General features: G+C 57.7%; 53 protein-coding genes, 3 tRNA genes and 1 pseudogene (1 of these 57 running past the window's edge). 39 read left to right on the forward strand and 18 right to left on the reverse strand.

What is annotated here, in order from left to right; all coding sequences use genetic code 11:
- Positions 1-305: 305 nt before the first annotated feature.
- Positions 306-476, reverse strand: a complete 171-nt coding sequence (locus tag HY795_09845; GenBank protein MBI4805525.1) for a hypothetical protein — start codon at positions 474-476, stop codon at positions 306-308.
- Between the two features lie 71 nt (positions 477-547).
- Here HY795_09845 and HY795_09850 point away from each other — a divergent pair, with 71 nt between their 5' ends.
- The 5 genes from HY795_09850 (at position 548) to HY795_09870 (ending at position 5423) form a co-directional block, all read left to right on the forward strand.
- The gene (locus tag HY795_09850) at positions 548-931 is read left to right on the forward strand and encodes a hypothetical protein (GenBank protein MBI4805526.1); all 384 of its coding nucleotides are present in this window, start codon (positions 548-550) and stop codon (positions 929-931) included.
- Positions 932-1368: 437 nt separating this feature from the next.
- Positions 1369-2364: a hypothetical protein gene (locus HY795_09855; protein ID MBI4805527.1), complete on the forward strand. Its 996-nt coding sequence runs from the start codon at positions 1369-1371 to the stop codon at positions 2362-2364.
- Positions 2365-2609: 245 nt separating this feature from the next.
- Positions 2610-3845: a hypothetical protein gene (locus HY795_09860; protein ID MBI4805528.1), complete on the forward strand. Its 1236-nt coding sequence runs from the start codon at positions 2610-2612 to the stop codon at positions 3843-3845.
- Between the two features lie 63 nt (positions 3846-3908).
- On the forward strand, positions 3909-4829 hold the full coding sequence (locus HY795_09865; GenBank protein ID MBI4805529.1) for a hypothetical protein: 921 nt from the start codon (positions 3909-3911) through the stop codon (positions 4827-4829).
- Positions 4830-5003: 174 nt separating this feature from the next.
- On the forward strand, positions 5004-5423 hold the full coding sequence (locus tag HY795_09870; GenBank protein MBI4805530.1) for a hypothetical protein: 420 nt from the start codon (positions 5004-5006) through the stop codon (positions 5421-5423).
- A 128-nt stretch (positions 5424-5551) separates the two neighbouring features.
- On the opposite strand, the gene HY795_09875 is transcribed toward HY795_09870, so the two are convergent.
- Complete coding sequence (locus tag HY795_09875; GenBank protein ID MBI4805531.1) at positions 5552-6595, reverse strand: hypothetical protein; 1044 nt, start codon at positions 6593-6595, stop codon at positions 5552-5554.
- A 668-nt stretch (positions 6596-7263) separates the two neighbouring features.
- Between HY795_09875 and HY795_09880 the strand changes: the two genes are divergently transcribed.
- Both HY795_09880 and HY795_09885 read left to right on the forward strand, forming a co-directional pair.
- Positions 7264-7824 carry a tyrosine-type recombinase/integrase gene (locus tag HY795_09880; protein MBI4805532.1) on the forward strand — a complete coding sequence of 187 codons (561 nt, stop codon included), beginning with the start codon at positions 7264-7266 and terminating at the stop codon, positions 7822-7824.
- Between the two features lie 355 nt (positions 7825-8179).
- Entirely contained in the window at positions 8180-9289 is a 1110-nt protein-coding gene (locus HY795_09885; protein ID MBI4805533.1) for a site-specific integrase, read from the forward strand.
- Positions 9290-9383: 94 nt separating this feature from the next.
- On the opposite strand, the gene HY795_09890 is transcribed toward HY795_09885, so the two are convergent.
- The 7 genes from HY795_09890 to HY795_09920 all read right to left on the reverse strand — a co-directional run bounded on the left by HY795_09890 (position 9384) and on the right by HY795_09920 (position 14778).
- Positions 9384-9459 (reverse strand) — tRNA-Glu (locus HY795_09890).
- A 10-nt stretch (positions 9460-9469) separates the two neighbouring features.
- Positions 9470-9545 (reverse strand) — tRNA-Lys (locus HY795_09895).
- Positions 9546-9650: 105 nt separating this feature from the next.
- Entirely contained in the window at positions 9651-11234 is a 1584-nt protein-coding gene (locus HY795_09900) for an SIS domain-containing protein (protein MBI4805534.1), read from the reverse strand.
- Entirely contained in the window at positions 11231-11920 is a 690-nt protein-coding gene (locus tag HY795_09905) for a GNAT family N-acetyltransferase (protein ID MBI4805535.1), read from the reverse strand. Before HY795_09905 ends, HY795_09900 begins: the two co-directional genes overlap by 4 nt.
- 10 nt (positions 11921-11930) lie before the next feature.
- A complete protein-coding gene (locus tag HY795_09910; GenBank protein MBI4805536.1) occupies positions 11931-12635 on the reverse strand; it encodes a nucleotidyltransferase family protein in 705 nt (234 codons plus the stop codon).
- 160 nt (positions 12636-12795) lie between these two features.
- Complete coding sequence (locus tag HY795_09915; GenBank protein MBI4805537.1) at positions 12796-13902, reverse strand: radical SAM protein; 1107 nt, start codon at positions 13900-13902, stop codon at positions 12796-12798.
- A 138-nt stretch (positions 13903-14040) separates the two neighbouring features.
- Positions 14041-14778, reverse strand: coding sequence for an NYN domain-containing protein (locus HY795_09920; protein MBI4805538.1), 738 nt, complete (start codon positions 14776-14778; stop codon positions 14041-14043).
- Positions 14779-14983: 205 nt separating this feature from the next.
- Between HY795_09920 and HY795_09925 the strand changes: the two genes are divergently transcribed.
- The 4 genes from HY795_09925 (at position 14984) to HY795_09940 (ending at position 18055) form a co-directional block, all read left to right on the forward strand.
- Positions 14984-16303 carry a SpoIIE family protein phosphatase gene (locus HY795_09925; GenBank protein ID MBI4805539.1) on the forward strand — a complete coding sequence of 440 codons (1320 nt, stop codon included), beginning with the start codon at positions 14984-14986 and terminating at the stop codon, positions 16301-16303.
- A gap of 182 nt (positions 16304-16485) precedes the next feature.
- The gene (locus HY795_09930; protein MBI4805540.1) at positions 16486-16644 is read left to right on the forward strand and encodes a hypothetical protein; all 159 of its coding nucleotides are present in this window, start codon (positions 16486-16488) and stop codon (positions 16642-16644) included.
- Entirely contained in the window at positions 16641-17309 is a 669-nt protein-coding gene (gene modB, locus HY795_09935) for a molybdate ABC transporter permease subunit (protein ID MBI4805541.1), read from the forward strand. The genes HY795_09930 and modB overlap by 4 nt, the downstream gene beginning before the upstream one ends.
- The gene (locus tag HY795_09940) at positions 17306-18055 is read left to right on the forward strand and encodes an ATP-binding cassette domain-containing protein (protein MBI4805542.1); all 750 of its coding nucleotides are present in this window, start codon (positions 17306-17308) and stop codon (positions 18053-18055) included. The genes modB and HY795_09940 overlap by 4 nt, the downstream gene beginning before the upstream one ends.
- Positions 18056-18157: 102 nt before the next feature.
- Here HY795_09940 and HY795_09945 read toward each other — a convergent pair whose 3' ends face one another.
- Positions 18158-18823, reverse strand: a complete 666-nt coding sequence (locus tag HY795_09945) for a TIGR04211 family SH3 domain-containing protein (protein ID MBI4805543.1) — start codon at positions 18821-18823, stop codon at positions 18158-18160.
- 159 nt (positions 18824-18982) lie between these two features.
- Here HY795_09945 and HY795_09950 point away from each other — a divergent pair, with 159 nt between their 5' ends.
- Entirely contained in the window at positions 18983-19198 is a 216-nt protein-coding gene (locus tag HY795_09950) for a hypothetical protein (GenBank protein MBI4805544.1), read from the forward strand.
- Between the two features lie 20 nt (positions 19199-19218).
- On the opposite strand, the gene HY795_09955 is transcribed toward HY795_09950, so the two are convergent.
- The gene (locus tag HY795_09955) at positions 19219-19707 is read right to left on the reverse strand and encodes a peroxiredoxin (GenBank protein MBI4805545.1); all 489 of its coding nucleotides are present in this window, start codon (positions 19705-19707) and stop codon (positions 19219-19221) included.
- A gap of 72 nt (positions 19708-19779) precedes the next feature.
- On the opposite strand from HY795_09955, the gene HY795_09960 reads away from it, so the two are divergent.
- Both HY795_09960 and HY795_09965 read left to right on the forward strand, forming a co-directional pair.
- Positions 19780-20577 carry a DUF4239 domain-containing protein gene (locus HY795_09960; protein MBI4805546.1) on the forward strand — a complete coding sequence of 266 codons (798 nt, stop codon included), beginning with the start codon at positions 19780-19782 and terminating at the stop codon, positions 20575-20577.
- A 22-nt stretch (positions 20578-20599) separates the two neighbouring features.
- Complete coding sequence (locus tag HY795_09965) at positions 20600-20968, forward strand: hypothetical protein (protein ID MBI4805547.1); 369 nt, start codon at positions 20600-20602, stop codon at positions 20966-20968.
- A 56-nt stretch (positions 20969-21024) separates the two neighbouring features.
- Here the strand turns inward: HY795_09965 and HY795_09970 are convergent, their stop codons facing one another.
- Positions 21025-21858 (reverse strand): 1,4-dihydroxy-6-naphthoate synthase, encoded by an 834-nt coding sequence (locus HY795_09970; GenBank protein MBI4805548.1) that lies wholly within the window; start codon positions 21856-21858, stop codon positions 21025-21027.
- Positions 21859-21907: 49 nt separating this feature from the next.
- Here HY795_09970 and HY795_09975 point away from each other — a divergent pair, with 49 nt between their 5' ends.
- From HY795_09975 to HY795_10065, 19 genes are all read left to right on the forward strand, one after another.
- The gene (locus HY795_09975; protein MBI4805549.1) at positions 21908-22552 is read left to right on the forward strand and encodes a TetR/AcrR family transcriptional regulator; all 645 of its coding nucleotides are present in this window, start codon (positions 21908-21910) and stop codon (positions 22550-22552) included.
- The gene (gene mqnE / locus HY795_09980) at positions 22479-23639 is read left to right on the forward strand and encodes an aminofutalosine synthase MqnE (protein ID MBI4805550.1); all 1161 of its coding nucleotides are present in this window, start codon (positions 22479-22481) and stop codon (positions 23637-23639) included. The genes HY795_09975 and mqnE overlap by 74 nt, the downstream gene beginning before the upstream one ends.
- Positions 23632-24708, forward strand: a complete 1077-nt coding sequence (gene mqnC / locus HY795_09985; GenBank protein MBI4805551.1) for a dehypoxanthine futalosine cyclase — start codon at positions 23632-23634, stop codon at positions 24706-24708. The genes mqnE and mqnC overlap by 8 nt, the downstream gene beginning before the upstream one ends.
- A gap of 2 nt (positions 24709-24710) precedes the next feature.
- On the forward strand, positions 24711-25556 hold the full coding sequence (locus HY795_09990) for a menaquinone biosynthesis protein (protein MBI4805552.1): 846 nt from the start codon (positions 24711-24713) through the stop codon (positions 25554-25556).
- 72 nt (positions 25557-25628) lie between these two features.
- Positions 25629-27059 carry an outer membrane homotrimeric porin gene (locus tag HY795_09995; GenBank protein MBI4805553.1) on the forward strand — a complete coding sequence of 477 codons (1431 nt, stop codon included), beginning with the start codon at positions 25629-25631 and terminating at the stop codon, positions 27057-27059.
- A 314-nt stretch (positions 27060-27373) separates the two neighbouring features.
- The gene (locus HY795_10000; GenBank protein ID MBI4805554.1) at positions 27374-28345 is read left to right on the forward strand and encodes a chromate resistance protein; all 972 of its coding nucleotides are present in this window, start codon (positions 27374-27376) and stop codon (positions 28343-28345) included.
- Positions 28342-28893 (forward strand): hypothetical protein, encoded by a 552-nt coding sequence (locus HY795_10005; GenBank protein ID MBI4805555.1) that lies wholly within the window; start codon positions 28342-28344, stop codon positions 28891-28893. Before HY795_10000 ends, HY795_10005 begins: the two co-directional genes overlap by 4 nt.
- A 149-nt stretch (positions 28894-29042) precedes the next feature.
- Positions 29043-30263 carry an MFS transporter gene (locus HY795_10010; GenBank protein ID MBI4805556.1) on the forward strand — a complete coding sequence of 407 codons (1221 nt, stop codon included), beginning with the start codon at positions 29043-29045 and terminating at the stop codon, positions 30261-30263.
- Positions 30232-30783 (forward strand): HDIG domain-containing protein, encoded by a 552-nt coding sequence (locus HY795_10015; protein ID MBI4805557.1) that lies wholly within the window; start codon positions 30232-30234, stop codon positions 30781-30783. The genes HY795_10010 and HY795_10015 overlap by 32 nt, the downstream gene beginning before the upstream one ends.
- Complete coding sequence (locus HY795_10020; GenBank protein ID MBI4805558.1) at positions 30780-31949, forward strand: MFS transporter; 1170 nt, start codon at positions 30780-30782, stop codon at positions 31947-31949. The genes HY795_10015 and HY795_10020 overlap by 4 nt, the downstream gene beginning before the upstream one ends.
- Complete coding sequence (locus tag HY795_10025; GenBank protein ID MBI4805559.1) at positions 31946-35086, forward strand: pyruvate, phosphate dikinase; 3141 nt, start codon at positions 31946-31948, stop codon at positions 35084-35086. The genes HY795_10020 and HY795_10025 overlap by 4 nt, the downstream gene beginning before the upstream one ends.
- Positions 35079-36371, forward strand: coding sequence for a chromate efflux transporter (gene chrA, locus HY795_10030; protein MBI4805560.1), 1293 nt, complete (start codon positions 35079-35081; stop codon positions 36369-36371). The genes HY795_10025 and chrA overlap by 8 nt, the downstream gene beginning before the upstream one ends.
- A gap of 33 nt (positions 36372-36404) precedes the next feature.
- Entirely contained in the window at positions 36405-36812 is a 408-nt protein-coding gene (locus HY795_10035; GenBank protein ID MBI4805561.1) for an ammonia-forming cytochrome c nitrite reductase subunit c552, read from the forward strand.
- A gap of 368 nt (positions 36813-37180) precedes the next feature.
- The gene (locus HY795_10040; protein MBI4805562.1) at positions 37181-38236 is read left to right on the forward strand and encodes an acyltransferase family protein; all 1056 of its coding nucleotides are present in this window, start codon (positions 37181-37183) and stop codon (positions 38234-38236) included.
- Positions 38237-38265: 29 nt separating this feature from the next.
- Positions 38266-40275: a sensor histidine kinase gene (locus HY795_10045; GenBank protein ID MBI4805563.1), complete on the forward strand. Its 2010-nt coding sequence runs from the start codon at positions 38266-38268 to the stop codon at positions 40273-40275.
- Between the two features lie 90 nt (positions 40276-40365).
- On the forward strand, positions 40366-41031 hold the full coding sequence (locus tag HY795_10050) for a response regulator transcription factor (protein MBI4805564.1): 666 nt from the start codon (positions 40366-40368) through the stop codon (positions 41029-41031).
- A gap of 323 nt (positions 41032-41354) precedes the next feature.
- Entirely contained in the window at positions 41355-41717 is a 363-nt protein-coding gene (locus HY795_10055; GenBank protein MBI4805565.1) for a hypothetical protein, read from the forward strand.
- Between the two features lie 197 nt (positions 41718-41914).
- Entirely contained in the window at positions 41915-42325 is a 411-nt protein-coding gene (locus HY795_10060; GenBank protein ID MBI4805566.1) for a hypothetical protein, read from the forward strand.
- Positions 42326-42449: 124 nt separating this feature from the next.
- Positions 42450-42893, forward strand: a complete 444-nt coding sequence (locus tag HY795_10065) for a response regulator transcription factor (protein ID MBI4805567.1) — start codon at positions 42450-42452, stop codon at positions 42891-42893.
- Between the two features lie 125 nt (positions 42894-43018).
- On the opposite strand, the gene HY795_10070 is transcribed toward HY795_10065, so the two are convergent.
- Positions 43019-43222, reverse strand: coding sequence for a hypothetical protein (locus HY795_10070; GenBank protein ID MBI4805568.1), 204 nt, complete (start codon positions 43220-43222; stop codon positions 43019-43021).
- Positions 43223-43647: 425 nt separating this feature from the next.
- A complete protein-coding gene (locus HY795_10075) occupies positions 43648-44469 on the reverse strand; it encodes a hypothetical protein (protein ID MBI4805569.1) in 822 nt (273 codons plus the stop codon).
- Positions 44470-44599: 130 nt separating this feature from the next.
- On the opposite strand from HY795_10075, the gene HY795_10080 reads away from it, so the two are divergent.
- Positions 44600-44932: a hypothetical protein gene (locus tag HY795_10080; GenBank protein MBI4805570.1), complete on the forward strand. Its 333-nt coding sequence runs from the start codon at positions 44600-44602 to the stop codon at positions 44930-44932.
- Between the two features lie 1298 nt (positions 44933-46230).
- Positions 46231-46800 (forward strand): hypothetical protein, encoded by a 570-nt coding sequence (locus tag HY795_10085; GenBank protein ID MBI4805571.1) that lies wholly within the window; start codon positions 46231-46233, stop codon positions 46798-46800.
- Here HY795_10085 and HY795_10090 read toward each other — a convergent pair.
- From HY795_10090 to HY795_10100, 3 genes and pseudogenes are all read right to left on the reverse strand, one after another.
- Positions 46787-48207: pseudogene (locus HY795_10090) on the reverse strand (ferric reductase-like transmembrane domain-containing protein). The gene HY795_10085 and the pseudogene HY795_10090 overlap by 14 nt on opposite strands.
- Positions 48208-48262: 55 nt before the next feature.
- The gene (locus HY795_10095) at positions 48263-50950 is read right to left on the reverse strand and encodes a cation-transporting P-type ATPase (GenBank protein MBI4805572.1); all 2688 of its coding nucleotides are present in this window, start codon (positions 50948-50950) and stop codon (positions 48263-48265) included.
- A gap of 446 nt (positions 50951-51396) precedes the next feature.
- Positions 51397-51473, reverse strand: a tRNA-Arg gene (locus HY795_10100).
- Between the two features lie 111 nt (positions 51474-51584).
- On the opposite strand from HY795_10100, the gene HY795_10105 reads away from it, so the two are divergent.
- Entirely contained in the window at positions 51585-52367 is a 783-nt protein-coding gene (locus tag HY795_10105; GenBank protein ID MBI4805573.1) for a 3',5'-cyclic-nucleotide phosphodiesterase, read from the forward strand.
- A gap of 63 nt (positions 52368-52430) precedes the next feature.
- Here the strand turns inward: HY795_10105 and HY795_10110 are convergent, their stop codons facing one another.
- The gene (locus HY795_10110) at positions 52431-54053 is read right to left on the reverse strand and encodes an NAD(P)/FAD-dependent oxidoreductase (protein ID MBI4805574.1); all 1623 of its coding nucleotides are present in this window, start codon (positions 54051-54053) and stop codon (positions 52431-52433) included.
- A gap of 192 nt (positions 54054-54245) precedes the next feature.
- Between HY795_10110 and HY795_10115 the strand changes: the two genes are divergently transcribed.
- From HY795_10115 to HY795_10125, 3 genes are all read left to right on the forward strand, one after another.
- Positions 54246-55439 carry a bifunctional folylpolyglutamate synthase/dihydrofolate synthase gene (locus tag HY795_10115; GenBank protein MBI4805575.1) on the forward strand — a complete coding sequence of 398 codons (1194 nt, stop codon included), beginning with the start codon at positions 54246-54248 and terminating at the stop codon, positions 55437-55439.
- Positions 55440-55715: 276 nt separating this feature from the next.
- Positions 55716-57128, forward strand: coding sequence for an L-seryl-tRNA(Sec) selenium transferase (locus tag HY795_10120; protein ID MBI4805576.1), 1413 nt, complete (start codon positions 55716-55718; stop codon positions 57126-57128).
- Positions 57129-57134: 6 nt separating this feature from the next.
- Positions 57135-57671, forward strand: the start of a protein-coding gene (locus HY795_10125) for an aminopeptidase (GenBank protein MBI4805577.1). 858 nt of this gene lie beyond the right edge of the window; the window shows 537 of its 1395 coding nt (coding positions 1-537); its start codon is at positions 57135-57137; its stop codon lies beyond the right edge, outside the window.

Below are 57671 nucleotides of genomic sequence, written 5' to 3' on the forward strand. Positions count from 1 at the left end.
AGGCCTTTTCGGTTCCGAACCGGCGCTGGAATGTAATCAGGTCCATATCGTGGTAAGGTTTGGCCATGGCGAGCCTCCTCAACAGTCTAGATTCTTTCTATAAAGTATGGAAATTGCGGAGCGAAGGCAATAGCCACGTTAAATTATCGCACCAAGTTTATTAGCAAATACGTTCTCCCTCGTCCAGTTTTCGTACTCCTCCCGTGACCGCCCCGCCTGCCCCAGGCTACCCTTCCTGCCTCCACCCAGCATCTTCACCAAGAGGAGGAAAGGATGCCTATGAACTCTGTAAGTCCTGACAATGTTCATATTTCCGACGTCAGAGCTATTCTCTCTGACGACTTTTCAGCAACGACAATCAACAGAATCGTCATGGCGATAAAGACAAATCGCCCGTGCGTCAGCTCCATTGCCTTGCCTGACTTGCGATATCTTCTTGCCGAGGACTTCTCTGCGAAGAAAATCAACAGGATCATGATGTCCCTCAAGTGCTTTTGCTTGAAGGCGTATCAGTAGACCCGGCAAGCTGAAAATCGAAGGAGCTACCATGCCTGACGAATCCTGGCCTATCGTCTTCAGCTATACCCGCGCCCAGGCAATTGACGACGGGGTTCTGATCGATGTCACCACCGAGGCGAAAGAATACGGGTTCAACCTACCCTTTGTCATGGGTGACAACCTGTTCAATCGCTACGTCACCCCTCCACCTGGACTGGAAGGGGAGGGGCAGTCTCTTGAAGGACGCCTGCACGACTTGATGACCCTTGCGGCTCTTTCAGCACGAAAGGGGCTCCAGCAGGATCAAGTCGAATTCGAAGTGCTGTTTCTGATGAATCCAGGGAAGCACGAAAAAGTCCAAGTCGTCCTCCATGTTGGCCCTGGTGATCATGGCGAACCAGTCCTGACCCTTTGCTTACCGGAGGACCTGTGAACACTTTGGTCGGATGATTGACCGATTCGCCGCCTATACTCCGTGGGCATCTTGCCTGACGTCAACTCAAGGGAAGACCTAGCCCCTGCCTGAAAGAGAACTAATGGGGCGGGAATCAACACTGCCCCCTTCGTCACCTTGGGCTTCCTGCTCCGCCTCCCCATCCCCGCCTTCCCCCTGGCCCCCGGATTCGCGCGGGACACCCCCATCCTGGGATTTGGGGCTGGTCCTGGGGTTTGGGTATCCCCCCTTGGGCAAAATCCCAGGAAATCGCAGATATGGCCCAATGTCCGTTTTCAGTGTCCCCCGTTTGATCAACGACACGAGAGAGGGCATGACCGCATGCGCAGTATCCTGCGCTTCTGGATTCAGTTGGCAGCAACCCCGCCGAGCCCGCCTGGATTGTCGCTCAAAGGGAGATTTGCTACTTCTGGACCATGGCAAAGAAGTCCGACGGAAAGAAAGTCCTTCGCTTTGACTCCCACAGGATCAGGAGCGTTGCCTTTTGGTTTTGGGAGTACCAGAGGAGGAACCCTGCTTATCGCCATTTCTCTCATGTCATTGAAAATTATAGGGCTTATTTCGATGAGCTTGGCGAACTTGAAGTCATCGAGTCAGAAGAGGTGTGCAAAGGCTTCGATGCCGACGCCTTCGACATGGAGGACCCGAACCCCAAGAGCCATCCCTATACCCTGCACCTGGAGGAGAGATATGGGAAGAAAGCTCGTCTTAGTTTTTGCAGACTGTCATTCTTAACTGAAGCAGTGCGAAGGCGCTTTCATAGACTTTATCGCAACGCCTACATTGGCCTGAACACCGGAGAAGCTCTAGCTGCCGTCCTCAAAGGAAAGTCCGTCGCGTTCGAAAGCAAAGACCACATCGACATAAATGCCTTGCTTCGATCTTACTACAAATGGGCAATGAGTATCGACGACGATGCCCCCAACCATTACATGGCTGACCTGGACAAGACAGCAGGCATCCTCCTGGATCATAAGCAAGCCCTGAAAGACCCTGAGCAGGTGATGCTCGAGCTTCATGCCGTTAAAATATTCAATGCGACCATCGACAGCATTTTTTCGAATAAGCGCATCAGCGACGAAACATTGGAAGCGGTTTACAAGCTCTGTCTTTCTGGCGATCACATCGTAAGCGCTGACATGACTCGATTGATCATATTATGGATGTGGGACAAGGCCCATGAAAGCGACGACAACAATCCTTTAAGCTTTGACGAAGTTCATGAAATTCTCAAGGAAGCAATCCCTTTAAAGCATAGGCACAATGACAAGATAGCCACGCTGCTTCAAAAGAGACAGAGACTTTTCGAATACTATGAAAACCTCTGCACCAAGATCAACACCATGAACCCGCTTTGCACCAAGCAAAATGGGAAGCAACTCCCCTCAATAAAAGACGTCCTCAGCATTTGAGGCTTCTCCTCCCGCTCCAAGCCCCTCTTTCGACCCGCCTGAGAACTGCTTTCGGGTTTTCTTAGGTATCTGCCTGATCTTTTTAGTTTTCTGAGAGACAAAAGGTGTTTGGACCTCTTGTCCCCATCCATGATTGCACCTGAATTAGACCGCTCTCCATGAACAACGGCGCAATGGGGTCGGTCACAGGGACCGCCTCCCCAAAGAGCCACTCCCCCCGACAGGGGGCAGTCATGGAGGATGCAATGAACAAGGACAACAAGTTGAACATCTCTGTCATCGGCGGTCCAGGCAAACCTCACACCTCGGGCGACAACAGCTCCACCATCAGCTCCACCGGCGGCACTGGTGGCATGGGGTTCACCGGAGCCACGGGCGCTTCCGGTTTCGGTGGCGGACTCGGCAGGGAAATCAACTCGATCATGGACGAAGAAGAAAGCGTCGATGACTTTTCCAGGAAGGTTGCTGGCATAGGACTCTACGGCAGCACCGGTGGGGAAGGACAACACGGTCCGCTTGACAAAGTCCCGATGAACAGCAGTTCGCTGGCGGCGATGGGTAAACTGTTCTCGGACAAGATCAACAAGATGGATAGCATCGACGCGATCCTCCAAGATTTTAACACGTGCCAGACTAAACTCGAACTTCTCCTGCAGAAGACCAACGCGGTCAATGCCTACTACGCATTCATGCAGGGTACGCGTCTTCTCAAGCTTCAGCGCATCCGGGGAAATAAGAAGGACTGGATCCAATGGATCAAGAAAGAGTTGCCCACTCTCGGGAAGCGCACTCGCGAGAAGTACATGAGCTTAGCTTCTATCCCCATGGTGGAAACGCACCTCGAATATGGCGTTGAGCGCTTGGCGGAGTTTGGCTCATTCTATGCCTCAAAGAGCGACACGGAACAGAATGAGATGGCTCCCGACCCCTTCAGCTGGTACATGAAGAAGTTCAACTTCCGCATAGACTCCAGCTATGACGAGCGCAAAGAGCATGTCAACGGTGCCCTTGAAGTGAGCAAGCTGGAGCGTCTGGGCATGGAGTTTCCCCTGGATGTGATGCTCAGCTTCCTTAGGAAGCATGACGCGCTGACAGGTGACGAGCGTAAGCATCTGATTAAGCTGTACAAGCAAGACCCGCAGAAGCCGGTCGATCTGCTCAACAGGATTATCGCCAAGGAGCTGGAACGCAAGAACCTCATCGCTGGCACGAACCCTCCTCCTGCTGAGGAGAACTCTGACGCTAGCAATGACCAGAACACTCCTGACTCCGGTGCTGGTGAAGCTACGGCTGTGACGGGACCGAACATCGAAAAACAGGTCTTCACCCTTTGCAAGTCGCTGGAATCCGCGACCACTCCAGAGGGAATCAAGCTCGACAGCTCAATCGACCGGCATGTCTTGATGAGGCTCAAGAGCTTCATCGATCAGCTTCTGGAGATGAACCAGGACACCCAGAGCGCCCAAGACGCCGCTGCCTAACCAGCAATAACCAACAAGGCCCCTCTGGGATCACCCGGAGGGGCCACCCAAGGAGAACATCCCATGAAAATATACCAGTCTTCTTTGAACATCTCCGTGATCAAGGAATTGAACAGGATCAACCCTGCCTTGAAGCCCAACGTTTTGATCACCTTCTACGGACTTGATCGTCCCATGGACTACACCAAGACCTACAGGAGCATGATCAACGGTTTGATTCTGGACTGCGGGGCGTTTAGCCTGAACAGGAAAAAGCTCAGCCCCGAAGCTCATGCCATCGAATGCGACAACCTCTTCCGGCAGTACAGGGACTACACGAAGCTGACTCAAAACGATTACGACTTCCTGTTCAGCTTTGACGACGACTTCACTCCCAATGGGTTCGACCACAATCTAGATCGACTGATGGACCTGGAGGCGGCGGGGATCAGCGCTGTGCCAGTAATCCATAACCTGCACAACCACGAGATCAAATACTTCATCGACGCCAAGCCCAAGTACCCGCTTGTTGCCATCGGTCAGTGCAAGGATGATGACCGGGACAATCTCGAAGTCCTTTTCGAGGCTGTTGACCCGCTCTACAGCAATGGCATCAGGGTCCATCTGTTCGGAATGACGACCCCCAAGTTGATAAGCCACGTCCCAGCTTACTCTTGCGACTCAATAGCTTGGTTGGATTACGCGAGCAGGGGACGGGCGTTGTACTATAACCCCGAAAGCGGTTCCCTCGACAAGGAAGAGCTGATTTACTTCCCCGACAAGCAGGACTTCGGCGATCCTGGGAAAGCAGTCTATTACAAGGAATACAGGTATATGGATGACTTTCTGGCCCACATCAAGTCCAAGCTTAACCTGGAATTGGAAGACCTCATCGCGGAGCAGACCCAAGCCATGTCCCTGAACTTGGTCAACGCCCTCTACTTCATGGAACTGGAGGAGCGGATCACGAAGGAGAATCAGGACAGGGGCATTACGTTCCCGTAAGGATGAAGGGGAAATGCTGATTTTGAAGGACCGGTGACGAGCCGGTCCTTTTCTTTGGCCCAACGAAAACCGCGTGCGCAGGATCCTGCGCTTCGAGTTCAGGCGAGTTCAGCTTCCGAGCTTTTTGACCCCGTCATAGAGATATTACCTCATAAACCACAGGAGGTTATCTCAATGTCAAAGAAAACTGCCGATACCCACAAGGACACTCCCAAGAGGAAGCACTTCGAGTCGAAGTTCGACGAAAAGACCCTCCGGGAAATGATCAACGCCGGGAAGACCGCTGACGAAATTCAGCAAGCCCTCGGCGTGGTCAGCAAGCAGAGCCTCAGGCAGCACGTCCTGAAGCTCATCACACGGGACCGCAAGGTCTACGAAGTGCCGGGACTCTATGTCCGGAACCTGAAAAGGCCCATGGTCAATTTCAAGGGCGAAGTCCGCCTCACCAAGAACATGCTGGACTTCCCCGGATCGACCTATGAGCCCAATGACCAGTTTGAGATCGAGATCGACAACGAGAAGATCGTTCTCACCAGGATCATTGAACAGGCGGACCAGCCCCTGGACTCACCAGAGCCCTTCGAAAAGATGTGAGGAGCCCGGTCACACCTGTCTACCCAGGTAGGTGTGACCACTCTTCTTGCAGCATTGGCGTCCTTCAGCTCATCTCTTGATTTCAGTGGGATGCGAGGATTCCCTTCGATCCCCTTCATTTGATGGAATCAAAGGAATGTCTGGCCAACAATCTTGGACTTGAGATAAACACCTAATGGATACTCATCAAAATACATGTGACAGTTCCTCATCATTTGTTTCAGCATCATAGACACCGAAAGAATGCCACCACCTTGCCGTTCATTAAAGTTCTCGAAGAAATACTCCTCGAAAGACTTCGCTTTGTCGACGTCATCACCACTGGCGACGGACATCATGCGAAGAAACTTTTTCATAAAGCGCTTAATGTTGAACAATTTGAAGTCAATCTTATCAAAAACCACCCCAGGGGAAATGGAGCATGCGTCAATCATTCGTTTAATTTTCAGCTTCTTAAAGAAGGTACTTTTATATCGACATTCTATGCGTATAAAATCATTTAACTTCGACTTCTTGTGATAAACATATGAACCCAGCGTCGTCGATGTCCTTGGATTGCTGCAATAAAACGTCGTATTGTACATCTTGTTGACGCTACTCCTGGAATGCTTCTGATGCATGGTGCAGGAGATTATCTTCAGAAGGCGCAGATTGTCTGCACTGGAGATGTCAAGAGAGTACTCAACTGATGTCAGAGAATAACTCATTCCAAAGACTGATTGAATATAATTGATTAAATGAATATCAGGATGAATAAGCCTAATGGAGAGTCCCTTGTAGAAGTTGTTTGCGTTGACATAGACGATGAAGATCCAATATCGAGTCCCATTGACGTCAACGTAAGCCCTGAACATGTTGCTGGACTTACCAACCGAATGAATACCTGAAAAATGACCCTGAACAAATCTCCTGGCAGCAGACCTAGTGAATACGTTGACCGGATAAAATATTTTAATGAAATCGATTGAAAGGTTGGTGGTGATGTTGAAGCTGTCGAAGTCGAGATGCTGTTGTAAATAAGCCAGCTTCAGTTTGTCCTTGATTCTTAAATAATCAATGGTGTTGATTTTCGATTTTTTTGGAAAATTAAAAACATAATTATAGTAACTTTTAAATGTTTTCTTATCATTCAAAATAGCGGCAACATTTGCATCGTCATTTACAGTGCTCATTACGCACCCTTCAGCATATCAGATTCAGCGTCAGACTCCCGTCCCTGTCCCGTGCCTGGGACCTCTCGTCAGGCTCCTGCCCTCTCCATCTGTACCATCCACTCTTTGAGCTGTCAGCACCCATCCGCCAGGGCCTGACCTTTTAATATCTCTAAATAGTTAGAAAATGAGCAGAGGCGGTGTTCTTACCGAAGCATTCATACAGATATTAATATGCAATGAGAATCAACCTTTACCAAGGAGACTCGTATGCTAACAGTGTTGCCTGCTTCGGCAGGAATAATAATTGTTCAAATCATACGGAACGAGATTTTCAGAGAGGTGCTAAAAGCGGCTATTATCGTAGTGATACGAAAGAAGCTGTGAAGAGCATTTCGTGTGAAGAAGGTGCTCTTTATGGGACCCTTCTTCTTGTTTATTACTGCTATTGATAACGGCAGAATTCCCCGCCTCCTTTCGAGTTTTTCAGTGTCTTCACAGAGATATTAAAACGCATCCTGCCCAATGTCCGTTTCTCCATAGAAACGGACATTCAGGCCCATACCCCGAAAACGTCAAAGTATTCTGTCTGGTTACATGGGATTGCCCCTTGGGCATCCCCCCCCGTGCCATTTCAAAAGGACGAATCTACCATCCTGGAACTGAAAACGGACTTTCAAGGAGGGACCATGCGCGTTGAACCCATTCGAGAGGAACAGCATGTGAAGGCAATCAAGAAGTTGCTCAAGGACAACCCGAGGGACCGCTTACTCTTTATCCTGGGCATTAACTCAGGTTTGAGAGTGCAAACGATCCTCACCGAGCTTCGTGTCAAGCATTTGCTCTACGCAAAGCTGGGCGACAGCATCACCGTCAAGGAAAGAAAGACCGGGAAGACCAACGTCTTCGTGATCAACAAGGAAATCAAAAAGGCATTCGATGAATACTACATCGACGCCAAACCCGACGAGAACCACTTCCTCTTCCGCAGCAGGAAGGGGGTGAACTATCCCCTGACGACTTTCCGAGTCACCCGGCTCGTCAAGGAATGGGGAGCCATGATCGGACTGAAGCAGAACCTCGGAGCCCACTCGCTTCGAAAGACCTTCTGCTGGTTCCAGCGAATGAAATACGGAACCAGTTGGGAAGTCCTCAGCCGAAGGCTCAATCACAGCTCTCCCAGCATCACCCGGTGCTACCTCGGCATCACGGATGAGTGCGTGGAAGAAATTCTACACCATACTATATAAACCGAATGGGCCTCGAAAGAGGCCCATTCAAAACTATTTGGTTTTAGTAGATAGAACATGCAAAACAGCAGTAAGCATGATTTAAAATAATAGTTGAAAACATTTTATGGCGTGATATAAGAGTTGCTGCCCTGAATATTGTACCTGGAGTTGCCAAACAACAATGGAGGAATCGTGCCTGATGTCATTGCTGCGTTGGACAGTGAGCTCGGCAGGGCAATCACCCCCCAAGAGCTTGCCAAAATGTTCGGGCTAAGTGTCAACACCGTGCGCAAGTACCGCGAGAGGTGGGGCGGTGTCGAAGTAGCCCCTGGAAAAATAAGATTTTTTGAGAACAAGGTGAGGGAGGCAATCCATGCCAGCACTGATCACGAAGTTCAATCCGCCTCGATGGCGGGGTGTCGTCACAGTCAACGGGAAGCGAAAAGAAAAGTTGTTCCCAGACGGGTCCGAGAAAAGCAAGCGGGCAGCGGAAAAGTGGGAGGAAAAGCAGCGCCGCATCTTGAAGAAACCGACCCCGATCGCCATGGGCTCGCCGAAGCTGATTGACCTGGCCAATTCCTATCTGGACTTCGTAACCACTCGCCAGAGCAGGAAAACTTATGTTGAAAAACAGGGGGTTTTGAAGAGGGCTCTCAGCCGCTTTGGAAATTCCACTGAGTTGGACGACATCACCGTCCCGGATGCCCTGAAGTTCCTCACCGATCAATATAAGAAGCGCTCGGGATACGCGGCGAACAAGGAGCGCAAGGTTTTGATCAGTGCCTGGAATTGGGGGAGGAGGTACCTGCCGAACTTCCCTGAGGGTCAGTGTCCTTTCCAAACCATCGACCGTTTTCCTGAGAAGCGTCAACCCAGGTATGTACCCTCGGAGGAGGACTTCTGGAAAGTGTACGAAGTGGCCACAGGGCAGGACCGGGTCATGCTGCTGGTCTTCCTCTTCCTGGCGGCGCGGCGAAGCGAAGTGTTTCGCCTCAAATGGTCGGACATCGACTTCGCAGCGAACACCGTTACCCTTTGGACCAGGAAACGCGCTGGAGGCGACCTGGAGGCCGACCCAGTGCCCATGGTGCAGCGACTGAAGAAGGTCCTCATGGCGTGGTGGGAGCACAGGCCCATCGCCTCAGACTTCGTCTTCGTGAACGTGGAGGAGCATGCGTTCTGCAAGGAATACCTGGGCCAGCCCTTCACCAACAGGCAGCACCTGATGGAACGCCTGTGCAAGAAAGCAGGTGTGAGGGAGTTCGGATTTCACTCCATCCGCCACCTCACCGCAAGCATACTTTATCAAGAAGGACAGCCAGTTGCAGTGGTCCAGGCTGTTCTTCGGCATAAGTCGCCGCAGACTACCACGAGGTACCTGCAGACCCTTGGGTTCAAGCAGACTCACGAAGCAATGGAAGCGGTGATGGGGCAGCGAGGTCCGGGGAAGGTGATCAGCATTCAGAAAGCTGCTCAAGAGTGAGTAGCAATATCCGACCACAGAAGTCGTAAATGTGGACTTCGTGTGGACCAACGAAAAAGCGGGTTAGGAGATTGTCCTAACCCGCTGATTTTCTTGGCGTCCCCAAGGGGATTTGAACCCCTGTTAGCGGCGTGAGAGGCCGCCGTCCTAGGCCACTAGACGATGGGGACGCGCTGTGTATGGTGGGCCGTGCAGGATTCGAACCTGCGACTCTCTGCTTAAAAGGCAGGTACTCTACCGACTGAGTTAACGGCCCGTCCGCGTGAGCGGAGGAACCGTGTACCCGCATGGCCTCACGCTGTCAAGGCAAATGGCTCTACTTGCTGGCAAGCCCTGCGTCAACAGGAAACTAAACCCTCACCTACTCGCCGGCCAAACGCTCACGAACCACGCTGGTGAGAAGATGCACCAGCATCATGTGGACGTCCTCGATGAACTGATAATTTTCCGAGGGAACAATAAAGCACTCATCCACCAAACCCTTGAGCTTTCCCCCCGTGAAACCGGTAAGCCCCACCGTGCGGGCTCCCCGGTCGCGGGCGAGCTCCATGGCCTTGATGACGTTTCCGCTCATACCGCCGCCCGAAATGCCGATGACCACATCCCCTGGATTGACCAGATTGCGCATCTGCCCGGAGAAGATGTCCTCGAAACCAACGTCGTTGCCCCAGGCGGTCATGAGGGGGATGTTGTCCGTGAGCGGTATGGCCCGGAAGCCCCTATTGCCGTTGACGGCCACGGCTTTGGCCAGGTCCGAGCTAAAATGCGAAGCCGTGGCCGCGGACCCGCCGTTGCCCATGACGAACACCTGCTTGTCCGCCACATAGGCGGCGTGCAGCATGTCGGCAATGCGCCCGATCTGGTTTTTGTCCAGGCGGCTGACAACGGCGCGCATCCCAAGCAAGTAGCCTTCCGGGGTGATGGTGGCCTTGAAGCGCCCCGTTTGGTCCAAAGTGATCTGGGAGCCGCCGTCCTCAAAATCGAACGTCAACTCCTGAAGACCCTTGGCTGTGAGTTCTCGGCTTATTCGCTCCTGCTTGTCCGGTTCGGCGAAGACGAGCAGGAAACCTCCACCGCCCGCGCCCGTGATCTTGCCGCCGAGCGCCCCGCAGCGCATTGCCGTAGCGTAGTATTCGTCAATCTCCGGGTTGGAGACCGAGGTGGAGAAGCGTTTCTTCTGTTGCCAGGACTCATGGAGCAACGTCCCTATTTCCAGGATGTCGCCGCCCTCAAGGATGTCGCGCATGCGGAAGGCTGTCAGCTTGACTGCGTGCAACGCTTGCAAAACGTCCTGGTCGTTCCCCTTTGTGGCCTGGCGCTGACCTTCCAGGATCCGGGCGGAGTCGCGCGAGGAGCCCGTATGGAAAAGCATCAGGTGACGGCGCAGCTCCCCCAGACGAGAACGGCTGACAGCCAAGGGCTCGACCTTGGTCCCCGAGGCGTCGAAGGTCATGAAATTGAGTCCGCCAAAGGCGGAGGCGTATTGATCCTGCATGCCTATGGGCCGCCCCAGAACGGTCAATTCGATGTGCGTGGCCAGTTCGGCCACCTGGGCTTGATCCATGGGCGTGCCTACATATGCGCCGATGCAGCGGGCCAGGCTGGTGGCCACCGCCCCGGACAGGCCCAAGCCCGAACCCGGAGGAATATCCGATTTGAGCTGGAGCATGACCCCGTTTTTGACGCCAAAATACTTGAGCATGGCCTTGGGGATGCGAAGGGCGTCCTTCAGGTTTGCTTGCTCCAGATCCGCTATGCGCTGATGGAGCTGATAGTCGGAGGAGGTTATCTCGATCTCACGGCCTGGGATTTCCTGGAGAACCGAATAGAAGTATTTGTCGATGGTGATGGAAAGCACTGCCCCGCCATGGGCTTCGTAGTAGGCCGGGAGGTCGGTCCCACCGCCACCGAAGCTCAAGCGGACTGGAGATTTGGCAATGATCATGACGTCATTCCTCTTCGCATGTGGAAGGCGACCGCGGCTCCGGCCAGCCGGAAGCCGTTTTTTTCATAAAAAAGGCAGGCAGGAACATTCTCGCTTTCGGTGGTCACCTCTATGCGAGTGTACCCATTGAAAGCGGCCCAGGACTTGAGGCGTCCTAGCAGCAAGGACCCCCTGCCTCGGGCGGAGGGCAATGCGGAAACGAGATCGATGACCACCACGGATTCCCTCAGCTTGAAGCTCACGAACGCGCCCTGGTCCAAAAATTTCATTATTTCGGTCGAGGCCATGGAATTGAATATCCATCGTCTCTGGTGCTCGATGCGTTCACCGTCGGTTATCAGCGGATCAAGGCCGAATCTGTTGTATTGAAAATTGGCGGCATGGGCGTCCAACTCAGATTGGGGGAACTCCACGGCTCCCTGCGGCTCCCCGGCAGCCGCTCCGGACATCCCTGAAAGGTCGGCTACGAACGTTGGTTGCACACAGATCTTGCGGAGTCCCATTTTCTGCAGCTCTTTTGAACCAGCAACATCCTGGGCAGGGAGCTTGGCGTCGGCCATGAAGGGAGATGGAAGCGATGCGAGTTCACCGGCAAGGGCGTCATAGTCGAACCGGGTCACGCGGTAATAATCAAGGCCAAAGGCTTCGCTGTCGAAACCCTGGCGGGCCAGGCAGGTCAGGTTCATGGTCGCCTCTTTAATGCGCGAACAACAGGGCGTCGGCTTTGGCCAGCTTCTCGGGCGAGCCGATGTCGATCAGGCATTCCTCGATGGGATAGCCGTACATGGCCGCCCCAGCCGCAAGCATGGCAGGGAACACGTCCTTGCCGAAATCAGAGAACCCTGATGCAAAAATGTAGTCCAATACTCCCGGCTCGCAGGCATACACCCCGGCATTGGCAAGGTCCGTGAAGGCTACGGGCGGCTTCTCCACGAACCGGGTGATGCGCCCCTGGTTTTCCATATCCACCAGCCCGCACTGGGTCGGGTTATCCACCCGGTAAAGCCCCACCGTTGCCAGGCCAGCCTTTCTAACATGATAACGGCAAAAGGCGGTGACGTCGAACTCCGAGAGAACATCCCCATACCAGACCAGAAACGGCTCGTGCAGGTGCTCGCGGAAAGCATTGAGCGCCCCGGCAGTTCCCAGAAGCTCCTTCTCCACAGAAAAATGAAGCCTGACGCCGAAAGCCGAGCCGTCCCCGAAGTGATCCAGCACCACCTGGGGCAAGTGGTGCAGGTTGATGCATATGTCCACAACGCCGTGGCGGGCCAGATGCCGCACCGTGCGCTCCAAAAGCGGCACCCCGGCCACTGGAACCATGGGTTTGGGACAGGTGTCGGTCAACGGGCGCAGTCTGGTGCCTAGTCCGGCGCTCAAAACAACCGCGGTCTTCACCAAAGCCTCCCGCAAGGACCAGGCGCCGACGTGTGAGACACGTCATACTGGCCACCAGTCTTATGCCCGGGTAGAGGGGCGGCTAACGCCTTATTCCGGCTCCTTCCATAATGCCCGATGCGCGGATTCAGCTGAGCCGCAAGGATGGGGCAACCGCCAATATTCACTCAGCGGCCTCGGCCAGAGCCGCGTCGGGCTGGGGCGGTTTGGTGCCGGGCAAGGTGGTCTCCACCTGAATGAAGGCCGCCCTGTCATTGACGTTCATTTCTTTGTACTGAGGGCATTTGGCACAGGTGGACATGGCGTTGGGCGTGTTGATGGTCGCCCGCACCTTCTGGAACTTTTCATTGTTCCAGATATCCTCGACTCCCTCAACGTTCAGATCGCCCATGATGTCCTTGGAAAGCATGCACAGGCGCACCTTGCCGTCGGACTGCACGAATATCTCCTCCCAAGGCCTGGGGCATTTCTTGTGCAGAGCCTGAACGGGCTCCAGCACGGGCTTGCCGGAGAGGTCGAAGCGGTCTGGGATGGTGAGCTTGAGCCCATGGGCCTTGGCTCGGCGCGCGGCCTCATCCAGAACGGAGTTGGTGAGTTCCTTGTGGTCGAAGAGGATCTCGTCCACCATTTCCTGCCCATAGGCGATCATGTGGACCATCTTGGCTTCGTCCATGCCCAGGCTCGCAGCCAGGTCCACAAAATCGGGGAATTCCTCAACATTGGAGCGCATGCCCACAAAGACCATGCGCAGATGCGGATGAGAAACGCCCAGTTCCCGCTTCTTGGCAACAACCTTCTTGATGTTGGAGATGACCGTATCGAAATCAGCACCCCTGCGGATGCGGTTGTAGGTCTCGGCCTTTGCCCCGTCCACGGAGAAGTTGAGATAGGCCAGGCCGCCCTTGAGAAAGCGGTCAATCATCTCTTCCTTGAGGAGCATGGCGTTGGTAAGGACGAAGATCTTCGGGCCGCGCGGTGCAAGCAGATCGAAGTAGCGGCCCAGGTGCTTGTTCATGAGCGGCTCGCCCCAACCAAAGAGCGAAGCGTCGTGAATGGTGTTCCAGTACGGCTCTGTCTTTTCGAAAACCTCGGGCTGAAGGTCCCTGCCCACGAAGTCCCGGTGCGACTGTCCGCACATGGCGCAACGGAGGTTGCAGCGGTTGGTGGTCTCAAAGACCAGTCGCTGGGGCTTGGACGTTAGTATCACGCGCTCTTCGGCCAGTTCGCGGTCGTTGAGCGCTTTATTGTCGAGTGCGGCTTGGCTGGGCATGGAAAGGTTCCTCCTGGCGGGAGGCGGATAAAATCATCTTTTGTCCGGCAAGGCAATACCGGGCCCGGCATACCTGGGCCCGGTCAGAAGGAGCCATCGTCTAGCACCTTTCGCCAGCGTACGGGTGTCAGCGGGCGATTAGAACAACGTTGCAAGGGGTTCGTCGGGCAGGTCGTCCTCTTCCGATTCAGGACTCGGCAATGAGACCACCCGCGCGGAGGGGGCATGAGCGCGTTCAGGAGCCGGCAGGCTGAATTCGATCACCCCGTCAGCATGCTCGCGCAGTTTGTCCGAAAGGTAGTAGCCGAATTTGGCCACGAACACCAAAAGCCCGTGTTCCCGGGCAAAATTCATGGCCGGAATCATGTCCGCGTCTCCGGTTAAGAGCACGATCTTATCCACCATGGCCCGAGCGGCCATCCAGGCGATATCGAGCCCCATGAGCATGTCCACCTCCTTCTGCACCAGGTTGATGGCCACGTCCTGGGGCTGAAGGGGGCGGTTGTTCCCAAGTGTTTCCATGATGACGCGCATGTTCTTCTTGTTGAGCTTCCAGCCCTGCATGGCCAGGGACCCAAGGCGAAGCTGCATGCGGGGCATGCGCATGAGGTGGTCGAGGTATTCGTTCTTGATGCGGTATTGATCCGTCGAGCTGAACTCGATCTCCCGCTGGGAGATGGGGTGCACGGCTTTGCCTCCGTAGGGAGGCGAGTCGTAATAGTAGGCGCGGAAGAGCCTGTCACTGGCGAATTCCGCATCATCCATGATGAGATCGCACGCCTGCTTGACCGATTCCGCCGTGGGGGGCTGGCCGAGGCGGGCCTCCAGGTGCTTCATCCAGAAGAAACTACCATCGATGAGGATAGAGACATTCATATCGAGGACTCCGATAAAGTGTATTCAGGGCTTGCCTGTAGGCTTTGCGGTGGACCGCGTCAAAGGGGGAGTATCGAAGCCCTGTGTTTTCCCATACTCCTGCACTGCCCGATGTGGCGTGCGGCATAAAAAAGAATACGCCGCAAGACATGGCCTCATTCCAAGCACGCTGGACATGCTCTCTATTTCCGGGCAAGAAAATTTCATGGCTTATGCTCAGAACGAGTTCGACCCGGCCCACTTGCGCCACCGCGTGGAGAGCCTGCGACGTTGTTTCGATCTGTGCGCCCTCATCAGCTCTTCCATAGACATCGACGACGTTCTCGAACGCATCATGACCGCCTCACGCCAAGCCCTGAACGCGGAGACATGCAGCCTCCTGCTCACCGACCAGGACACCGGCGACCTTGTCTTCACCGTGGCCCAGGGGCCGGTGGCCGACCAGCTCCCGAAGGGGCACGTGCTCAAACGCGGCGAGGGCATCGCCGGATGGGTGCAGGTGAACTCCAAGCCAGTACTGGCCCCGGACGCCTACGCCGACCCTCGTTTCAACCCAGAGGTGGACCGTAAGACCGGCTACCGCACCCGCACCATCATGTGCGTTCCCTTGGCCGCGAAAAACCACCCCATCGGCGTGGCCGCGCTCATGAACAAGAACGACGGCGCCGCCTTCACCGAAGAAGACCTGGAGCTTTTCACCATCATTGCGGCCCAGGCCTCCATCGCCATCGACAATGCCCGGCTCCATCTGGCCATGCTTACCAAACAGCGTCTCGAATTCGAACTCGAGATCGCGGCCAGCATCCAGCGTGACTTTTTGCCCCATTCCTCCCCCTGCGTTCCCGGCTTCGAACTGGCCGGCACCAGCATTTCCTGCGATTCCACGGGTGGCGACTATTTCGATTATCTGGCCCATCCAGAGCCTGGGGCCCGCGGTTTTTCAGTTGCAGTGGGCGACGTGAGCGGGCACGGCATCCCGGCCGCCCTGCTCATGGCCAGCGCCAGGGCGCTCATCCGGGCCAGAGCGTCTCTTACAGGCATGCTGGCCGAAATGCTCACGGACGTGAACCGGCTCATGAGCCACGATACCGGCCAATCCGGACGCTTCATGACCCTTTTCTGGCTGGCCCTCGATCCCGAAAGAGGGATGATGAGCTACGTGAAAGCCGGCCACGACCCAGCCATCATCTTCACCCCGAGCACCCAGTCCTTCCACGACCTCACAGCCAAGGGCATCCCCCTGGGCGTGGAGCCCTGTTACGGTTACGAGCAGGGGTTCAAGCACGGCTTCGAGGCGGGAGAAATCATCGTGCTCGGCACCGACGGAATATGGGAGTGCCGCAACTCTGAAGGGGAAATGTACGGCAAGGATCGCCTGCGCCAGACCGTTGCCTCCCATTCCAGCCTCCACGCCAGGGACATCCTGGAAGCATGCATGTGCGACGTTGAAACGTTCCGTGGAAAAGCCCCACGCCAGGACGACCTTACCCTGGTTGTCATCAAGGCCCTCAAAGACAGTCGCTAGTGCACACAAAAATGTAACAAACAGCCTTGAGTTACATTTTTGTACCCATCGCTCGACTACCATTGATAATGAAAACTCAATTATAACAGCACGATTTTCGATGAATGGCCCTGGCATGGTTGTTGCCCATTGGGAGATGAAGTGAGAAATGCGCTTCATTTCCCAAACGGGAGGTACACGCCATGATCGACTGGATCCTTATCGGAACTCTTCTGGCCATTGTTGGCTTGCACTGGTTGTTTGAACTCATTCCCGGCCGGGCTCGCTGCATGTGGTGCTCGGAGCTCTCCCTGGAGCCCGTGCCCGTAGAACGTCCCAAAAGGCGCCATTGCCGCAGATGACCCCGGAGGCCGTTCTCTCTCCTCTGCTTCTGACTCTCAAGGTGGCCACGCTGGCCACCTTGGGGTCATTGGCCCTGGGAATACCGGCAGCCTACGTGATCGGACGAAAAGCCTTCCCGGGCCGGGCCCTGCTTGACGCCCTGGCTACGATGCCGCTGGTGCTGCCACCAACGGTGCTCGGGTACTACATGCTGGTATTGTTCGGCCGCCAGGGACTGTTCGGAAAATGGCTGAACGACGCCTTCGGGGTGACCCTGCTGTTCAGCTGGCAGGGCGCCGCCCTGGCCTCGGCCGTGGTGGCGTTCCCACTGGTTTTCACAACCGCCAGGGCCGCATTCGACAGCGTGGACGTGAGCCTGGCTGACGCGGCCCGCACGCTCGGGGCCTCCAGCTTCTCGGTGTTCGCCCGGATCAACCTGCCTCTGGCCTGGCGGGGGATCCTGGCAGGGGGCATGCTGGCCTTCGCTCGGGGCATGGGCGAATTCGGTGCCACCCTCATGATCGCGGGCAACATTCCGGGCAAGACCCAGACCCTCTCCCTGGCGGTATACGACGCGGTCATGGCCGGACGAGACGACCAGGCTCTGTTCCTGGTCGTTGTGGTCTCCCTGGTGAGTCTAACCATCCTGGTGAGTTCCGGCAAACTGTTGAGGCCAAGACCATGAACATTCAGGTGGACATCGAGGCCACTTTGGGCGGCGCGGAGCGAAATTTCCACCTGCGAACGGCCTTTGAGGCTTCAGGAAACGCCGTCGTTTTGTTCGGCCCTTCAGGTTCCGGCAAAACCATCACACTGCAGGCCATGGCTGGGCTCATGCGCCCGGCGGGAGGGCGCATCGAACTGGGCGGACGAGTTCTCTTCGACTCCCGTTCCAAGGTGGACCTGCCTCCGCGCAGGCGCGGACTCGGCTATCTTTTCCAGCACTATGCCCTGTTTCCGCATATGAACGTGGCCGCGAATGTCGGCTTCGGCTTAAATCCCGGATGCCCGGGCAGGCTTTCGCACCCGCAGCGTGACCAGGTTTCACAGATGCTTGCGAACTTCGGACTCTCCCATCTGTCTGACGAGCGTCCGGCGCGGCTTTCAGGCGGCCAGCGCCAACGCGTGGCCCTGGCCAGAGCCATTATGGCCAGGCCGTCCGCACTCTTGTTGGACGAACCCTTTTCCGCCCTGGACCCGATACTGAGGGTCCGCATGCGCCGCGAATTGGCTTCCACCCTGGAACGCTTCGGCATGCCCATGGTGCTCATCACCCACGACCCAGACGACGTGGCCGTATTCGCGAGCACCCTGGTGGTCTACCACCAGGGCAAGGTGATCGAACAGCTCGAGATGTCCTGTGAGGATGAACGCAAAAAACGGCTGCCGGAGATCATCACCCTTCTTGAAGAGCGGGACGCTGCGGCATGATGAGTAGACGACTGCAATTAAAGGAGCCGCAACACATTCACCGTGATGCCCACCCGGACCATGAGGGATGGTGCCGGCGGGCTTGGTGCGGCCCGGAGGAGGCTAGAGATACATGCGGTTGGCTTTCTTGCGCGCCGAGCGGCCCAGCAGGTAGCCGAAAAGCCAGCCGCCGAAGAACACTCCCGCCCCGGCCAGGAACCACTTCACATCGGAAATGTCCCGCAGGGTTTCGTTCTCGCGCTTGAACTTTTCCACATCCTGCTTGGCCGATTCGCTCGCTGCCTTCATCTCCTGAAAGGACTTGGTCATCTCGGCCACGTTGGAATTGGCTTTGGAGAGAATTTCGTACTCCGACTTCAGCTTGGCGTGCTCGCTCTGGATGGAGGAAAGGTTCCTCTGGAGGTTCTTGTTCTCCTCCTCGAACTTGCCCACTATGGCTTCGACCTTCCCCGCCTTTTCCAGCATCTCGGAGTTGCGCGACTTGAATTCCTCAAACTGGACCTTCACGGGCGTTTCCGAGGACAGGTACCGCTTGAGCACCCACCCTTCCTTACCAGATTCCGTCCGGACAAGGGCCCATTCGCCCTCTTCCTTTATCTTCTCAAGCTTCGCCCCGCTTTTGGCCATCTGGACGATCTTGTGCTCCAAAGAAGGCCCGGTGCGCACAGTAATCTCCTGCACATCGGACACAAACAACTGCGGATCCGCAGCCATCGCGGGGAAACACAGAATCGCCAGTATTGCGGCGCTTTCTCGTAAAACACGCATGATCATCCGCCGGTATAGTCTATGATGAAATGCCCAAGGGAACTCCGGCCACAGCCGCCTTGAACGCCAAAGAATGAGATTACCCAAGAATGAGTCGCAGTTCAAGAGCTTCCATTCTCCACCATTGCCTACAACGATAGCTTTTAGTAGAAGGCTCCCATGGACGACCAACAAAACGCCGCATACTACAAAAGGCTGATCAACCAGGCTGGCAGCTACCACGAATTGGTGATCCTGCGTTCCCGCTTTTTCGGCCTCATGGAACGCGCGCTCTCCAAGGAAGACTGCCTGGCGGTAAAGGACCTCTGGGCCGCCAAGGCAGGGGACGAGAACCTGCCCGTCGCTCCCCAAAAGAGCGGCCCAACTTCAGAGTAGCCCGAAGTATCGCGGGCGGGTCAGCCTTTTTTCAGCGTCTCGAGAACGGCCAGCACTTCCGCGGCGTGGCCTTTGCTGGCAGCTTTCGCCCAACGTTTTGCCACCACTTTGTCCGGGCCGATCAGCACGGTCGATCGGACCACCCCCTCAGACTCCTTCCCGTAGAGCTTCTTGACCCCCCAGGCGCCCAAGCCTTTGAGTGCTTCGGTGGCGGGATCGCTCAGAAGCGGTACCTTAAGCCCTTGCTTGGCGATAAAACCGTGGTGTGACTTGAGCGAATCCTTGGACAAGCCATAGACCTCTGCACCGAGTCTCGAGAACTCTCCCATACGCTCTGAAAACTCCAGAGCCTCCACGGTTCAACCCGAGGTGGAATCCTTGGGGTACATGAAAATGACCACCCATTTCCCGGCCAGTTCACCCAGCCGTACGTTTTTTTCTCCTCCACCCGGGAAAGCGGCCGTCAAGGAGAAATCAAACGCCGCGGTTCCTTCGTCATATCCTGCCATGATTCATCTCCTGTAAAGCAGCGCCTCTTCGCGGAACTTCACATACTCCCCGGAACAGGCTATGTAATTAGTATGTTCACTGAACTTAAAGGCTTCAATCCCGAATACCTTGTGGTGTTCAGCATCATATTCGGTTTGTCCCTGGCCATACCGGCCTTGCTGTACGCCCTGCGCCGCCCAACCCTCAAGGCTACCGCAGCTTCCCGAAAGCTGATCTCCTCGGAGATATTCTCTCTTTTTGCCACAGTATACGCTTTTTTTCTCGGTTTTTCCATTGTCACCTTGTGGGGAACGTTCGTCTCAGCCAAAAACTCCGTCAACTCTGAAGCCGGGGCTGTGCTCGTGTCATACCACTTGTCCATGCCTCTGGAGAACTCCCGGGGATTCCGCCAGACTCTTGAAGACTACACGAAAAGCGTCGTGGACGACGAGTGGCCCATAATGGATGGGCAGCGTTCCATGAGTGAACAAAGCCTCAGGCATTTAGACGAGATATGGGAAGCCTTTTACCGCATGAAACCGGCTGACAAGGAATCATACTCGCTCTATGCCTCTGTGGGGCAGTCCCTGGCGGAGATCAGCCGTCACCGCCTTTCCAGGGCCCAAACCCTGTCGGGCAATCTCTATCCGCCTGTGTGGGTAATTTTATGGTTTGGCGTATTCGGGGTTTTCGTCGGGCTGCTGCTTACCAACCCGGAACAGACCGGATCCCAGGTGGCCATGGAGGTCATCATCGTCTTTCTTATTCTGTCCTGCGTCTACTTCATCGTGGACATCTCCACTCCCTTTTCCGGAGTGTTGAACGTCTCCCCCGAGCCTTTCCAGAACATCCACGCCAAGATCATCACCCTGCAGGGGGTGCATCCATGACTTTAAGCCTGGAAAAACCCGTATGAAGGTCGGCAACCGTCACTTCCTGAAATACGCCGGAGCCGAACCTCCCAGGCAGATGCGCAAGGAACAGCTTCAGAAACAGAACGCGTATGTTGCCGGGCTGACCTACGAGAAACCGCCGGACAGTCCGGACCGGCCGAGCAACATGGACAAGGCGGCCCAGGCCCGCCCAATACCTGACGCTGACAACCCATCGAAAATATCGAGCGCAGCGGCTTCAACCCCGCAACCTTCACCGGAAAGCCAGGGGACATCAACGATCCCGGTGAACCCTGCGGATTCGGGGGAAACGCAAGCACCAACCAGCGCCGCAAGAGTGGACGCCCCTGAAAAAGACGCTGGCCGGGTGATCCAGGAAACGGCCTGAGCGCGGATCTGGCCTTTGTGGCCAGAAATATGCCTGTGGATACGCCGCATTGCGGCTTACCAGAAGAGATCCCCAACCATTTCACCCTTCCGGGCCAACGAGAATGCCGCTCGTGCCAGGGCCTCAATGGCTGAGCGTCCTTCATCCCCCACGTCCAGGCTGAAGGGCGTGACGAAGGTGTCGATATGCGCCGCCGTCACTTCGGGCGAAAGCTCCTGGGCGTTACGCGCCACGAACTCCCGGCTCGCCTCCGGGTTATTCCAAGCGTGTGAAAGGCTCGCGCGGATGGCCTGCGAAACAGCACCCGCAACTCCCGCCCCGAGCGTTCTCTTCACGGCGATAACGCCCAATGGCAGGGGAAGGTTGTAACGGCTCTCCCACCATGCTCCAAAATCCTCCACCAATTCAAGGCCCTGCTGTGCATAGGTAAAGCGCCCCTCGTGGATGACCACGCCGGCGTCCACATCGCCCCGGGCCACTGCGGGCATAATCTCATCGTACCGGAGCTGCACCCGCCGTCCCGGCACCCCTGCCATCTCGGCAAGGAGGGCTGCCGTGGTCCGAGCCCCGGGCAGGGCCAGAGTTTCGAAGGCCATCTGCCGGTCTCTGCCCTGGCGCGTCACCAAAAGCGGGCCGCAGCCACGGCCAAGAGCCCCTCCGCAGGACAGCAGCCGGTAGTGCGCGCTGGCGTCCGCCACGGCCGCGAGTGAAATCTTCACGATATCAAGCTCGCCCCTGGAGGCCAGGCCGTTTAGCTCCTCCACGTCGGCCATGACCAGCCGGGAAAGGCAAAACCCAGGCTCAGACTGAATCAGGCCGTGGATGAGGGCATGGAAGATGAAGGTGTCGTTGGGGCAGGGAGAGATACCCAGACTCAGTTGACGCGGGATGCTTGGGGGAGTATCGGTGACCACCCGGTCACCTTATCCGGGAGTCACCATGGAAGCAAGCGCCACATTTCAAAACATCCCACCCGACAAACAGCATCGGGTCCTTTCTGAAGCCCAGAGGGAATTCGCCGAGCGCGGTTTTCTCGGTGCCAGCATGAACCGGCTGGCCGCACGCCTCGGCATCGCCAAAGGGTCCATATTCAAATATTTCGGAAGCAAGGAAGGGCTCTTCGCCCGGGTGTTCGCCGGGGCAGTGGAGAGCTTTTCCGGATTCCTGCGCCAGGCCAGGGACGAAACAACGGGGCAGCCGCTGGCCATACGCCTGGAACGCCTGCTCGTGGTGGGCACGGACTTCGTACGCACCCACCCGGACATCTACCGCATTTACCTCAAAATGCTTTTCAACGAGGACTTCCCCCTGCGAGAGCGATTTCTTGGCCAGGTGCGTGCCTTGTCCGCCAAGTTTCTCACGCCCCTCATCGAACAGGCCAAGGCTTCTGGCGAACTTCCGGTCACCGTGAACGTTGCCCTGGCCGTATTCATCCTGGACGCGGTGCTCGACCGCTTCGTGCAGGCCCAGGCCCAGGCCTGGATGGACACGGGCCTTAATCTGTCTCTTGATGATCCCGAAACGTCGCGCCGGGCTGCAAAGAGCCTGGCCGCCATGCTGGCTGGAGGTTTCAGAGTTGGATAGATCCTATATCGCCTCTTTCGGGCTTGAACCCGTGCTGGACAAGGTTCTGGCAGGAAAACGCTTAACCCTCCCCGAAGGCCAGGCCCTTTATGACTGCCCTGATCCGCATATACCAGCCCTCATGGCCGGTTACGTCCGGACCAGGCTGCACGGAGACCGCGTACACTATGTGGTGAACCGCCACGTCAACCCCACCAACATCTGCGTCAACCGCTGCCGCTTCTGCGCCTATCGCCGAGACGAAGGTCAGGAGGGCGCCTACGTGCTCACCCCTGAAGAAGCCCTGGCCAAGCTCGAGGCAGCCGGACCGGTGGACGAGGTGCATATCGTGGGCGGGTGCCACCCGGCCCTGGGTCTGGCCTATTACGAGGACCTGGCCGCCAGGGTGCGCCAAGCCTACCCCCAGGCGTCCATCAAGGCGCTCACCGCCGTGGAAGTGGATCACCTGGCCAAAATTTCAGGCGTTGGCATTCCCGAGGTCCTCACCCGCCTGAAGACAGCCGGCGTGGACATGCTGCCGGGCGGCGGCGCGGAGATATTCGCCGAGGGCCCGCGCAAAACCTTGTGCCCTGAAAAGATCGATGGGGAAGCCTGGCTGTCCGTTATGGCCCAGGCCCATGCCACCGGGCTTCGCTCCAACGCCACCATGCTCTTCGGACACCTGGAAACCACGGCCCACCGCCTGGAGCACATGGACGCCCTGCGCAGGCAGCAGGACGCCACCGGGGGATTCGTCTGCTTCATCCCCCTGCCCTACCTGCCGGGCAACAATCCCCTGGGCGTGGAAGCACACGGACCCACAGCCATGGACGTGCTGCGCACCATGGCCGTGGCCAGGCTCATGCTGGACAACATCCCACACATAAAGGCCTACTGGGTGATGCTTGGGCTCAAGCTCTCGCAGCTGTGCCTTTCCTGGGGAGCGGACGACCTGGACGGCACCGTGGTCGAGGAAAAGATCGGACACGACGCCGGCAGCGAGTCGGCCCAGGCCCTGACCACCCAGGAGCTCGAACAGGCCATACGGGCCAGCGGTTTCACCCCTGTCCGGCGCGACGGGCTCTTCCGGGAGGCCAGCCATGTTTGATCACGCGCACATCCTTGCCGTGGCCGGAAAAATCAAGACCGGGCAGCGGATCGACGCACAGGATGCCCTCACCCTGGCCGAATCCGCCAGTCTCCCCCTTTTGGGCAGCCTGGCCCACGGGGTCCGCAAGCGTCTCCACCCCTCTTCGACAGTGACCTATGTGGTTGATAGAAACGTCAATTCCACCAACATCTGCCAATGCGGCTGTCGTTTCTGCGCCTTTTTCAAGGCTCCGGGCCAGGCCGGAGGCTACACGCTTACCCGGGAGGAACTTGGACGCAAGATCGAGGAGACCCTGGCCCTCGGAGGGCGCCAAATACTGCTGCAGGGCGGGCACAATCCGGACATGGGCCTTGCCTACTACGAAGCGCTTTTGAACTTTATCCGCGACACCTATCCGGACATCCACGTGCATGGATTCTCCCCTCCGGAAATCGTCTACTTCGCGGGGTTGGCAGGGATTACTCCGGCCGAGGTGATCGCCAGGCTCAAGGCGGCCGGTTTGGCCTCCATCCCCGGTGGTGGGGCGGAAATCCTGGTGGACCGCGTGCGCCAGGCCGTGGCCCCCGCCAAATGCTCCTCGCGCGAATGGCTGGACGTGATGCGCCAGGCACATCTGCAGGGACTTCGCACCACGGCCACAATGATGTTCGGCCATGTGGAGACCTGGGCCGAGCGCATAGAGCATCTTACCGCCCTGCGCGGGCTTCAGGACGAAACCGGCGGGTTCACCGCCTTTATTCCCTGGGGCTTCCAGCCCGACAACACAGCCTTGGGTGGCGAGAAGTGCTCGCCCCAGGAATATCTGAGAGTGCTTTCCATCTCACGCCTGGTGCTGGACAATTTCGCCAACCTCCAGGCCTCCTGGGTGACCATGGGACGTGAGATCGCCCAGGTTTCCCTCTTCTACGGGGCCAACGACTTCGGCTCCACCATGATCGAGGAAAACGTGGTTGCCGCGGCCGGAGTCCGCTTCCGCATGGACGAACCAGGCGTACGCCGGGCAATTGAAGATGCAGGCTTCACCCCTCGCCGCAGGGCCATGGATTACAGCCTCGTAGAGGTATAGCAATGCGACTTGGCAGAATTAGCTACCTGAACGTGCTGCCCATCTACCATCCTCTCGAGGCCGGATGGATCACACACGGATTCGACATCGTTTCCGGGCCGCCAGCCATGCTGAACGGGCTCATACGCGCCGGCAAGCTGGACCTCTCGGCTTGTTCCTCCATCGAGTACGCCCGCAACCCCAACGATTATTACCTGCTGCCTGACCTGGCCATCGGCAGCCGCGGTCCTGTCAAAAGCGTGCTGCTCTTAAGCCGCATTCCGCCCGATGATCTTAACGGGAAACCGCTGTTGGTCACAGCCGAAACCCATACTTCAGCTGCGCTTCTGCGCGTGGTGTTGGAAAAGGTCTACAGCGTGCGCCCGGTCTTCAAGACCGCACCGGGTTCGGTCAGGCAGTCCCTGGCCATGGGCGCGGACGAACCCGCCGTGCTGGCCATAGGCGACGAGGCCCTTGCCATGCGCCACGACCCGCGCTTCCCCTATCAGCTGGACCTGGGCGAAGTCTGGCGTGACTGGACCGGGCTGCCCTTCGTCTTCGGGGTGTGGGTGGCCAGGCGCGAGACCGCACAGAGAGACCCGGAAGGGGTGCTCCAGGCAGCGGCGCTTCTCTGCCAGGCGAAGCGTACCGGAGTGGCCGCCATTGAAGAGGTTGTCGGACTGGCTGCCTTGTCCAAACCAAAGCTCAGCCGCGGCGAGATCAGGCGGTATTTCGATCACCTGAGCTACGACCTGGGCACAAAAGAACAGGAAGGCCTCTCCCGCTTCTTCGACTGTTTGGCCGAGCATGGGATCATTGAAACCCCTCCCCGATTGGAAATATTGAACGCCGGACCACAGGGACGTTGATTCGTTACGCTAACAATCGTACACAAGTGCGGCCATGCTCTCCACACATTCAGAACTGAGGACTTGCCGCTCATGAAACGCGTGTTCCTGCTGTCCGCAGTTTTTGCGTTGCTGCTCGCTTCCGCCTTACCTTCCCATGCTTCTCCCGAAGTGTTCATGATCGGCGACGTGCGCATCAACGGGAACTACTGGTCTCACCAGTACTTCACCGGCTGGAACTCCACCGCCAACCGCACGGCGGACCCCTTCACCATCTGGCAGCGCGTTCGCCTGCGCACGGACTTCATCGCGGACGAGGGTCTCAAGTTCCGCCTCGGCATCCGGGTGAACAACTCGGCCTGGGGCAACGGCACCTACACCGTGGACAACCCGATCCCGGCCATCGACGTGTATCAGGCGTTCATTCAGTTCAAATGGCCGGGGACCGGCATCGAATTCACCATCGGCATGCAGGACCTGGATCTGCCCATCTCCTCGGACATGATCTGCGCCAACCCCGTGCTGGGCGGAGTTCGCGGCACTGCCGCCCTGGTGGACATCCCGGTGATAGACGGTACCCTCTCGATCAGAGGGGGATTTTACAGATTCCTTGATTCCAATCGCGACTTCGATCCGACCACCACCCAGGTGCCGGACGAGTTCGACGCCTACCTCCTGAGCCTGCCCATCACCCGGGAGGGATTTTCGGCCACTCCCTGGGCAATGATCGGCGTGACCGGGCGCAATGCCGCCTTTGCGAGCGTCGGAGCTGGCGGCGCTGGCGCCAACCAGACCCTGGCCAGCAACCTCTTTTCTGCCGGATACCCCCTGCTGCCGCACGGACAGCAGAACGCGCTGGCGCCCTACCTCTGGATAGGCGGGAGCATTGCCTTCACCAGGCTGGACCCGTTCAAATTCTACGCCGACTTCATCTACGGCCAAGGCAACAAGAGAAAGGGTCGTTTTTTGGACGTGGGCGCGGAATACACCGGGTTCGACGCGCTGACCCCGCAGCTCACCTTCTGGTACGCCTCTGGGGAGGACTCAGACACCATGAACGGCTCGGGGCGCATGCCCATCATCGCCAGCGCTTGGGGGCCAGGAAACTCCTTTCTCTTCGACAGCTCCCAGGAATTCAATAAGAGCCTCATGGGTGTGGACTACCTGGGGGCCTGGGGATTCATCGCCACCCTGGACAAGATTTCCTTGGTCAAGGACCTGTCCAGCCGTGTGAGTTTCACCTTCGCCCAAGGCATGAATTCGCCCAAGGCCCTGCGCCAGGGAGTGCTGCTCTGGGGCTACGGCAACTACTTCCAGATGGGGCGCGAACTCGCCCCCACCGAACACGTTCTCGCCGTAAACATCGACAGCCAGTACAATATCTTCGGCAACCTGGCCCTGATCATGGAAACCGGCTGGGCCCACGGACAGTTCGACAGCTCGGTCTGGGGCCGCAGGCTGGTGGAGCAGAGCCGTGGCGGAGACGCCTGGAAATTCACCTTGGGCTTCAGGTACAAGATCTAAAGACCGGTTATCGGGCGCCCCCTGCCTACTGGCTTTTATTTCGCTGCTACGTTGCTCATGATAAGCTTGCGTCAGTGACTCAGCGCCAAGCACTTCTCCCCTGAAGCATTGTTCCCTGCGCCCGTGCATCCGCACGGGCGCTTTCATTTTGCAGCTTAGTGATGAACCCCGCCCAGGGCCTAAGACGAACACCTCTCTCCCTGTGGGAAGATTGTGTTTCAGAAAGCCTCCTCTATACCCCGTACACCCGCCTGCCACGGTCGCTCAAAAAGAAACCTCTTGACAAATGTTATAGCTATGACAATTAGTGTTACATGAGTAACGACAAATGGCTTTTCTTCTCCTTTTCCCTGCCCGCCAAAAACCAGAGCGGGCGCATGCGCGTCTGGCGGCGGCTGACTGGCCTTGGCGCTGTGATCATAAAAAACGCCTTCTATGTCCTGCCGGTTCGTGCCGACCTCCACGAACAGCTGTTGTGGCTGGTCAAGGAAGTGGAAGGATTGGGCGGCGAAGCCCTGTTTTTGGAAACAGCCCCCCCTGCTAACATGTGCGGCGAGGACATAGCGCTTAAGCTCACCCAGGCCCGCGACGCGGACTGGCAGACCATGGAGCAGGAACTGCTCCCGCTTTTGGATCAGGCCCGCCAACCTGCTTCGGACAGGGCCCATCTGGAAGCCGCACACCGGCGTTTGGGCAAACGTGCAGGGTCGCTTCGCGATATCGACTACTTCCCCAGCGGACGCGGAGCGCGTGTTGAAGGGCTTGTGGCGGAGCTGGCCCTGCTGCTCTCAGGTGAAGCCGCTCCCAACGTGACGCCCACCCTGCCGGCACTCTCACCGGAAAACTTCAAGGGCGCGGTGTGGGTCACCCGGGAGCGCCCCTACATCGACCGGCTGGCCTCGTTCTGGTTGGTGCGCCGCTACCTTGATCCGGACGCGGCCATCGCCTTCGTACCAGCTGAAGACAAACCGGCTAAGAAAGTGGGCACGGTCCGTTTCGACATGGCCGACGCCGAATTCACCCATGTCGGATCCCTGACCACCTTCGAGGTGCTGTGCGAATCCTTCCGCCTCACCTGGAGGATTCCGTCCAGATTCAGAGAGGTCATTCGGGCCATCGATTTGAACGAATTGGAGACAGGTCCCGCCGAAGCGCCCGGCGTCAAGCAGGTGCTCGACGGTTTCGTCCACAGCATCCCCGGGGATGCCTTGCTTGTGGAGCAGACCCTGGCGCTCTTCGACGCCCTGCTCGCTTCCTACTCTCAAACCAATGGAGAACAGCAATGAAAGACATCGCCATACAGGTGGCCAATCTCATGGCCGCTTCCGCCCGGACAGCCCCCAAGGCCGGAGGCAAGGATTTTTTGGAGATCGTTGTGGTCAGCCAGGACGAAGATTTGAAGAAGATCGCCCAGGCCATGAAGGACTATGCTCCCAAAAGCACCAACGAAGCCTACTGGCTGAGGGACGCCTCCAACATCGAGAACTGCCACGCCCTGGTGCTGGTCGGTCTGGGCAAGTCCCTGGGTGCCGGCTATGATTGCGGAGCCTGCGGCCACGCCACCTGCAAGGAATTCGAGGCGAAGCGTATCATGACGGACAAGGCCATGGGCTACGACGGCCCGCACTGTATGATGCGCATGATGGACATCGGCAGCGCCCTGGTTTCGGCGGCCAAGACCGCCAGCATCCTGAACCTGGACAATCGGGTGCAGCAGCGAGTGGGCGCTGCGGCCAGGGCCCTCGGCTACATGCAGGCCGGGGTGGCAATGGGCATCCCGGTCGGGTTTTACGGCAAATCCATCTTCTACGACCGGTCCGCGCCCAAACACTAAGAACCGGCGCATAGTTGGAAATTCCCCTGGGAATGCCTGTCATTCCCAGGGGAAGGCAGAATCCGGCTACCCTACTCGGGATTCCAAAGGGCTACGCCTTTGGCCGCCGGAGGCTTCCTTTCCGACAGCGCCAACGAGAACACTACACCATGGACCCCTTCAAGAACCTCTGCACCGTGGGCTTTCTGGCCCGTTTCTCCTACGCCCTGGCCAGGAACCCTGTACTGCCCCTGTTCGCATTATTCCTGGGGGCAGGCCCTGAAGCCATCGGGCTGGCCGTGGGTATCTCCACTGTGACGGGTATTTTCTTCAAGCTTCCGGCGGGCGCATTATCCGACGTTGTCGGAAGAAGACGCACCATGCTGGCCGGGCTCGTCGTTTTCGGCGTGATGCCCTTCGCGTATCTCTTCATCGAATCCTATTCCGCGCTGGTGATCGTTCGCTTCCTGCATGGTCTGGCAACGGCGATCTATGGCCCCGTGGCCATGGCGGTGGTCGCGGACGTGGCCGGGGCGCGCAAGGGCGAGTTGCTTTCCTGGTTCTCATCCGTGGGCATCATCGGGACACTCCTCGGTGCTCCCATCGGCGGGTTCATCCTGGATACCGGAGCCAATGGCGGTCCGGTCATGTGGCAGTTCCGGCTGGTGTTTGCCCTCAGCTCGCTTGCTGGCGTGGCGGCCATGATCCTCGGCTTCAGGACGCTTGGGATCGAAGAAAAGGTCGAGCACGGCCTGGGTTTCGGGGCGCGCCTGGCCAAATTCCGGGAAGGCATCCGGGAAGTGCTTTCGGACAAACGCATCGTCACTGCCTCCTCCATGGAAGGCGTGCAGAACATGACCATGGGCGCCCTGGAGGCCTTCCTGCCGGTCTATGCTGTGAAGGTGGCTGGTCTGAGCGAATTCCAGGCGGGCCTGTTATGGGGCGCGCAGATCGTGGTGACCATGTTCTCCAAACCGCTGATGGGCCGCGTCTCGGACTCCCGTGGACGCAGGCCGCTCATCGTGGCGGGCCTTGCGCTGTGCGCGTTCTCGTTCGCGGCGGTGCCCTTCATGGGCGGCTTCTGGACGCTGCTTGCGGCGAGTCTGGTTTTCGGCCTTGGCGAGGCTCTGGTGACATCCTCCTCGGCTGCCATGGTGGCGGACCTGTGCCGCGAACGCCACTTCGGCTCGGCCATGGGAGCGTTCGGCACCATTTTCGACGTGGGCCACGCCTCCGGCCCCATTCTGGCTGGACTTCTGGTTGGCTGGATGGGATACCGCGTAAGCTTCCCCCTCATGGCCGCGGTGCTGTTCGCGGCGATCCCTCTCTTCTTGAAATATGTCCCACAGGAGGACTGTCATGCACCCCTTGATCGACACGCCGGATGTTGAATTGCTTCGCGCGCAGGGGATGTCCGAAGAGGACATCGAGCACAGCGTTGCCGTGGCCGAGCTGGCCCTGGACATCGCCGGACGCGTGGATGTGCCGCTGGACATGGCGTTGGTGTCGCGGGGAGCACTCTTCCACGACTTGGGCAAGGTGAAGACCCATGCCATGGAGCATGGGCGTATCGGCGCAGAGATGGGCGCAAAGCTCGGGCTCCCTCCGGAAGTGTGCGCCGTCATGGAGAAGCACATCCGGGGAGGGCTGACCGGGGCGGAAGCGCGCGAATTCGGCCTGCCCGAAAAGGACTACACACTCCACAAACTGGAGGAACGCGTCATCATCTACGCGGACAGGCTGGTGGACATCATAACCGAGGGCAAGGTGCCCCTCAGGGACCCGCGCGACGCCGAGGAGCGCTTCGAGGAAATCCTCAAGGCCTACCCAAAGTACGGCAAGAACGAGATCACCATGGCCCGATACTTTGGCTATCACCGTGAAATTCAGGGGCTTATGGCCAGGGCGTGAGCACTTGCGTCTCCCCGTTCAGGTTCCTGTGCGCGGTGGGTTTCCTGGCCATCCTGTCCACGACAATGGCGAAGAACCCAGCGCTGCCCCTTTTCGCCGCCAGCCTCGGGGCAGGCCCCGACGCAGTGGGGCTCGTGTCCGCACTCTCACCCCTGGCAGGGGTGCTGGTGAGTATACCCGGCGGATTCTGCTCGGACGCGTTCGGCAGGCGCAGGCTGCTCTTGGTCTCTTCCATCATCTTCGCCACCGCGCCGTTCGCCTACCTGTTCGTCACAAGCGTGTGGGGTCTGGCCCTGGCGCGCTTCTACCACGGGCTGGCCACAGGGGTGTTCATGCCTGTGGCCCAGGCCGCCGTGGCCGACGCCTTCGACACTTCCAAAGGTGAGAAGCTCGGCGGCTTCTCCTCTGCCACCATGGCTGGCCGTTTCATCGCGCCGGCAATCGGTGGGGCGGCCCTCTGGCTTGGCTTCGAGTTCGTGTACTTACTGTGCGGCCTGGCCGGAGCAGGAGTCATGTTCCTGGCTTGGCGTATGCCCCGTTTCGAGGAAAGCTCGGCCCCTGCCTGCCGCCCGCCCGTGGGCGAGAGCTTGCGGGAGCTTTTCACCAGCCGGGGAATCCTGGCCGGGTGCCTGCTGGAGGCGGGCATCCTGTTCGCCTACGGCAGCTTTGAGGCCTTCCTGCCCATCGCTTCCATGGAACTCGGACACCCGGCCTGGCTCACGGGAATCCTCTTCTCGGCCCAGGTGCTCACTGTGGCCCTGACCAAGCCGTTCTTCGGCCGCTTCTCCGACCGCCACGGAAGGCTCGGGCAGATGGTGTGGGGGGCCGCCCTGACCGCCGCAGCCTGCGGGGCCATCGCCTTCGCCACCGGTTTTCCCTCCCTCGTTGGCTGTTCCGTGCTGCTGGGGCTGGCCCTGTCCGTGACGACTTCGGCCTCGTCGGCTTTCGTGGCGGACATGGCGCGCAAGGAAAACCGGGGCGCAGCCATGGGAATGCTAGGGTCCGTGATGGATGTGGGACATTCTGCAGGGCCTCTGGCCGCCGGGGCGGTAGCGGCCCTGTTCGGAAGCTCCGGGGCCTTCCTCTGCGGAGCATTGGTTCTGAGCGCGGCCACAGCCGCAGCATGGCGTATCGCGCCAGCACAACCGTATGGAGGTGGCACATGAGCCTGTTTGGCTTCCTGAAAAAGAAAAATGCCTGTCAGCTCCTTGTGGACCCTGACGACAGGACAACCGTCAAATACCGTCACTTCAAGGAGCTGCTCGAACAAAACGACGCAGTGCTCGATGCGCTGGCAGCACTGGAGCAGACGTACTACGGCGGCGAGGTCTTTACTTCCGGGGCGGCGCGCCAGACCGTGCAGAGCATCGGAGAAGCAACCGCTTACATGGTCCGCTCGCTGGAGAATCTGGCGCCGAATCGTCACGGCGGACTGGATGAAGCACAGCGGAGGATTCTCGCCCAGGCCCTTGCCGCCTTCGATCCACCTGCGGAAATGGATGTCGCTCCCCTTATCCTGCGTCTTGAGGATGTCGCTCCGGAGAGCGCGCGACAGGTCGGAGGAAAGGCCGGAAACCTGGCCAGGGTCCACAATTCGCTGAAGCTGCCGACCCCGGATGGGTTCGCCGTCACCACACAGGGCTTCCGGGCGTTCATGAGGCACAGCGGGCTCGACGAATACGCCAGGAAGGAACTCGAAATGATTTCCCCATTGGATTTGCCGGAACTGGAAAACCGATGCGGTCGCATCCGGCAGGCCATCCTGGAAGCCGATCTGCCTGCCGATCTGTCGGCCGCTCTCGGCGGAGCCCTGGAAACGTTGAAGCGCAAACTGGTGGCCCCTGCCCTTCTTGCTGTCCGGTCCAGCGCGGTTGGAGAGGACGGGGCAGCAAGTTTCGCGGGACAGTACGAGTCCGTACTCAACGTGCCCTTCGAGCGCGCCGGGCAGGCCCTCAAGGAAGTGTTCGCCAGCAAGTACACGCCCCGCGCCGTGCTTTACCGGCTCCGGTGGGGTTTGGACGATGGTGACGCACCCATGGCCGCCCTGGTCCTGACCATGGTCGACAGCCGGGTGAGCGGCGTGCTCTACACCATCGACCCCGGCGCGGACGGTGGTCTGGCGATGCGCTTGGACGCGGTTTCAGGTCTGGGCGACAAGCTGGTGTCCGGTGAGTCCAAGGCGGTGACGACCCGCATCTCCAGGTCCCCCCTTGGCATCGGCGCTTCGACTGAAACGCCGCTGCTCTCCGATGACGTGACGCTGGAACTGGGCAGGATGGGGATGCTTCTCGAGGAGCATTTCGAATCCCCGCAGGACGTCGAATGGTGTCTGGACGGGCAAGGCCGGCTCGTCATCGTCCAGTCCAGGCCGCTGGACACTCCCGAGGAGGTCTCTTCTCAGGCTCTCCCAGCCGGTGATCTCGACCTCTCCGATTTTCCCACGCTGCTGTCTGGAGGAGTCTGCGCCAGCTCGGGTGTCGCCAGCGGAACCGTTCTCCATGTGGAGGGGGCCATTCCAGAAACCATTCCCGAAGGCGCGATCCTCGTGGCCGTCAATGCCGCGCCCGAACTGGCGGCCCTGCTGGACAGGGCCGGGGGGATCGTGACCGCCATGGGTGGAGCCGCGAGCCACCTTGCCTCCGTTGCGCGCGAGATGGGCATCCCCGCGCTCTTCGCAGCGCCCGGATGCAAAGAACTGCTGACGGAAGGCCAGGAGGTCACCCTGGATGCGTCGAACCTCCGGGTGCTCCAGGGACGCGCGGAAGCCCTCCTCACCATTTCCGGCAGGCCCCGTTCCCGCGTGGTGGACAGCCCCATGCACGTGCGCCTCAGGGCAGCCCTGGACGTGATCTCTCCTCTCACCCTCACCGACCCCGACGCGGACACGTTCTCCCCGGCAGGATGCAATACCCTCCACGACATCGTCCGCTATACCCATGAGAAGGCCATGCGGGAGATGTTCGGCATGTGCGAGAACGCGGAGGGAGCAGCCAATGTCGCTCGCCTCAAGGCCCAAATTCCGTTGACGCTCTATTGCGTCGACCTGGGAGGCGGCTTGCGTGAGTTCCTGACCACTTGCGACGATATCAAGCCCGAGGACCTGCGCAGCACCCCCATGTGCGCCATATGGAGAGGCTTCACGCACCCGGGCATCACATGGTCGGGCACGGTTGCCTTCGACGCCAAGAGCTTCATGACCCTCATGGCCTCGTCAGCAACGGCAGAAGTCGGGGGAGGTGCTCCCGGAGGAGACTCCTATGCCCTGCTCGGAGCTGACTACATGAACCTCTCGGCCAGGTTCGGCTACCATTTCGCCAATATCGACGCCTTCTGCGGCGAAGTCGCCTCGCAGAACCACATCAAGGTCCGCTTCGCGGGAGGCGCAGGGACGTTCTCCGGAAAATGCCTGAGGGTGACGTATCTGGCCAAAGTCCTCGCCCGGCTGGGCTTCACGGTGGACACAGCCGGCGACGTGCTTGACGCTACCCTGAAAGGCGCGCCCTTCAAACAGACCGAGCATGCGCTCGACCAGTTGGGCCGCCTGATGGCGGTGAGCCGCCTTCTGGACATGGCCATATCCGGGCAGTCCGAGATCGAGGCCATGACGGAGGCCTTCTTCAAAGGTGATTATGACCTCCTCGCCAAACGCCAGGAGAATCCCCTGCCGGAGTTCCATCTCGCCCAGGGAGATTGGGAGTGCGCTCTGGACGAAACGGGAGCCCAGATCGCGCGCCAAGACGGCGCGAGATGGGCCACCGGCCTGTCCAAGGGATTCACCTCCTTCATGGGCAGGCTCTCCGGACGCAGGTACCAGCGCTTCCTGGATAACGTGGAAGCCTACTTCTACTTCCCCCTTGCAGTGGCCAAAGGATCCGACATGGAGGACGGCCGGGCCAGCCTCAGGGTGAGGCCCGTGGCGGGGGCCATCGACCAGGCCGGGGGCCTGGCCTTCGCCGTCCGCACTGCGGGTACGTATCTGGTGCTTCGCATCAATGCCCTGGAGGACAACCTGATCCTCTTTGCCTTCAAGGACGGACGCCGGAGCGAACTGGCCAGCGCCCATCTGCCCGTGAAAACAGGCCTGTGGCGAGAGCTGGCGGTGGAGGTGCGGGGCAACACAGTCACCGGATTCGTGGACGGCAAACCCTACATCGTCCACCATTTCGATTACGCCCCGAAAGGCCTGGTGGGCATGTGGTCCAAGGCGGATTCCGTCGTGGAATTCTCGGAGCTGCGCCGCTCCGACGGGCAATCGGAGCTTGTCTTCCTCTCTCAGCCGCCAGGGAGAGCTGAAAATGAATGAACATGGAACGCCGCCAAGCGTCCCCTTGAAGCAGGCCTTCGCCTACTGGTTCAAGCTCGGCTTCATCAACTTCGGCGGCCCTGCCGGGCAGATCGCCATGATGCACAAGGACATCGTGGAAAGCCGCAAGTGGATGAACGAGAGCATGTTCCTGCGCGCCCTCAACTTCTGCATGCTGCTGCCCGGCCCTGAGGCGCACCAGCTGGCGGTGTACATCGGCTGGCGACTCAACGGGTATCTGGGCGGCTTCATCGCAGGGATGTGCTTCCTGCTGCCGTCGATCGCCCTGATGCTCGCCCTAGCGTGGCTGGCCGCCGCCAAGGGCCACGTCCCCGCTGTCTCCGGAATTTTCCACGGCATATCCGCCGCCGTGGTGGCCATCGTGGTCGAAGCCCTCTTCCGCCTTTCAAAGAAATCCCTGAAGCACGGAGTGCTGTATGTCTTTGCGGGTGCCGCGTTCATCCTGGGTCAGTTTTTCAATGTCCCGTTCCCGGCCATCGTGCTGCTGTCCGGCATTGCCGGAACGCTGCTGGCCAAGACTCGCCCCGAGATATTCTGCCATCGGGCCACCGGGAGCAAGGAATGCACGATGGAGGAGCCTTCGCCTGCGAAGGAGCTTCCTTCCTTGAAGCACATCGTCAAGGTCGTCGGCCTGTTTGCGGCCGTCTGGGGCATAGTGGTGCTACCTGTTCTCGCCTGGCGTGGTTTTGGCGACGCCTTGTCCGAGGTATCCCTCTTTTTCACCAAGGCGGCTTTCGTCACCTTTGGCGGGGCCTACGCCGTGCTGGCCTACATCGCCGACAACGCGGTCCAAATGGGCTGGCTCGCGGAGAAGGACATGCTCCTGGGGCTCGGGCTTGCGGAGACCACGCCCGGCCCGCTGATCATGGTGACGCAGTTCGTCGGTTTCTTCGCCGCCTGGAACAACCCCGGTTCGCTCGCGCAGTTGCAGGCTGGCATACTTGGAGGCCTTCTCACCACGTTCGCCACCTTCCTGCCGAGCTTCATGTTCATCTTCGCGGGGGCTCCCTACATTGAGGCGATCACATCCAACAAGAAGTTCGCCGCCGCGTTGACGGGCATTTCGGCAGCCGTTGTCGGCGTCGTCCTCAAACTGGGTGTGTTTTTCGCCTGGCACACGTTCCTGCCCGGTGGAAAACCGGATGTCTTCGCATTGTTTGTTGCATTGGGCGCACTCTATGCGCTGCTTCGGCTCAAGATGTCCATGCATGCGCTGGTCGGCCTGAGCGGCGCAGCTGGTTTCGTATGGCAAATGCTGTCCTAACGTGAGGTCGGCCAGACCGACCTGCAGGACCGAGTGGAGTTCTGGACCTACTCCACCAAGCCAGCCAACTTCTGGGCGAACGAGGATGCGAAGAAGAACCGCCAGCAATATCACGACACCATGCGCTCAGGCCACATGGCCTCGGGCGTCACCTGCTCCACCTGCCATTTGGACCACGCCACAGTGCATCAGAAGTCCAGCCTGAGACTGCCCCGCGACCAGCAGTGCATTGGCTGCCATACGTCCCAGAAGGCCATGTTCGATGGCAGCGTCCATGCCCAAAAGGGAGTGGTCTGCGTGGATTGCCACATGGCCAAGATGGGCAACCGGGTTGGAGCCACCCAGAAGACGCCCAAGGACCCCTTCCACGTTTCCGCCCACACTATGCGCCCCGTGACTCCTGCCCAGGCGGATGTGTTCAAGATGCGCTCGCCCGCGTGACTTCCGACGGCAGCATTGGGGCTCACAATCCGCAACAGGCCATGCCCCTTCTCGATCAGATCGGCAAGGATCTCGGACGGAAGTAACCTACCAACACACCCGACAGGGCCCGCCACCGGCAGTGTTGGCGCGCCCATCATCACAACACCTCCCGCTGCCTCGCCTTTTTTTCGTTCACCTTGTCTTGTAGAGTTCTCTTTCCCGGTCTATACTTCTGTATGGATTTTGGATCGCCCCCCTTACGGACAATCTGGCACAAGTCCAGTGTTACATCAGGTTCTTACCGAACAACATGCCTGTTGCCGTTTCCCAGTGCTTGTTTTAAGGGGTGATCCGCTGTGGTTCCATCAGATACTCCATTACAATCCATGCCCGCCGACCGCTTCGAATACCTCGACCTGCTTCGCACCCTGGCTATCGTTGGCGTTACGGTCATGCACAGCGCCGCCCCGTTGCTGCACAGCTCCAAAGCGAGCGAAGTGTGGTCCGGGCTTGTCTATTCTTCGCTGTGCCTGTTCTGCGTGCCGATCCTTTTAATGATAAGCGGAGCCCTGATGCTTGGTTCCACTCGCCCCATGGTTCTCTCGGAATTCTATGGCAAGCGCCTGGTCAAAATACTTCTCCCGCTGCTGGCCTGGTCCATCATCTATTACGCCCTCATCTGCATTCAGACCGGTTCTGACCCGAACCTGATCAGTTTCTTCAAAAGATTCCTCACAGGGCTCTGGTCCGGCCCTCTCTGGTTCCTGTACATGATCGTGGGCGTCTACCTCATGTCGCCTTTTCTGCGTCCGGCCTTTTCCGACGCCTCCTCGAATTACGGCCCCATCTTCGTATGCATCACCTTCGGCCTGACCGCCCTCAACAGCGCCACACGCCTACTCTGGGAGCAGGACCTGAACCGCTTTCTCTCCGGAGCGGTCATTCCCTATTATTTCGGCTACTTCGTCCTGGGGCATCTGCTCAAAGCCAGAAAGGTAAATATCCCCGGCGGCAAGCCGGTTCTGGCGCTTCTCTTTTTCGCCTGCGCCGGGTTGACCGCCCTTGGAGAATTCGCGGCAACTGGGGACAACACCATGCTTCCCACCACTTTCTTCAATTACCAGCAACCATTGACCGTATTGATGGCAGCCTCATTTTTCCTTTTCTTCAAAGACTGGAAACCGGCTGCGAATCAGAAACGGGCCTGGCTTGTCCATGAGCTGAGCGGCCTGACCTACGGTATTTTCTTGTCTCACATTCTTGTTCTCATGCTGCTCACCGGGCAAATACCTCTCTTCTTCAGCCACGGAGCCGGGTTGAACTGGTACAGCGTGCATCCCTGGGTTGGCCCTATCCTTACTGGCTTGGCGACATTCTTAGGTTCGGCCCTGCTCACGGCGGGACTCAAACGCCTTCCCTGGCTTTGCAGGATCGTTCCCTGAAACCTTCCGCCTTTGGCACCGCCTGGACCTTGCTTTCTCACGAGGTCTTTGCGGGCCGTGCTCAACTCCCGCGAAAAGTCATCCTTGCCTCGTTGCTGCTGGCCGTCCTGTTTGTCGGGCACTCCTGGGCCACTACCCAGCCGCCCACAGCCCAACAGGGAATTCTGGACCTTTCCTCCTGGAACCCAACTGGTGACGGATCGGTGAAACTTGACGGCGAATGGGAATTTTATTGGGGCCAACTGCTGACCCCGGACGACTTCACGAAGCCATTCCCCACTGGGACGATCAATTACATTCCGCTTCCCTCCGCCTGGAACGGTTTCAAACTGGACGGAGTCTCGGTCGAAAGTGAAGGCTATGCAACCTTCCGGCTAAAGATCGTCCCTGCTCCAATCAACACGGCCCTGGCCCTGCGCCTTCTCGGCATCAATTCCGCATTCAGGCTCTGGCTCAATGGCAGTCTCCTCGCCCAGGGCGGAACCGTGGGCAAGAGCGTCCAAACGGAACTTCCGAACCCTTCCCCGGTGCTGGTGCTTTTCCAAAACGACAGGCCGGATCTCGAGCTAGTTCTTCAGGTCTCGAACCACACTTACAGACAAGGAGGAATCCTCTCTTCCGTTTGCCTGGGGCCAGAGGCCCTGCTCATGGCCGAGCATACCCGCCCCAAAGTGGTAGCGTTCTTCTTCACGGGCAGCCTTTTGATCATGGGTATCTACCATCTGGCTCTCTACGGGTTTCGCAGATCGAACATACCACCTCTCTACTTTGGGTTTTATTGCCTCCTCTGGTCCGGCAATCACCTAACGTCCGACAGCAGCGAGTGGGCGATACTTTCCTTGCTTCCGGGAACACCCTTTGTGATAATCGACAGAATATCCTGGATATGTTTTATCCTCTCCGTCCCAGTAGGGTACCTGTTTTTTAAATCTCTTTATCCACAGTATTTTTCTACACTATTAATGCGGTTGTCGCAAATATTCGCAGTCATATTTACACTAATTGCCATTCTTTTCTCTTCTATTGCATTTACATCTCTTCTGCCAATCTACTATCTCATCTCTTCTATCCTCATATTATACTGCCTTATTAAATTGCATAATGCAAAGATCCAGGGAGAAGAAGGTGCCACTTTCATCCTTGCCGGCTTCCTTATTTTGGGACTTGTCGGCATAAACGACATGCTCAACGATTTCGGAGCAATCCACACGGCATACCTTCTCCCCGTGGGAATGTTCTCCTTCATCCTCTTTCAATCCTTCGCCCTGTCTCTACGTTTTTCCAGAGCTTTTGCCGCAGTTGAAAGATTGTCATCGGAACTGGAATGCAAAAACGTAAAGCTGGTCGAAGAAATCCAGGAGCGTGCGCGCCTTGAGCGCGAGGTGATAAGCATCAGCGAACAGGAACGCCGGCGCATAAGCCACGACCTGCACGACGGCCTTTGCCAGCAACTCACCGGAGCCAGGTTGCGGTGTTCGGTCTTGGAAAGCAAACTGGCTGCCACCCTCGACAACCCTTCCGAGCTCTCCCAACTCTCCACGCTCTTGGATGAATCGGTCAACCACGCCTACGACTTGTCCCGCGGGCTCTGGCCCGTGGAGCACGATCCAAAAGCTGAAAGTCCTTCCCTGGAGGAATTGGTCCGGCGTTTTGCCGACTCGAGCGGCATATCCATCGAGTTCCGCAAGAAAGAGGCGTGCGACAGTTGTTCCAACGAGCACATCACCCAACTGTATCGGATCGCCCAGGAAGCCATCTCCAACGCGGTCAAGCACGCCAGGGCAAGAAAAATCGACGTGACCCTCACCTGCACCGCTGGCGATGCAGTAACCCTTTCGGTCCGGGACGACGGGATAGGCCGGAGCAAGGCGAAAAACACCAGAGGCGGCCTGGGAATTGGCATCATGAAACATCGTGCTCGATTGATAGGAGGCATACTCACTATTGACGACACTGCGACAGGAGGGACATTGGTAACCTGCACCGCCTTTTGTTCGGCCAGCCGCGCCAAGGCTCACGCTTCACACACTACCGGATGATCAGCGTTTCGTGTATGTTGACCTTGGTATATGTAACGGCGCATCAATCCGCACCGTAACGCACGAGCCACACGACACGAGTCCCTGAAAATGAATCCCGTGCAACTCCACAAATCTGGAACAACATCGAACACGAAGACCGGCATGCGGATAATCCTCGTGGACGACCACCCGGCCGTGCGCCAGGGCTTGGCGCTGCTGTTCACTCAGGCAGGCCACACGATCAGCGCTGAAGCGGAAAGCCGGACAGAATCACTTGCGCTGCTTGGCGCATCTCATGCGGACATAGCAATAGTGGACTTATCCCTGGGGGACGAAAGCGGCCTCGATCTGATGGCTGACTTGCGGGAACGTGGTATTCCAGTGCTGACCTACTCCATGCATGAAAACTTTGAGGCCATCGAGAGGGCGTTTGGCGCCGGAGCCAACGGGTACGTCAGCAAGCGGGAGAAATCCGAAGTGCTCCTAGAGGCGGCCCAGGAAATTCTGAAGGGGCGGCGCTTTATCAGCCCACGTGCGGCGCAAAGCCTTGCGGCAAGCGTCCTCCCCCCCCAAGAAAGCCTTGGGGAGATCTGCCTCAGCGAACGTGAGTCTCAGATCATGCACATGCTCGGCCAAGGCGATTCGAACGCCGAGATTGCCGCATCGCTTGCTATCAGCGTGCGAACGGTAGAATCATATTGCTCCAGAATTATCGATAAGCTTGGAGCAGACGGGATGAGAGAGCTCAGAAAATTGGCCATCCGCAACAGATAGCATTCCCTGACGTTCTGTCAGGACCAGGCCAATCCTACACCTGTCCCTTCGGCCACCTCTAAGTATCCGATTCTATGGCCTGGATGGCCGGACACACGTCTTCCTCTCCTCCTCGGGTGACCGTGATTTCCCCTACACGCCTGACGAATCCCCCCACAGACAGAGCTCCCGCGTCCGGATACTATCATTCTTTATTGCGCTCCGAGTTGGCTATCATGCTGGTTCAGCTGGGCCACTTGCTGCAACTGTATTCCAACCCAGTCAGTCTATGACGTATTTTCCATTGCCTGAAATTTTCTAACCAGAACGAGGAGGAAACGTTCATGAGGGTTAAAATTGCGCTCGCTGCCATCTGCTTCTTGCTTTTTGCTTCTAACAGCTTCGCCTACGATAAAGCTGTAACGTTCATAAGAAACGGTACATTTAATAAGTGCAAATATAAATCCATAGGCGAATCCATTGACGAAGCATTCGAGAACCCCGTCTGGGAATCCGGAAAAGCTACCGATGGTACGCTCATCGTCAATGCAGAAGGAATTGTTACCTGGCAAGGAAAACGGTATCGTGTTCTTATGCAATTTGCTCCGCAACCAGGAGGAAGCATTAAGACAAATGGTGTTTCATTCAATGGACAAGAGATGGGACAAAAATTCTTAACTGAATTTATAACTGAGCTTTGTAAATAGACTTGTATTCCCGCACTTACAATGTACAACGCATTATTTTACATGCTGCCGGCTGTCACGCTGCAAAACGTTGCCGCGTTGCGAACTGGTCGCAAACAATTCAATAAGTGATTGTCATATGTTCACCATGTCCGGAGACTGCCAGTTTGTGCGGCTTGCATCTCATCATGAGCAAATTACCGCTGGAGAATGAGAGGATGACCAACGGCAAGTGTTTATTCAAATTACGTGTCATTGCTGCCATATTACTGTGCTTCGTATTCAGCGTTGCAGAAAATGCCCATGCAAAAAACCAAGCCATCAAATTCCAAACCGGCTCCACAAGCGCTACGGTTAAGGGTTCTGTTCTTCGAGGTGAGCGAGCCATCTATCTGGTCGGAGCAAAGGCAAGCCAGACCATGGTGGTTGAGATATCGAGCACTGAGAAGAATGCCGTTTTCCAATTGCGGATCCCAGGCAAAGGAGAACACTACCTGCCCGGCGCAGGGGAGGAAGATGATGCCACCTCCTGGCGGGGCGCCCTGCCTCAGGCCGGAACGTACAAGATCATAGTCGGAGGCACACGAGGTAACGCTGAGTATTCTCTGCGCGTTGAAATCAAGGACTGACAGCCTTTCCGTAAACAGGCCGCTCCAGGGAGCGAAGCGCTCTGGAGCGGCTCACTGCCATGTGGCCCCGCCCCCAGGCGAAAGCGTCCGCCACAAAACGTAGCATTCCTCCCCAAGGAAACGGATGCCCAGACACGATCACCGCGGAGCTCGCGTACTTATCGCGGACCACCATCAGGATGTGCGCAGCGGTCTGGTCCTGCTTCTAACCCAGAACGGCTATACTGTCTGCGTAGAAGCCGCGAATATGATTGAAGCTTTGGCGCTATTGCCTGGTTCGGGAGCAGAGATAGCTCTCGTGGATATTCAATGGAAAGACGGGGATGTCATTGAACTGCTTGAGGCACTCCGCGAACTGAAGATTCCAGCCCTGGCCTATTCCATGAGCGAGGCCCCTGAAACGATTCAGTGGGCGTTCATTGCCGGAGCCAGTGGATACGTCACCAAACGCGAAGACCCGGAAGTGCTTCTTGAGGGAGTACGCGAAACAATGGCCAGAAGGCGCTTCCTCAGCCCCAGGGCGGCCCAGAGCCTGGCAAGCAAGGCGCTTTCCTTCCGCGATCAATAATGGAGCACATTCGGCGTGCAAGGCACACCAGCCGCTGCCGGGACCCATCGTCTGCCAAATCGCCACCTGAGCATTCCCCCGCATCAAGATGCGCTCAAAACTCAGCACTCACGGGGCGAACTCGCCTAGTACCAGCGAAGGGTCACTAGAATAGCGGAGATGGCAAACAAGGGAACCGTTTTTGAGATTTTGCTGACAAAGTAGGACTCAACACCGGGGAAAACCGCGGCTGCGGAGCACACTGCCACTGAAAAGGCCACATAAAGCGCCGTGGCGACCAGCAGGAGTGGAAGAAACTGTGCCAAAAAAAAGATGAGCACGGACTGCATATTCTGAACCCCTCCAACACGTCTCGGGATCTGACGCTTAGCATTCATGGCCGACTATTGGGCATGCCCTGAACACATCGGTTTTTGCGCTCAATGAGCCTCTCGAAGCCAGCGCCCCTGGGGCACGCCATACGCTGCGGAGGCTATTGCCAAGCTTGCAAGTATAGAGGGAATTCGAGGAAATGTGGTTACGGCGCGAAAGACCATTCTGCTAGAAAACGCACTCATTTCTGGCAAATCGTCCGCTCCGCGCAGGGCAAGCTCCAAGGCCTGCCTTACCAATCTTTTGAGCTTGCAGTGCTGCCCCACGACGTTCGGCCATTTCAGATCACACAGAGCGGAACGCAAATAATCATCGTTTTGCATTTTGGATTCCGGACACGTTTCCCAAGAATTGAGGTCAGGGGATGGGCGCCAGCCCCGGCTCAATGTTCAAACGACGGGCCATCAATCTCCACACGCTCAGCCTGAGCCAATCCGAACCGCGTAATATACGAATCAGCCTGAGGATCGCCTCGCAAGGCACATACACGCCATGGGTCTTTTACCTGATCAATCCACAACCCTGCAGTATTGTCTGAACGATACGACACACCCCAAACCATACCCCCACCAGCCCGGTACAGCTTCACGTTGGAGTAGAATACTACGGGCCATACCTTCCAATATGTTCCAGCCACATGGGTACATCTGCATTCCACCACTTTATCGGCAAATGGTCCAAATCGTTTTTCCAATGCCATTTCAAACATATCCATCGCAGGATAACCATATGACTTTACGGAAACAAACGGAATGAGCGCAATGAGCGCCAACCCTACAAACAGGACTCCCCTGCCAAGAATGAGTTTTAATGCGGCAGCAGTCGCGCCGAACAAAAGACATGTTGCCAGAAAATAAACCATGAGAAGGTAACGCCCTTCATAATGATTGATACGTACCCACGAGTTAGTTCCATAGAAGAGATAGTTTGTTATGGCGGCAAGACCGATGAGGAAAGATGCCCGCCATAGAGCAGCACAAGGACTGCCGCCCCCCATCTTGGCGCGCCACGGCGCGAAGAACGTTGCACACGATGCAACTGCGATACATGCAAAGAAAATATTTTTCTCAGCATGGGAATACAAAACCATTTTAAAGTTTGCAGCAAGGCGTGCCAGTGCTTCAGGCCAGAGCGACACAGGAAGTACACTGTAATCGTGCGCAGAGAATTGTTCAGCGTAGTAGAACTTCAGTGTAAGATTCACTGCCAAAGCCAATACTACAATCCCCAACGCCACGAGAGTGGAGCGAGTTCGTCGCCACCCACTCGAACTGGAACTGGACGCATGGGAACAAGCTCCGAAAGCCAGCGGCAACGCTGTGAGGAACATGCCTATGTTCACCCAGAAACTCACACATAAGAGCACTAAACCGGCCAGCAACCTGCCCTACTCCGAATCAGGACACGAAGACTCGCTCCACCCGCGCCCCAATACAAGCAAACCGGCAAACAACATCGCAGCCGAAGGCGCGAAGGATTGCCCAATGCTCATATATGCCCCCATCGGTTCCACAGGTGGCCATATCAAAGCGGTAAGTGTCATCAGTGCGCCCGCGAGCAGCCAGCTCCCAGGGCCGAAGAAGAAACGGCATGCGGCGAAGAATGAAGAGAAAGCCATGACAGCGCATAAAAAATTCTGCGACACTAAGTTCCACAAAGGATCCTGAACAAAACGTGTCAACAGGGGAAGCAACATCCCGAAGCGATCGGCCCCCCAGTAGAAGACGCTCATGCTCTGCGTGCTAACCAGCACAGGAACAAGTTCATCTCCTGTTGAAAGGCTGTGAAATGGGCTTAGAGCATAGATCAATGAGGCAAGAGTCAAGCTGAAGAACAGAAGTAACATTTCAGCCCAACTTAAAGAGGCGTGCAAAGATTAATCCGCTTTGATATCTTCCCCCATCAATAGATCTAATCCACTCTAGAGCATTGGGAACACTAATCCGTAATCATATTGAATCTTGGGCTAACGAACGCCGCGAGGGAAATGAACTAGTCCGTTGAACAGTATATAAACTTGCATTCTGACTATACGCTACCAGCAGCCCCCAAACAAAATGGACATCCCCACCTAGGCGACAACTCTTCGTGACACTCGATCCAAGCCCTGTTTCAAAATAAGCGTTTACATGATCTCAGTTAAGCTCTGCCAAGCAAATTAATGGCACGCGCATTCGTCAAGCTTTTCGCCATGGTACAAACTCGAATCAACGATCTCAAGCGGATACTTACCGCTGCTCAAGATCCACAGTCCGCGAATTCATACACATTATAAAAAACACAAGAAAAAGGGGTCAGGCTAACAGGCCTAACCCCTTAAATTCATTGGCGCGCCAGAAGGGATTCGAACCCCTGGCCAGCTGCTTAGAAAACCGCCTTCTATCTGGCTATGCCTTGAAATAGTTAATGAAAATATGGCTCGGATAACTTTTTCTGGACAAAACCGGTTATTCACAGGACCAATCGGTTATCCAGAGGTTATCCACGAGAGGTCCTCAGAATGGGACAAAATTGCGGCGGCACCCATTCATGGCATTCAAGAGGTCGTCGATTCGACTCTGTCCAGTTCCACCATCAAATTTCCCAGAATTAAGACCAGTTAGGATACCCTAGCTGGCCTTCTTCTTTTTCAGCCCTCGCCTTTTATGGGGTGATATCACCACCCGGTTTGGTGACATTGTTCCCAGTCTGTTCGGGCAGGTGCAGGTTTCTGACTACGGGCGCTTGAAAAAGGGGGCCGGGTGAAACCCTTTGCCAACCAACTGGAGTTTCACTCTTTCTGGCCGAACACCCTCGCCAATCAAAAGAGACTGGAGTAGAAAAAATTCAGGGAAGTTCTGGTGCTGTTACTTTGCATTCTCGACAAGACCCCGAGCAAGGCATTGAGTTAAATGGCCCATTCCCAAACCGGGGCGAATCTGCGAATCGTCAGGAATTTCACCCAACGTAATTATGGGAGTAAACAATGGATACTATATCGGTCTGGTCTGCCATGACCCCGCTTGAAGAGCTTGCCGCCGTCAAGGCCGACAGCACGTTGATGGCCACCGCCAGCTCCCTGAGAGCTTGCAACTTGGGCGTCCCCGGCCCGGCGCTGGTCCGTGTGATGGATGAATCAGGCGACACCGTCGGCGTTGTTGGAATGGTTGACGTCATCAGGGGGCTTGAACCCAAGTATCAAAAGGACGGCTTTTACGAAGACATGCGGGAAAAGGCCTTGCCCAAGGGCATTCTGGAACTTTTCATCACGAACTATGGCTCTGATCATATTTCCATAAGAAATTTGGTGGAGAGGGCACGTTCGTGCACGGTCCAAGAGATTCTTCGCAAGCCCTTCCCGGATGAAACCATATCACGGGAGGCTTCCATAGGCATGGCGATGGATACGCTCGTGCTGCGACGCAGGGAATACCTTCTGGTCCTTGAAGGGGAGCGCGTACTGGGTGTCGTAGACAGCTTTCTCATCCTCGACGCAGCCCTTGCCAAGGCAGGGGATACGGAGCGTGAGAGTCGCCTCAGCGTCAGACCAGATTGAAATCCTCAATGATGATGTCCATCGGCGACACACCCTCTTGAATCAGCTGGATGCTGAGCGCATCTAACATTGGGGTCGGTCCGCACAGGAAAAACAACCTTTCGATAAACTGCTCCCCTAAGGCGTTCTTGATGTTGGCGACTGTGAAGCGCCCCATGGTCTGATCGTGGAGCACGTATTCGTACCCGGCTTCCCTGGCATTCTTCAGGTTGCCGAACGGACTGGATGCGACCTGGGCCAGGATGTCGTCGTCGAAACTCGCTTCCTCTTGGTTCTTGCAGATGTAAAAGAGGGTGATCCTGGGAGCCTTCCACTCGTTGGAAATCTCCGGATGCCTGGCCTTCAGGATTCGATCCATGTCATCAGTGCGTATCCTCTCCTCCGAATGAAGCGCCACATGCCACATACCGATGAACGGGGTGATGCCGATTCCCCCCCGATGAAAACACAGTCCTTGCCTCGGCTGAAGAATGGTTCACTGAATCTTCCGTAGGGTCCATACACGTCTGCCCTGTCGCCAGGCGCAAGATGGACAAGTGAACTCGTGTGGTCACCCACCTCCTTGATGCCCAGTTTGAAGCGACCGTCAGACGAATAGCCGGACGCGATGGAATACGGATGGGGCTCCGGGGGAATGGGCGGAGTGCGGATCACTAGATAGACAAACTGGCTGGCCTTGAAATCCATTGGCTTTCCCAGGGGGCGCAGCGTTATTTCCCTGGCTCCGCCCACGGGTTCAATTGTTTCGATAGCATACTCGTGGCGAGGCCCGAGGTGTCTATAGAGAAACCGGATGTATACCCAGGAGGCAGCACCCGCCAGGAGCATGGCCCAGAACACAATTCGCAAGGGGGCGTAGCGGGCTACGTCCGCATGGACCATATACACGTGTATCATGACCAAGATGAAGACCGGTCCGAGACACTCATGCAGGCGTTTCCACAGTTCGTAACGCATGATGAGCCGCAGGGAGATCGCCACCAGGGCGAACAGCGGGATCATAGCGGCCAATCCGATGTCTTTACCGAGGGAGTCGCGATCCGAGAAGTTCAACTCGGGTGAAAAGTACGCAAGGAATGCGGACAAATCCGGGAACCTGTGCGCTGCGAGAAAGACGGGGTGCAGAGCGATCACCAGACATAGGACTTTCCCCAGCCGCTTATGAATCTGGTAGACTTTGTCCATGCCCAGGAAAAGATCTTCCACTACCCTGAAACGCGCAGAGAGTATAATGCACCAGCACATGAGCGTTGTGGCGCTCAGGGATGCGGCCTTCGCCACATACTTGAATCCGTCGTCAAACCAATCCTGATAAAGCCATTTGCAATAAAGCCAAAGAAGCAGCGTCGCTCCAACCGAAATCCATACCGGCCAGAAGCGCAGATGAAACCGCGACGTTGTCAGCATGGAACCCTCTATTCCCCTCAGGAACCAGGAGCAGCTTCAATCAATCGAGTCTTTGTCAGGCTAGCTCGATCCGCTTTTCAAACTCCACCGCGAAATAGGCGATCACGCCTACTCCCGCCGCCTTGACCCAGCTCATGAGTCCGACCGGGGCCGAATGGAACATGGCGTTCATGGCCGGGAGATACGTGAACATGACCTGCAGCACCATCATCAGGGCGAAGCCACCCAGCAGCCACTTGTTTGTCCAAAAGCCAATCTCAAAGGGAGAGCGGGTGAAGGAGCGGCTGTTGAACAGGTAGAACGCTTCCACTAACACGAACACATTTACGGCCACGGTCCTGGCCAGAGCCTCATTGTTAGTGCTCGCGAGTTCCCACTTGAAGAGTCCAAAGGCGGCAAGCAGCAGGATCGTGCTAACCAGGAAGATGCGCAGAACCAATCGCTTGTCGAGGATCGGATGATCGGTTCGCCGGGGCGGCAATTCCATCAGGCCCGGTTCTTTGGGTTCAAAGGCCAGGGTTAGCCCGAGGGCCACGGCGGTTGTCATGTTGATCCACAAAATCTGCACTGGCAGAATAGGCAGGACCGTCCCCAAGAGGACAGCTACAAGGATGACAAGCCCCTCTCCTAGGTTTGTCGGCAATGTCCAGACGATGAATTTCAGGAGGTTGTCGTACACTCCACGGCCTTCCTCCACCGCCGCCTCAATGGTCGCAAAGTTGTCGTCGGTGAGGATCATGTCCGAGGCCTCCTTGGCGGCCTCGGTCCCACCCCGTCCCATGGCCACGCCGATGTTGGCCTGTCTGAGCGCCGGAGCATCGTTGACTCCGTCTCCAGTCATGGCCACGACCTCCCCTTGGCTTTGAAGGGCCATGACGAGCCTGAGCTTCTGGTCGGGATCCACGCGCGCGAATATGCTCGTTTCCAACGCCCTTGCCGTAAGCTCGGCGTCCGGCATCTCCGCCATGCCCGCCCCGGTCAGCACATCGCACGTAGCCGGGGTCTTGCAGGTCTGACCTCCAAGGCCCAGCAGACCGCCGATCGCGGCGGCGGTCAAGGCGTGGTCGCCGGTGATCATCTTCACCTTTACGCCCGCTCTCCTGAAGGAGGAAACCGCAGCCAGGGCTTCGGGTCTTGGAGGATCGATCATACCCTGCAATCCGAGAAACTCGAGGCCGGAAGAGATGTCCTGGTGGCCCACGGTCATGCTCCCCGAGGCCAGGCGCTTGCGGGCCATGGCCAGAACGCGCAGCCCTCTGGAGGCCATCAGTTCCGCTTCTCTCTGAACGGCAGGCGCGTTGAGGGGCAACGCCATTCCGTCGGCTCCGATTCGCGTCGATGCCCTGGTTAACACCGCCTCCACGGCCCCTTTGACATAAGCCACGGGATCGTTCCCCTCGCGGCTATGAAGCGTCGCCATGTACTGATGCTGCGACTCGAAAGCCAGCGTGTCCTGCCGGGGCAGCCGCCTGGACGCCTCGGCATGGTCGATTCCCCCTTTATGGGCCGAAACCAGGAGGGCGGCTTCGGTCGGGTCGCCGATGACGGTGTGTCCGCCCTCTATGGCATCGATGCGGGTGTCATTGCAGAGGATTCCGGCCAGGAGCGTTTCAGCCAACGCTTCGCTTAGTACTTCTACACCCTCAATGCGGCCTTCCACGGAGTACCCCGAGCCGCTGACCGCATAGGTCTTCTCGCCGGCAAAAATGTCAGTCACGGTCATCTGGTTTTGCGTCAGGGTGCCGGTCTTGTCCGAACAGATCAGCGTCGCTCCGCCCAGGGTTTCCACGGCGGGAAGCTTGCGGATGATCGCGCCGCGAGCCGCCATCCGCGAAACTCCCATGGCCAGGATGACGGTCACTGCCGCTGGTAATCCTTCGGGAATGGCCCCCACCGCCAGAGCCACCGCAGCCATGAACATCTCGGAGGCCGCTTCGCCCCTGACGACGCCCGCCAGGAAAGTAAGTCCGGCAAGAGCCAATATTGCCCAGAGCAGGAATGTGCTGAACTCCTCAATCTTCCGGGTTAAGGGAGTGGCAAGCTCGTCCGCCTGGGACACGAGGTTCGATATTCTGCCGATCTCCGTGCCTTCGCCAATGGAAACCACTATGCCGGTCGCCTGTCCGTACGTGACCAGCGTGGAGGCGTAGGCCATGTTTATGCGGTCGGCCAGTACCGTGCCCAGCGGTAGCGGGGCGGTGTCCTTTTCCACGGGAAGGGATTCGCCGGTAAGGGCGGATTCGTCCGCCTGGAGATTCTTGGAGGCAAGAAGGCGAAGGTCGGCCGGAACCTTGTCCCCGGAGCGCAGCAAAACAATATCGCCCGGCACCAGCTCCGCCGCAGGGATGCGCTGTACTGTTGAGGATCTCATCACCGTGGCTTCAGTGACCATAGACTTGGCCAGCGCTTCGAGCGCCCCGGCAGCCTTGGCCTCCTGCAAGTAGCCAACAATTGCGTTGATAAGCACGACTCCGATGATCACAAGGGAGTCGACGGGTTCTCCCAAGGCGGCAGTGATGATGCCAGCGCCAATGAGGATGTAAATCAGTGGCTGGTGGAATTGCAGCAAAAACCGCTTGAGAGGGGTTTTGCCTTTGCGTCCCTTAATGGCGTTAGGGCCAAACTCCATGGTTCGGCGCTTAACCTCCAAGGAATCCAGGCCTTTTTCAGATTCAGATTCAAGAATATTGACCACCTTGAGGGAATCGAGGTGGTGCCAGATTTTATCGGTCAATGAGTCCATGGTTCCCCCTCGTGCGTGGTCGCTGGAGGCCAATCAATGGAGAATATACACGGCTATGGGGTTCTTGTCATGCTTAAGAGGGCAAAGAGGTCGTCATTCAAAATGTAAGTGATGTTTTGATCTGCAAGGGGTGTTGCATGTTAAGGAAACCGATCCCAGATGATCGTATCTCACCTCTTTCTGAATTATTTGCCGCGTTTTGCCGGGTGAAGGGTGATACCAACCAGTAAAAGCTGTTTTATTTCCTGGCCTTATAGTTGCGTCACCCATTCATGGCATTCAAAAGGTCATCGGTTGATTCCCTCCCCCAACCCGTAGCTTCCGGCGCTGGGCCGCACATCTGCTAAATGTTAGCAGAAAATCACACGTAAATTCGGATGGTTGGCCAAAATGTTATCCAGGGTAAAAAAGGGGTTAGGCCAACAGGCCTAACCCCTCAAGTTACTTGGCGCGCCAGAAGGGATTCGAACCCCTGGCCGGCTGCTTAGAAGGCAGCTGCTCTATCCACCTGAGCTACTGGCGCGCGGGCATTCCTCCTACGCTCAAGCCCCATGCCCGGTCAAGAACGGTCCGCCGCCTTGACAGAAACAGTCCTTCCGGCCCAAAAACCATGAGCGAATCCCCTGGAGGGCACATGAAGCTACGCGTCCTTGGTTGTTCCGGCTCGGATCTGCCCGGACACAACCTCACGTCCTTTCTGATTAACGACCACATTCTCCTGGACGCTGGTTCTGTCACCTCCAATCTTTCACTCGACGAACAGGCCGCCATCACGGACATTTTCGTCACCCATCCGCACCTCGACCACATCAAGGATATCCTTTTCCTGGCCGACAACCTCATCGAGTTTTCCGGCCACCACAACCGCCCTCCAGTGAACATCCGGGGACTTCCCGAAGTGCTGGACGCCATTTCCACGCACCTCTTAAACGACACCATCTGGCCGGACTTCACGGTCATACCGGCCAACTCGCCGGTGCTCACCTATGTGCCCATGCCATCCAGAACCCCTATTTCCGTAGGCGGACTCACCTTTAGTAACTGTCCAGTGAACCACGCCAAGTTCGCCAGCGGATTCGTAGTGTGGGGCACGGGCGACGACGAGGTCCTGGCCTACACCGGAGACATCGGTCAAAGTCCAGGATGGTGGGAATACTTGGCCACGCTGCCGGTGATGGTGAAGAACCTCATCACCGAGGCGTCCTTCCCCAACCACCTGGAAGAGCTGGCATTGGTTTCCAAACACCTCACTCCCAGGCTTCTGCGCCAGGAACTGGAGCACCTGCCCTACAGACCCAAGCTTTACATTTATCACATGAAGTCGCCCTTTTCCGAACAAATCCAGGAAGAGCTCCATCTGGCCATGGACGGCTACTCCTACCACCTCATGCGCGAGGAAGAGTCCTTCGACTTCTAAATACCGTCCTTTTCTGCCCTCCGGCTTAAGCTCCCAACCGGGGACAGACCATGCTGGGGCTCTCTAGCCGGCGTTCTCCATCACATCCTTGAAGGCCTTCTTTCCCCCGGACATGGCCCCGGTGAACCCGCCCCCCGGGTTGCCCCAGGCACTTGCCAGATACAGCCCCTTAATGCCCGTCTTATTAGGCAGACGACTCATGAAGGAATTGCCCACCGTCTGGTTGTAGCCGTAGATCGCTCCCCCCTGGTTCAAGGTGAAGCGAACGTTGGTGAGCGGCGTGCTCGAATCGCGCATGACGATCATCTTGGAAAGCCCGGGGATTGCCCGGGTCTCGGCCATGTAGATCAGCATTTGCGTCAGCCGTTTCTTCTCCTCGTGGTAGGCTGTTTTGCGCCCGGCCAGATAGTCTGCCTCGAACGGCTTCCAATGGTCGTACCCGCAGAGCGCCACCAGGCAGATGCTGGAGCACCCTGGAGGAGAAAACCCTGGAACGAGGTTGTCGTAGAGCATCATGGAAAACCCCGACCGCTCGAAATCGCAGGCCATGCCCGCCCTGTAGTTGGCCTCCATGTCAGTCCCGGCGTAGAATGACGCTTCGGGTTCGGGAAAGCGCTTGGTTACGTCCTGGTCGAGCCCCAGCCACACGATGAAACTTGCCGGGCTCGGCTCCAGAGCATCGAGTCTGGCAACTTCCTTCTCATCCCGCGCTGATGGCGGAAGCAATTCGCCGAAAAGCTTCGGAACGCTTGCGTTGCACACCACCACGCCGGCTCTGTGCTCCTTCCCATCCCCGGTTCTCACACCGACAGCGTGGCCGTTTTCCACGAGGACACCCTTCACCAGCGTGTCGAGCAGAACCTCTCCCCCCGACTCCCTCACCGAAGCTGCCAGGGCATCGGAAAGGGCCTGGGATGTGCCCTTAACATACATCCCCCCGTACTCCAGGTACTCGGCAGTGGGATAGAGGTAGTAGAATGCGGACAGTCTGGAGGGGGGAAGACCGTAATAGCCGCAGCTCTGGGTGAGTACGGCCTTGAGCTTTTTGTCCCGGATGTGGCTGTCCACAAGATCCCCGATGGTCTTGTCCCTGATGAGCCAGAGCGTTGGGAACAGCTTGGGGAACATGCCTTTTTGGGCCTGCGGCAATCCCTTGGACAGTTCGTGCATCTCCCTGGCCACTCCCCGCCACATGGAGAAATACTCCTTCAAGCCAGCCCGTTCACCAGGGAAAAGCCCCGCTAGCTGGCGCTCGAAACCGTCCAGCCCGACTTTCGCCGGCACTTTCACTGAGAAACCCGGGAACCTGGACACCCAGGAATGAGGATGCTCCACGAGCTCCAGTTTTTTCATAATTCCCAGATCTTCAAGCATTTGGCGCGAGCCCGGAGTGGTCAAAGCCGAAGCGTGCAGGGACACCTCGCAGGTGAACTCCCGTTGCCCGGCCTGTCGCGGGAACGATGTGGCGTATCCGCCGGGAACGGAGTGCTGTTCCACAACGAGCGGTTTTAATCCGTTCTTGGCCATGTATGCTGCGCACGTCAGGCCACCAAGGCCGGCGCCGATGATGACGGCGTCGTAACCGCCGGATTCAGACTTGTTAGTCCGCCTTCCAGCGCAGCTCCACCCGGCCAAGCTTGCCGCAGCGGCCCAGGCCGAGAGTTGAAGGAAGAATCTGCGTTCCATGAATGCCTCCTGCTTGTAGAGCCTGGACAATAGCCAAAGGAGGAACGTTACGCCAGGGCTCTTGCCCCGGGCCATTTCCCGGCATATCCAGGCCCATCGCCTGTGCCGATCACGGAGGTTTTTTTGTCCTCAAGCCGTTTTGAAAGCTTCAACAGCTTCCTGGAGTATCTTGACTCCCTGGGCCTATTTCACATGGACCTGGGGCTACAGCGCATCTCCTCGGCGCTCGGCGCCCTGGGAATCACCCATGCTTCTGACGTGAGCATCCAGGTGGTCGGCACCAACGGCAAGGGGTCAACGTCCACGTTTCTGGCGCAAATTCTCACCACTTCGGGGTTGAAAACCGGGCTGTACACATCCCCTCATTTTCTTTGCCCGCGCGAGCGCATTCTGGTCGACGGCCGGGAGCTGCCTGAAACCGCCTGGCTGGAGGCGGCCGAAGCGGTGCTGCGCTCAAGCGAGGACCGCTCGCCAGAGTTCAGGCTCACCTATTTCGAGCTGCTCACGGTCATGGCGGCCTGGCTCTTTCGCGAACACGGCTGCGCCGCGGCAGTTTTCGAGGCCGGGCTCGGAGGAGCCCACGACGCCACCACCGCCCTGCGACACGACCTCACGGTGATTGCCCCCATCGGCCTTGATCACCAGGCCATATTGGGCCCCACCCTGGCTGACATCGCCCGGGACAAGGCGCGCGCCATGCGTCCAGGCGTTCCAGCAGTGACCGCTGACCAAAATCTCGAAGTCATGGCGGAGCTCAAAACCGTGGCAGCAGAAACTGGAGCCCCTTTGCATTTTGCGGGAGACATTGCCGACGCCGATGCAGCTGTATGGCCCACTCAGCCCGGCATGCCCGGACCACACCAGGCTGAGAACCTGAAATTGGCTCTTGCCGCTCATCACCTCCTAGCCAAGACGCACTGTCTTCCGGCCGGTCCGAAAGCCCTGCATCTGGCCGCGCGTGAAGCCTTCATTCCGGGCAGGCTCCAGATCATCCCTCCCAGCACCGGCTGGCCTACCTTCATACTGGACGGAGCCCACAACCTTCCGGGCCTGGAATGTCTGATCCACGCACTGTCCCACCTGGAAATAAAACCCCAGGCCGTCGTATTCGCCTGCCTGGGCGACAAGGACATAGATGCCATGCTCCCCCTGGTCCGTTCCCTGACGGACGGAACCATCATCGTGCCGGGCATCGATGCCCCGGGCCGGGCTTCGGACCCGATGGAACTGGCCGGGCGCATCGGTGAACGCGCCGTGCCGGTGCGCGACATGGCCGAGGCTCTGCGCATGGTGAAAGGAAGCGACGGAGTAGTGCTGGTCTGCGGATCGCTGTATCTGCTGGCCGAGGTATACAAGTTAAGGCCCCAGTGGTTGAAGAGGCGGTAGGTTGGAACGGGGCTTAGCCCCGGACCCTGCCAGGGGGGATGCCTACCAACAGGGTCATAACGGCTCCTACGCCTCCAACGGAGGCTAGGATCCGTAAGCCCCTGGACCCGGCGATAGCTTCGCGGGATTCATCGGACATCCGGCGATTCACGCGAAGCCATATGGGATTCCAAAGGGACTGGTCCCTTTGGCCGCCGGAGGATTCCCTTCCACCCACCATTTGCCATCCCCATTGATGTGGGCTAGTTCCCGGTATCTTTTAAGAGGATATCCAGCGTGAACACCCTCTACCGACTCCTGCCCTCCATGGACCGTGTGCTCGCCTCCCTGGACGGAGACCCGGCTCTTGCCGCCGCGCCCAGGCCCCTCATCCGCGAAGCGGCCCAGGCCTTCCTGGACGGGCTGCGCGAGGAGATCAAATCCGGGATCGAGACCGATGAATCCCGCTTGGCCTGGGAGACGCTCGCCCAGCGTATCGCCTGCTTTACGCGCGCCTACGTGCGCCCGCGCTTTCGCCGGGTGCTGAACGCCACCGGTGTGGTTGTGCACACCAACCTGGGCCGTTCGGTGCTGCCTCCGTGCGCCGTGGATGCAGTGGCCAGCGCCTGCCGTTACTACTCCAACCTGGAGTTCGACCTCGCCACCGGACAGCGTGGCAGCCGATACAGCCATGTGGAAGGGCTTCTCTGCAAGCTTACCGGTGCTGAGGCCGCCCTGGTGGTCAACAACAACGCCGCTGCCGTGCTCCTGGTGCTGGAGAGCCTGTGCAAGGGCCGCGAGGTTGTGGTCTCGCGCGGGCAGCTGGTGGAGATAGGCGGATCGTTCCGGGTGCCAGAGGTCATGGCCAAAAGCGGGGCCAACCTGCGCGAGGTCGGCGCCACCAACCGCACCCACCTGCGCGACTATGAGGCGGCCATCGGCCCCGAGACAGCCGCGCTCATGCGGGTGCACACATCGAATTTCCGGATCATCGGCTTCACCAAGGAAGTGTCCCTGGAAGAGCTGGCCGCTCTGGGATACGAGCGCGGCCTGCCGGTCATAGAGGACCTGGGCAGCGGCACGCTCTACGATTTCGCCCAGGCCGGGCTTCACGGCGAGCCCATGGTGCCCGAAGTGGTGGCCGCAGGCGCGGACGTGGTCACCTTCTCGGGCGACAAGGTTTTAGGCGGGCCCCAGGCCGGAATCATCGTGGGCAAGCGCGAGTACCTGGACATTATCCGGAAAAACCAGCTCACCCGGGCGCTGCGTATCGACAAGATGACCCTGGCAGCCTTGGAGGCCGTGCTGCGACTCTACCTGGATCCAGAGATGGCCCGGCGCGAAGTGCCCACGCTGGCAATGATCTGCGCCTCCCCGAAGGAGCTTGCCGAAAAGGCCAAAAGCCTGGCCAGAATACTCAAGCGCACGGTAGGCGAGCACTTCGACATCTCGCTTCGTGCCGGTGCCTCGCGTGTTGGAGGCGGAGCTTTTCCGGAAAGGGATTTGCCTACCACGCTGGCATGCTTATATCCGAAGAATTCGTCTCTCACCGTGGACGAGCTGCGCATGCGTCTATTGGATACCGACCCGCCCCTGACCGGCCGGGTCGAGGATGGCCTTTTCTGCCTGGACCCGCGCACGCTTTCCAGGGACGAATTTGCTCTTGTCGCTTCGGCCCTTGGCCAGGCTGCATTAAAGAATCACTGCTAAGGAGATATGATGAACTGCCTTGAACACGACTCGAAAAGCTGCTGGGAGGTTTACTCGTCCGCCAAGGACCGCAAGGCCATGGACGAACTCGCCAAGCGCTATGTGGAGTTCCTAACAGTCTGCAAGACCGAGCGCGAGACCATCGCCTATGTGAAGAAGCGTCTGCTGGAAGCCAAATTCAAGGAGAACACCAACGGAGAGTTCTCCGGAAGCGCCTGCTTCAAGATATTCAAAGGCAAGACCGTGTTCATTGCCCGCAAGGGTAAAAGGCCTCTGTCCAAGGGTTTCCGTCTGCTGGGCGCCCACGCCGACACCCCGCGCCTGGACCTCAAGCAGCGGCCCATCTACGAGGACTGCAACGTCTCCCAGGCCAAGACCCACTACTACGGCGGCATCCGCAAGCACCAATGGCTGGCCAGACCCCTGGCCCTGCACGGGGTGGTGGCCAAGACCGACGGATCAGTGGTGGAGATTCGCATCGGCGAGGAACCTGACGACCCGGTCTTCACCATTCCGGATCTGTTGCCGCACCTGGCCTACAAG

The sequence above is a fragment of the Desulfovibrio sp. genome (assembly GCA_016208105.1).
GTDB lineage: Bacteria > Desulfobacterota > Desulfovibrionia > Desulfovibrionales > Desulfovibrionaceae > Fundidesulfovibrio.

Excerpts from the sequence above, each read along its gene's own strand:
- HY795_09845 (MBI4805525.1), bottom strand. The coding sequence starts at position 476 with ATGATCCTGTTGATTTTCTTCGCAGAGAAGTCCTCGGCAAGAAGATAT.
- HY795_09850 (MBI4805526.1), top strand. The coding sequence starts at position 548 with ATGCCTGACGAATCCTGGCCTATCGTCTTCAGCTATACCCGCGCCCAG.
- HY795_09855 (MBI4805527.1), top strand. The coding sequence starts at position 1,369 with ATGGCAAAGAAGTCCGACGGAAAGAAAGTCCTTCGCTTTGACTCCCAC.
- HY795_09860 (MBI4805528.1), top strand. The coding sequence starts at position 2,610 with ATGAACAAGGACAACAAGTTGAACATCTCTGTCATCGGCGGTCCAGGC.
- HY795_09865 (MBI4805529.1), top strand. The coding sequence starts at position 3,909 with ATGAAAATATACCAGTCTTCTTTGAACATCTCCGTGATCAAGGAATTG.
- HY795_09870 (MBI4805530.1), top strand. The coding sequence starts at position 5,004 with ATGTCAAAGAAAACTGCCGATACCCACAAGGACACTCCCAAGAGGAAG.
- HY795_09875 (MBI4805531.1), bottom strand. The coding sequence starts at position 6,595 with ATGAGCACTGTAAATGACGATGCAAATGTTGCCGCTATTTTGAATGAT.
- HY795_09880 (MBI4805532.1), top strand. The coding sequence starts at position 7,264 with ATGCGCGTTGAACCCATTCGAGAGGAACAGCATGTGAAGGCAATCAAG.
- HY795_09885 (MBI4805533.1), top strand. The coding sequence starts at position 8,180 with ATGCCAGCACTGATCACGAAGTTCAATCCGCCTCGATGGCGGGGTGTC.
- HY795_09900 (MBI4805534.1), bottom strand. The coding sequence starts at position 11,234 with ATGATCATTGCCAAATCTCCAGTCCGCTTGAGCTTCGGTGGCGGTGGG.
- HY795_09905 (MBI4805535.1), bottom strand. The coding sequence starts at position 11,920 with ATGAACCTGACCTGCCTGGCCCGCCAGGGTTTCGACAGCGAAGCCTTT.
- HY795_09915 (MBI4805537.1), bottom strand. The coding sequence starts at position 13,902 with ATGCCCAGCCAAGCCGCACTCGACAATAAAGCGCTCAACGACCGCGAA.
- HY795_09920 (MBI4805538.1), bottom strand. The coding sequence starts at position 14,778 with ATGAATGTCTCTATCCTCATCGATGGTAGTTTCTTCTGGATGAAGCAC.
- HY795_09925 (MBI4805539.1), top strand. The coding sequence starts at position 14,984 with ATGGCTTATGCTCAGAACGAGTTCGACCCGGCCCACTTGCGCCACCGC.
- HY795_09930 (MBI4805540.1), top strand. The coding sequence starts at position 16,486 with ATGATCGACTGGATCCTTATCGGAACTCTTCTGGCCATTGTTGGCTTG.
- modB (MBI4805541.1), top strand. The coding sequence starts at position 16,641 with ATGACCCCGGAGGCCGTTCTCTCTCCTCTGCTTCTGACTCTCAAGGTG.
- HY795_09940 (MBI4805542.1), top strand. The coding sequence starts at position 17,306 with ATGAACATTCAGGTGGACATCGAGGCCACTTTGGGCGGCGCGGAGCGA.
- HY795_09945 (MBI4805543.1), bottom strand. The coding sequence starts at position 18,823 with ATGCGTGTTTTACGAGAAAGCGCCGCAATACTGGCGATTCTGTGTTTC.
- HY795_09950 (MBI4805544.1), top strand. The coding sequence starts at position 18,983 with ATGGACGACCAACAAAACGCCGCATACTACAAAAGGCTGATCAACCAG.
- HY795_09960 (MBI4805546.1), top strand. The coding sequence starts at position 19,780 with ATGTTCACTGAACTTAAAGGCTTCAATCCCGAATACCTTGTGGTGTTC.
- HY795_09965 (MBI4805547.1), top strand. The coding sequence starts at position 20,600 with ATGAAGGTCGGCAACCGTCACTTCCTGAAATACGCCGGAGCCGAACCT.
- HY795_09975 (MBI4805549.1), top strand. The coding sequence starts at position 21,908 with ATGGAAGCAAGCGCCACATTTCAAAACATCCCACCCGACAAACAGCAT.
- mqnE (MBI4805550.1), top strand. The coding sequence starts at position 22,479 with ATGATCCCGAAACGTCGCGCCGGGCTGCAAAGAGCCTGGCCGCCATGC.
- mqnC (MBI4805551.1), top strand. The coding sequence starts at position 23,632 with ATGTTTGATCACGCGCACATCCTTGCCGTGGCCGGAAAAATCAAGACC.
- HY795_09990 (MBI4805552.1), top strand. The coding sequence starts at position 24,711 with ATGCGACTTGGCAGAATTAGCTACCTGAACGTGCTGCCCATCTACCAT.
- HY795_09995 (MBI4805553.1), top strand. The coding sequence starts at position 25,629 with ATGAAACGCGTGTTCCTGCTGTCCGCAGTTTTTGCGTTGCTGCTCGCT.
- HY795_10000 (MBI4805554.1), top strand. The coding sequence starts at position 27,374 with ATGAGTAACGACAAATGGCTTTTCTTCTCCTTTTCCCTGCCCGCCAAA.
- HY795_10005 (MBI4805555.1), top strand. The coding sequence starts at position 28,342 with ATGAAAGACATCGCCATACAGGTGGCCAATCTCATGGCCGCTTCCGCC.
- HY795_10010 (MBI4805556.1), top strand. The coding sequence starts at position 29,043 with ATGGACCCCTTCAAGAACCTCTGCACCGTGGGCTTTCTGGCCCGTTTC.
- HY795_10015 (MBI4805557.1), top strand. The coding sequence starts at position 30,232 with ATGCACCCCTTGATCGACACGCCGGATGTTGAATTGCTTCGCGCGCAG.
- HY795_10025 (MBI4805559.1), top strand. The coding sequence starts at position 31,946 with ATGAGCCTGTTTGGCTTCCTGAAAAAGAAAAATGCCTGTCAGCTCCTT.
- chrA (MBI4805560.1), top strand. The coding sequence starts at position 35,079 with ATGAATGAACATGGAACGCCGCCAAGCGTCCCCTTGAAGCAGGCCTTC.
- HY795_10040 (MBI4805562.1), top strand. The coding sequence starts at position 37,181 with ATGCCCGCCGACCGCTTCGAATACCTCGACCTGCTTCGCACCCTGGCT.
- HY795_10050 (MBI4805564.1), top strand. The coding sequence starts at position 40,366 with ATGAATCCCGTGCAACTCCACAAATCTGGAACAACATCGAACACGAAG.
- HY795_10055 (MBI4805565.1), top strand. The coding sequence starts at position 41,355 with ATGAGGGTTAAAATTGCGCTCGCTGCCATCTGCTTCTTGCTTTTTGCT.
- HY795_10060 (MBI4805566.1), top strand. The coding sequence starts at position 41,915 with ATGACCAACGGCAAGTGTTTATTCAAATTACGTGTCATTGCTGCCATA.
- HY795_10065 (MBI4805567.1), top strand. The coding sequence starts at position 42,450 with ATGCCCAGACACGATCACCGCGGAGCTCGCGTACTTATCGCGGACCAC.
- HY795_10070 (MBI4805568.1), bottom strand. The coding sequence starts at position 43,222 with ATGCAGTCCGTGCTCATCTTTTTTTTGGCACAGTTTCTTCCACTCCTG.
- HY795_10080 (MBI4805570.1), top strand. The coding sequence starts at position 44,600 with ATGTTCACCCAGAAACTCACACATAAGAGCACTAAACCGGCCAGCAAC.
- HY795_10085 (MBI4805571.1), top strand. The coding sequence starts at position 46,231 with ATGGATACTATATCGGTCTGGTCTGCCATGACCCCGCTTGAAGAGCTT.
- HY795_10095 (MBI4805572.1), bottom strand. The coding sequence starts at position 50,950 with ATGGACTCATTGACCGATAAAATCTGGCACCACCTCGATTCCCTCAAG.
- HY795_10105 (MBI4805573.1), top strand. The coding sequence starts at position 51,585 with ATGAAGCTACGCGTCCTTGGTTGTTCCGGCTCGGATCTGCCCGGACAC.
- HY795_10110 (MBI4805574.1), bottom strand. The coding sequence starts at position 54,053 with ATGGAACGCAGATTCTTCCTTCAACTCTCGGCCTGGGCCGCTGCGGCA.
- HY795_10115 (MBI4805575.1), top strand. The coding sequence starts at position 54,246 with ATGGACCTGGGGCTACAGCGCATCTCCTCGGCGCTCGGCGCCCTGGGA.